51 protein-coding genes and 4 tRNA genes (1 of these 55 running past the window's edge) are annotated in these 57671 nt (G+C 55.1%); 19 read left to right on the forward strand and 36 right to left on the reverse strand.

The genetic code is table 11. From position 1 onward, the window contains the following. Nucleotides 1-218: 218 nt before the first annotated feature. From HVA01_RS12185 to HVA01_RS12195, 3 genes are all read right to left on the reverse strand, one after another. Entirely contained in the window at nt 219-2024 is a 1806-nt protein-coding gene (locus HVA01_RS12185; protein ID WP_146875688.1) for an acyl-CoA dehydrogenase C-terminal domain-containing protein, read from the reverse strand. A 232-nt stretch (nt 2025-2256) separates the two neighbouring features. Beyond that, complete coding sequence (locus tag HVA01_RS12190) at nt 2257-3024, reverse strand: SDR family NAD(P)-dependent oxidoreductase (protein ID WP_146875793.1); 768 nt, start codon at nt 3022-3024, stop codon at nt 2257-2259. Between the two features lie 29 nt (nt 3025-3053). After that, a complete protein-coding gene (locus tag HVA01_RS12195; RefSeq protein ID WP_146875689.1) occupies nt 3054-3623 on the reverse strand; it encodes a TetR/AcrR family transcriptional regulator in 570 nt (189 codons plus the stop codon). A gap of 126 nt (nt 3624-3749) precedes the next feature. Between HVA01_RS12195 and HVA01_RS12200 the strand changes: the two genes are divergently transcribed. Next, a complete protein-coding gene (locus tag HVA01_RS12200; RefSeq protein WP_146875690.1) occupies nt 3750-4937 on the forward strand; it encodes an acetyl-CoA C-acyltransferase in 1188 nt (395 codons plus the stop codon). Between the two features lie 71 nt (nt 4938-5008). Here the strand turns inward: HVA01_RS12200 and HVA01_RS12205 are convergent, their stop codons facing one another. Both HVA01_RS12205 and HVA01_RS12210 read right to left on the reverse strand, forming a co-directional pair. Beyond that, nucleotides 5009-6709 carry a methyl-accepting chemotaxis protein gene (locus HVA01_RS12205; RefSeq protein ID WP_146875691.1) on the reverse strand — a complete coding sequence of 567 codons (1701 nt, stop codon included), beginning with the start codon at nt 6707-6709 and terminating at the stop codon, nt 5009-5011. A 24-nt stretch (nt 6710-6733) separates the two neighbouring features. After that, complete coding sequence (locus tag HVA01_RS12210; RefSeq protein WP_146875692.1) at nt 6734-7147, reverse strand: arsenate reductase ArsC; 414 nt, start codon at nt 7145-7147, stop codon at nt 6734-6736. 166 nt (nt 7148-7313) lie between these two features. Here HVA01_RS12210 and arsH point away from each other — a divergent pair, with 166 nt between their 5' ends. The 4 genes from arsH to HVA01_RS12230 are packed head-to-tail and all read left to right on the forward strand — an operon-like array spanning nt 7314 to nt 10146. Next, nucleotides 7314-8033: an arsenical resistance protein ArsH gene (gene arsH / locus HVA01_RS12215; RefSeq protein ID WP_146875693.1), complete on the forward strand. Its 720-nt coding sequence runs from the start codon at nt 7314-7316 to the stop codon at nt 8031-8033. 14 nt (nt 8034-8047) lie between these two features. Continuing rightward, nucleotides 8048-9124, forward strand: a complete 1077-nt coding sequence (gene arsB / locus HVA01_RS12220; RefSeq protein WP_146875694.1) for an ACR3 family arsenite efflux transporter — start codon at nt 8048-8050, stop codon at nt 9122-9124. A gap of 15 nt (nt 9125-9139) precedes the next feature. Beyond that, on the forward strand, nt 9140-9808 hold the full coding sequence (locus tag HVA01_RS12225; protein ID WP_146875695.1) for an NADPH-dependent FMN reductase: 669 nt from the start codon (nt 9140-9142) through the stop codon (nt 9806-9808). Nucleotides 9809-9852: 44 nt separating this feature from the next. After that, on the forward strand, nt 9853-10146 hold the full coding sequence (locus HVA01_RS12230; RefSeq protein WP_146875696.1) for a CC/Se motif family (seleno)protein: 294 nt from the start codon (nt 9853-9855) through the stop codon (nt 10144-10146). Between the two features lie 15 nt (nt 10147-10161). On the opposite strand, the gene arsJ is transcribed toward HVA01_RS12230, so the two are convergent. From arsJ to HVA01_RS12310, 16 genes are all read right to left on the reverse strand, one after another. Next, the gene (gene arsJ / locus HVA01_RS12235; RefSeq protein WP_146875697.1) at nt 10162-11400 is read right to left on the reverse strand and encodes an organoarsenical effux MFS transporter ArsJ; all 1239 of its coding nucleotides are present in this window, start codon (nt 11398-11400) and stop codon (nt 10162-10164) included. After that, nucleotides 11378-12409: an ArsJ-associated glyceraldehyde-3-phosphate dehydrogenase gene (locus HVA01_RS12240; RefSeq protein WP_146875698.1), complete on the reverse strand. Its 1032-nt coding sequence runs from the start codon at nt 12407-12409 to the stop codon at nt 11378-11380. The genes arsJ and HVA01_RS12240 overlap by 23 nt, the downstream gene beginning before the upstream one ends. Nucleotides 12410-12544: 135 nt before the next feature. Continuing rightward, a complete protein-coding gene (pstB, locus tag HVA01_RS12245; RefSeq protein WP_146875699.1) occupies nt 12545-13384 on the reverse strand; it encodes a phosphate ABC transporter ATP-binding protein PstB in 840 nt (279 codons plus the stop codon). Between the two features lie 26 nt (nt 13385-13410). Continuing rightward, on the reverse strand, nt 13411-14577 hold the full coding sequence (gene pstA / locus HVA01_RS12250; protein ID WP_146875700.1) for a phosphate ABC transporter permease PstA: 1167 nt from the start codon (nt 14575-14577) through the stop codon (nt 13411-13413). A gap of 16 nt (nt 14578-14593) precedes the next feature. Further along, nucleotides 14594-15844 (reverse strand): phosphate ABC transporter permease subunit PstC, encoded by a 1251-nt coding sequence (gene pstC / locus HVA01_RS12255; protein WP_146875701.1) that lies wholly within the window; start codon nt 15842-15844, stop codon nt 14594-14596. Between the two features lie 171 nt (nt 15845-16015). Next, a complete protein-coding gene (locus tag HVA01_RS12260) occupies nt 16016-17029 on the reverse strand; it encodes a substrate-binding domain-containing protein (protein ID WP_146875702.1) in 1014 nt (337 codons plus the stop codon). Nucleotides 17030-17180: 151 nt separating this feature from the next. Next, a complete protein-coding gene (locus tag HVA01_RS12265; RefSeq protein WP_146875703.1) occupies nt 17181-17912 on the reverse strand; it encodes a sulfite exporter TauE/SafE family protein in 732 nt (243 codons plus the stop codon). Next, the gene (locus HVA01_RS12270) at nt 17905-19092 is read right to left on the reverse strand and encodes a multidrug effflux MFS transporter (RefSeq protein WP_146875704.1); all 1188 of its coding nucleotides are present in this window, start codon (nt 19090-19092) and stop codon (nt 17905-17907) included. Before HVA01_RS12270 ends, HVA01_RS12265 begins: the two co-directional genes overlap by 8 nt. Nucleotides 19093-19279: 187 nt before the next feature. Beyond that, nucleotides 19280-19798 (reverse strand): STAS domain-containing protein, encoded by a 519-nt coding sequence (locus HVA01_RS12275; protein WP_146875705.1) that lies wholly within the window; start codon nt 19796-19798, stop codon nt 19280-19282. Further along, nucleotides 19788-20981, reverse strand: coding sequence for a PP2C family protein-serine/threonine phosphatase (locus HVA01_RS12280; protein WP_146875706.1), 1194 nt, complete (start codon nt 20979-20981; stop codon nt 19788-19790). Before HVA01_RS12280 ends, HVA01_RS12275 begins: the two co-directional genes overlap by 11 nt. A gap of 8 nt (nt 20982-20989) precedes the next feature. After that, nucleotides 20990-21883, reverse strand: coding sequence for an MlaA family lipoprotein (locus HVA01_RS12285; protein WP_146875707.1), 894 nt, complete (start codon nt 21881-21883; stop codon nt 20990-20992). Nucleotides 21884-21914: 31 nt separating this feature from the next. Further along, the gene (locus tag HVA01_RS12290) at nt 21915-23036 is read right to left on the reverse strand and encodes a beta-ketoacyl-ACP synthase III (protein ID WP_146875708.1); all 1122 of its coding nucleotides are present in this window, start codon (nt 23034-23036) and stop codon (nt 21915-21917) included. Nucleotides 23037-23176: 140 nt separating this feature from the next. Next, the gene (hrpA, locus tag HVA01_RS12295; protein WP_146875709.1) at nt 23177-27181 is read right to left on the reverse strand and encodes an ATP-dependent RNA helicase HrpA; all 4005 of its coding nucleotides are present in this window, start codon (nt 27179-27181) and stop codon (nt 23177-23179) included. 126 nt (nt 27182-27307) lie between these two features. Continuing rightward, nucleotides 27308-28978, reverse strand: a complete 1671-nt coding sequence (locus HVA01_RS12300) for an AMP-binding protein (RefSeq protein ID WP_146875710.1) — start codon at nt 28976-28978, stop codon at nt 27308-27310. Between the two features lie 251 nt (nt 28979-29229). Further along, nucleotides 29230-30009, reverse strand: coding sequence for a class II glutamine amidotransferase (locus tag HVA01_RS12305; protein WP_146875711.1), 780 nt, complete (start codon nt 30007-30009; stop codon nt 29230-29232). 33 nt (nt 30010-30042) lie between these two features. Further along, nucleotides 30043-30468, reverse strand: coding sequence for a hypothetical protein (locus HVA01_RS12310; RefSeq protein ID WP_146875712.1), 426 nt, complete (start codon nt 30466-30468; stop codon nt 30043-30045). A gap of 62 nt (nt 30469-30530) precedes the next feature. Here HVA01_RS12310 and HVA01_RS12315 point away from each other — a divergent pair, with 62 nt between their 5' ends. Next, entirely contained in the window at nt 30531-32615 is a 2085-nt protein-coding gene (locus HVA01_RS12315; RefSeq protein ID WP_146875713.1) for a S9 family peptidase, read from the forward strand. Between the two features lie 115 nt (nt 32616-32730). Here HVA01_RS12315 and HVA01_RS12320 read toward each other — a convergent pair whose 3' ends face one another. After that, entirely contained in the window at nt 32731-34188 is a 1458-nt protein-coding gene (locus HVA01_RS12320) for a methyl-accepting chemotaxis protein (protein WP_246129606.1), read from the reverse strand. Between the two features lie 392 nt (nt 34189-34580). Here HVA01_RS12320 and HVA01_RS12325 point away from each other — a divergent pair, with 392 nt between their 5' ends. Further along, the gene (locus tag HVA01_RS12325) at nt 34581-38069 is read left to right on the forward strand and encodes a putative bifunctional diguanylate cyclase/phosphodiesterase (RefSeq protein WP_146875715.1); all 3489 of its coding nucleotides are present in this window, start codon (nt 34581-34583) and stop codon (nt 38067-38069) included. Here HVA01_RS12325 and HVA01_RS12330 read toward each other — a convergent pair. The 8 genes from HVA01_RS12330 to grxD all read right to left on the reverse strand — a co-directional run bounded on the left by HVA01_RS12330 (nt 38034) and on the right by grxD (nt 44030). After that, complete coding sequence (locus tag HVA01_RS12330) at nt 38034-38489, reverse strand: YcgN family cysteine cluster protein (RefSeq protein ID WP_146875716.1); 456 nt, start codon at nt 38487-38489, stop codon at nt 38034-38036. The two genes, HVA01_RS12325 and HVA01_RS12330, sit on opposite strands and share 36 nt — an antisense overlap. A 34-nt stretch (nt 38490-38523) precedes the next feature. Further along, nucleotides 38524-39099, reverse strand: coding sequence for an acyl carrier protein phosphodiesterase (locus tag HVA01_RS12335; protein ID WP_146875717.1), 576 nt, complete (start codon nt 39097-39099; stop codon nt 38524-38526). A 12-nt stretch (nt 39100-39111) separates the two neighbouring features. After that, the gene (locus tag HVA01_RS12340; protein WP_146875794.1) at nt 39112-39426 is read right to left on the reverse strand and encodes a YcgL domain-containing protein; all 315 of its coding nucleotides are present in this window, start codon (nt 39424-39426) and stop codon (nt 39112-39114) included. Further along, nucleotides 39426-40559 carry a ribonuclease D gene (rnd, locus tag HVA01_RS12345; RefSeq protein ID WP_146875718.1) on the reverse strand — a complete coding sequence of 378 codons (1134 nt, stop codon included), beginning with the start codon at nt 40557-40559 and terminating at the stop codon, nt 39426-39428. Before rnd ends, HVA01_RS12340 begins: the two co-directional genes overlap by 1 nt. A 47-nt stretch (nt 40560-40606) precedes the next feature. After that, nucleotides 40607-41212: a recombination mediator RecR gene (recR, locus tag HVA01_RS12350; RefSeq protein ID WP_146875719.1), complete on the reverse strand. Its 606-nt coding sequence runs from the start codon at nt 41210-41212 to the stop codon at nt 40607-40609. Nucleotides 41213-41215: 3 nt separating this feature from the next. Next, entirely contained in the window at nt 41216-41542 is a 327-nt protein-coding gene (locus tag HVA01_RS12355) for a YbaB/EbfC family nucleoid-associated protein (protein WP_146875720.1), read from the reverse strand. 65 nt (nt 41543-41607) lie between these two features. Continuing rightward, the gene (dnaX, locus tag HVA01_RS12360; protein ID WP_146875721.1) at nt 41608-43536 is read right to left on the reverse strand and encodes a DNA polymerase III subunit gamma/tau; all 1929 of its coding nucleotides are present in this window, start codon (nt 43534-43536) and stop codon (nt 41608-41610) included. A gap of 143 nt (nt 43537-43679) precedes the next feature. Next, nucleotides 43680-44030 carry a Grx4 family monothiol glutaredoxin gene (grxD, locus tag HVA01_RS12365; protein ID WP_146875722.1) on the reverse strand — a complete coding sequence of 117 codons (351 nt, stop codon included), beginning with the start codon at nt 44028-44030 and terminating at the stop codon, nt 43680-43682. A 165-nt stretch (nt 44031-44195) separates the two neighbouring features. Between grxD and argF the strand changes: the two genes are divergently transcribed. Then, on the forward strand, nt 44196-45113 hold the full coding sequence (gene argF / locus HVA01_RS12370; RefSeq protein ID WP_146875723.1) for an ornithine carbamoyltransferase: 918 nt from the start codon (nt 44196-44198) through the stop codon (nt 45111-45113). 119 nt (nt 45114-45232) lie between these two features. Here the strand turns inward: argF and HVA01_RS12375 are convergent. Next, nucleotides 45233-45308, reverse strand: a tRNA-Ala gene (locus HVA01_RS12375). 208 nt (nt 45309-45516) lie between these two features. On the opposite strand from HVA01_RS12375, the gene uvrY reads away from it, so the two are divergent. The 7 genes from uvrY to nadB all read left to right on the forward strand — a co-directional run bounded on the left by uvrY (nt 45517) and on the right by nadB (nt 50906). Beyond that, complete coding sequence (gene uvrY, locus HVA01_RS12380) at nt 45517-46167, forward strand: UvrY/SirA/GacA family response regulator transcription factor (RefSeq protein WP_146875724.1); 651 nt, start codon at nt 45517-45519, stop codon at nt 46165-46167. A gap of 43 nt (nt 46168-46210) precedes the next feature. After that, the gene (gene uvrC, locus HVA01_RS12385; protein WP_146875725.1) at nt 46211-48025 is read left to right on the forward strand and encodes an excinuclease ABC subunit UvrC; all 1815 of its coding nucleotides are present in this window, start codon (nt 46211-46213) and stop codon (nt 48023-48025) included. A gap of 98 nt (nt 48026-48123) precedes the next feature. Then, nucleotides 48124-48672: a CDP-diacylglycerol--glycerol-3-phosphate 3-phosphatidyltransferase gene (gene pgsA, locus HVA01_RS12390; protein WP_146875726.1), complete on the forward strand. Its 549-nt coding sequence runs from the start codon at nt 48124-48126 to the stop codon at nt 48670-48672. Nucleotides 48673-48757: 85 nt separating this feature from the next. Next, nucleotides 48758-48832, forward strand: a tRNA-Gly gene (locus HVA01_RS12395). Between the two features lie 86 nt (nt 48833-48918). Continuing rightward, a tRNA-Cys gene (locus HVA01_RS12400) sits at nt 48919-48992 on the forward strand. Between the two features lie 64 nt (nt 48993-49056). Beyond that, nucleotides 49057-49143 (forward strand) — tRNA-Leu (locus tag HVA01_RS12405). A gap of 167 nt (nt 49144-49310) precedes the next feature. After that, complete coding sequence (gene nadB / locus HVA01_RS12410; protein WP_146875727.1) at nt 49311-50906, forward strand: L-aspartate oxidase; 1596 nt, start codon at nt 49311-49313, stop codon at nt 50904-50906. A gap of 2 nt (nt 50907-50908) precedes the next feature. Here nadB and HVA01_RS17695 read toward each other — a convergent pair whose 3' ends face one another. Both HVA01_RS17695 and HVA01_RS12420 read right to left on the reverse strand, forming a co-directional pair. Then, nucleotides 50909-51340, reverse strand: coding sequence for a hypothetical protein (locus HVA01_RS17695; protein ID WP_246129607.1), 432 nt, complete (start codon nt 51338-51340; stop codon nt 50909-50911). Further along, entirely contained in the window at nt 51300-51593 is a 294-nt protein-coding gene (locus tag HVA01_RS12420; protein WP_146875728.1) for an FAD assembly factor SdhE, read from the reverse strand. Before HVA01_RS12420 ends, HVA01_RS17695 begins: the two co-directional genes overlap by 41 nt. 206 nt (nt 51594-51799) lie before the next feature. On the opposite strand from HVA01_RS12420, the gene HVA01_RS12425 reads away from it, so the two are divergent. The 3 genes from HVA01_RS12425 to lapB all read left to right on the forward strand — a co-directional run bounded on the left by HVA01_RS12425 (nt 51800) and on the right by lapB (nt 53706). Beyond that, nucleotides 51800-52096: an integration host factor subunit beta gene (locus tag HVA01_RS12425; RefSeq protein WP_146875729.1), complete on the forward strand. Its 297-nt coding sequence runs from the start codon at nt 51800-51802 to the stop codon at nt 52094-52096. A gap of 98 nt (nt 52097-52194) precedes the next feature. Continuing rightward, entirely contained in the window at nt 52195-52500 is a 306-nt protein-coding gene (locus HVA01_RS12430) for a lipopolysaccharide assembly protein LapA domain-containing protein (RefSeq protein WP_146875730.1), read from the forward strand. Further along, nucleotides 52501-53706, forward strand: a complete 1206-nt coding sequence (lapB, locus tag HVA01_RS12435; protein ID WP_146875731.1) for a lipopolysaccharide assembly protein LapB — start codon at nt 52501-52503, stop codon at nt 53704-53706. Between the two features lie 19 nt (nt 53707-53725). Here the strand turns inward: lapB and pyrF are convergent, their stop codons facing one another. Next, complete coding sequence (gene pyrF / locus HVA01_RS12440; protein WP_146875732.1) at nt 53726-54427, reverse strand: orotidine-5'-phosphate decarboxylase; 702 nt, start codon at nt 54425-54427, stop codon at nt 53726-53728. 298 nt (nt 54428-54725) lie between these two features. On the opposite strand from pyrF, the gene HVA01_RS12445 reads away from it, so the two are divergent. Next, nucleotides 54726-55007, forward strand: a complete 282-nt coding sequence (locus HVA01_RS12445) for a ComEA family DNA-binding protein (RefSeq protein WP_146875733.1) — start codon at nt 54726-54728, stop codon at nt 55005-55007. Between the two features lie 86 nt (nt 55008-55093). On the opposite strand, the gene prpD is transcribed toward HVA01_RS12445, so the two are convergent. Then, nucleotides 55094-56605 carry a 2-methylcitrate dehydratase gene (prpD, locus tag HVA01_RS12450; RefSeq protein WP_146875734.1) on the reverse strand — a complete coding sequence of 504 codons (1512 nt, stop codon included), beginning with the start codon at nt 56603-56605 and terminating at the stop codon, nt 55094-55096. 54 nt (nt 56606-56659) lie between these two features. After that, a protein-coding gene (gene prpF / locus HVA01_RS12455) for a 2-methylaconitate cis-trans isomerase PrpF (RefSeq protein WP_146875735.1) crosses the window boundary here: on the reverse strand, nt 56660-57671 show its 3' portion. 158 nt of this gene lie beyond the right edge of the window; the window shows 1012 of its 1170 coding nt (coding positions 159-1170); the start codon falls outside the window, past its right edge; it ends in the stop codon at nt 56660-56662.

Consider the following 57671-nt stretch of genomic DNA (forward strand, 5'->3'; position numbering starts at 1 on the left):
TGACCTTACTTAAATGCACCGCTGAAAACGCTAGGCGTCCTCGGCAGCGGATGCGTACTATACGATCTCACTGGCGGGTTGGCAAGAGTTAGTCGCGTAAAAGACAAAAAAGCGGCAGGAGGTTAACCTTCTGCCGCAAACCACCGATCAGAACGCCTGACCAGAGAGTGCCTGGTTTAAAAGCGGCTAGCTACAGCTTGATGCCGTGTTACGGCTGATCAAATTTCGAAACCCAAGCCAAAGTCTTCGCTGGAGATAGCCATTAAGCTGGCGGCGCCCGCCTGAATCATTTGCGCGTGAGCTTTGGTGCGTGGCAGCAGTCGTTGATAATAAAAGCGAGCGGTATTCAGCTTAGCCGCGTAAAACGCCTTATCGTCACCGTCCAGAGACGCGGATGCCTGTTTCGCCGCCCGAGCAAATAGGTAAGCAAGCGCTACATAGCCGGAGTACATCAAGTAATCCATGCTGGCAGCACCGACCTCTTCACGGTCCTGCATCGCCTTCATACCCACGCCCATGGTCAGCTCGCCCCACTCTGCGTTCAGCTTGGCCAAAGGCTCAATAAATTCTTTGAGCGCCGGGTTCTCGGCTTCGGCTTTACAGAACTGATGAATTTCCTTGGTGAATACTTTTAGCGATTCACCTTGGCTCATCAGCACCTTGCGACCCAGCAGATCAAGCGCCTGAATACCATTAGTGCCTTCATATATACGTGTAATGCGTGCATCACGCACTAGCTGCTCCATGCCCCACTCTTTAATAAAGCCATGGCCGCCGTAAACCTGCACCCCCTCATTGGTGCTTTCAAAACCCACTTCGGTGAGGAACGCTTTAACAATGGGTGTTAGCAAGCCCAGTAACGTATCAGCCCGCTCGCGCTCTTGACCTGATTCGCCATGCTCCACCACATCCAGCATCTGAGCGGTATACAGCACCAGCATACGCCCGCCTTCAGCAAACGCTTTTTGGGTTAGCAGCATGCGGCGTACATCGGGGTGGACAATAATCGGGTCAGCAGCCTTATCAGGCGCCTGCTTGCCCGACAAGCTGCGCATTTGTAGACGATCGCGTGCGTAGCTCAGCGAGTTTTGAAAGCTAGCCTCAGTCAGGCCAAGACCCTGAACCCCGACGCCCAAACGCGCGGCGTTCATCATCGTAAACATGCACGCCAAGCCTTGATTGGGCGAGCCCACCAAATAACCTGTCGCTCCATCAAAATTCATAACGCAGGTGGCGTTACCATGAATGCCCATCTTATTTTCAAGAGAACCACAGGTGACCGCATTGCGCTCGCCAGAGTTGCCCCTCGCATCCGGCAGCAATTTCGGCACGACAAAGAGCGAAATGCCTTTAGACCCTTTTGGCGCATCGGGCAGTTTTGCTAGCACCAAATGCACAATGTTCTCAGCTAAATTGTGCTCACCCGCTGAGATATAGATCTTGGAACCGGTAATAGCATAAGCGTTATTGTCTACTGGCACGGCGCGAGTATTGATCAAGCCGAGGTCAGTGCCGCAGTGAGGCTCGGTCAAACACATTGTGCCCGTCCACACGCCTTCCACTAACTTGGTGAGGTAGGTAGCTTTTTGCTCGTCGGTACCGTGATGACGCAACGCATCCGCTGCGCCATGGGAGAGCCCTGGGTACATGCCCCACGCCAGATTCGTCGCACAGATCATTTCCGAAAGCAGCATCGCCAGTGATGGCGGTAACCCTTGCCCACCATGCTCCGGATCCGCGGCAAGACTTGGCCAGCCGCCTTCTACGTACTGCTGGTAGGCCTCTTTAAAACCGTTAGGCGCTTTGACTTCGCCCCCCTCTAGCAAACAGCCTTCCTCATCGCCGCTTTGATTGATCGGCAACAGTACGTCGCGGGCGAAGCGTGCGCCCTCCTCCAAAATAGCGCCAACCACATCAGGCGATGCCTCATCACCACCGGGAAGGCGTGCGTAGTGAGCAGGGTAATCAAGCATTTCGTCCATCACGAAACGCATATCACGAATAGGGGCTTGATAGCTGGGCATCGCACTTCTCCTGAAATAAGGGGCTTGGAAGCCAGTCAATATATTGTGACAAAAGGCTTTCAAACATACGTTTGAAAACTAGCGCGAGCGTCCAACAGAGTCAAGCAAGCGTTTGAATTTAACTGACAAACGCCCTACGACTTTGGTCGTCCGACTGGTAAGCTATTGGTATCTATCAAAAAAACTCGCCAACCAACAGCCGACGAATTGTGTTTTAACGCGTTGGCAGCACTTACTGCATGCGAATGCCGCCATCCAATCGAATGACCTCGCCGTTAAGCATCGGGTTGGTAATAATCTGCTCGGCTAATTGGGCGAACTCATCAGGCTTACCTAACCGCTTGGGAAAGGGCACCGCCGCCGCTAGCGCCTGAGCAGCCTCGTCGGGAATCTCGCTCATCATCGGTGTTTCAAACACACCCGGCGCAATAGCCATAACACGGATGGCATGACGCGATAGCTCACGCGCCGCGGGCAAACTCATACCAACCACACCCGCTTTAGAGGCACTATAAGCACACTGCCCCACCTGCCCATCAAAAGCCGCAATAGAGGCGGTATTAATAATCACCCCGCGCTCGCCACTCTCATTAGGCGCGTTTTTAGCCATCGCGGCAGCCGCAAGGCGCATCACATTGAAGGTGCCAATCAAGTTGATGTTGATCGTTTTTGCGTAGTCTTCTAAATCAGCCGGGTTGCCTTCGCGATCTACCAGCTTGGCCACGCTGACCACACCAGCGCAATGAACGACGCCGCTAAGGCCGCGCTCACCCCCCAGCACTACCGCCTTGTCCACTGCCTGTTGCATCTGCTCGGCAGAGGTAATATCGGCTAGACACGCCTGAGCGCCGCCCCCTAACTGCTGGGCGTGGGTATTTACGCTGTCGTTTAAATCACACAAGAGTACTTTTGCACCGGCGGCCACTAAACGCGCTGCCGTTGCCGCTCCCAGCCCAGAGGCGGCACCGGTAATTAGAAATGTACTGTCCTTTAACTGCATCACGGCATTTCCTGTTGTCATTATTTAGATCAAGCAGGTGATGGCATTATCATCGCCACAAATTCATCGGCAAGATCGTCGGGAGAACGTGACCCATTGGGGTCGTACCAGCGAACCGTCCAGTTCAGTGCTCCCAGCACAAAGCGCGAGACCAGAAAACGGTCGCCGTGGATTAACCTGGCTTCCAAAGCGTCGTCGATAACAGCCACCCACAGCGCCTCGTAGGCATCGCGTAAATGACTTAAATGTGCCCTCGCAACATCGTCAAGTCGCCGCCACTCGAACAGCGCCACCACGTGGGCATTGCGGTCGGTAAACAGCGTTTCAAGATGCGCTCGCGCCATAGTGCGCAGGCGTACTTCAGGCTCAGCGGAACATTCATTGAGGGCGTTACGGGCAATCGTCAACGCATTTTGAGTGCCCTCTTCGATGACCGCGGCGAGAATTTCCTGCTTATCTTTAAAATGATGAAACAAGCTGCCGGACTTAATGCCCATTTCCTGCGCCAGCATACGCACCGTCGTGCGATCAAAGCCCTCTTGGACAAATAGCTGAGCGGCAAGACGCGTCAATTCCTTGCGACGAGGGGATGCATTCATTACATTCATGTTATTCACACTAGCGCTTGCTTGGTTACTCAGGAGAAAACCACAGCACCGCCAATGGGTCAATGCATCAACAACGACTTGACCTGATAATCACAATAACGCTGAAGGAGATTCACCATGAGCAGCGCCACCGATATTGTCTTTCTCGCCGCTAAACGCACCCCAATGGGCGGCATGATGGGCAGCCTTGCAAGCGTGACGGCTCCCCAGCTTAGCGCCGTCGCCATCAAAGCGGCGATTGAAGAAGCCGGCATCGACCCTGCGGTAATCACCGAAGGTATTTTGGGTTGCGTACTTCCCGCAGGCGTTAAGCAGGGGCCCGCACGTCAGGCAATGCGCCAGGCGGGCATTCCTGATGCCAATGGCGCCACCACGATTAACAAGCTGTGCGGTTCGGGCATGAAAGCCGCGATGCTTGCCCACGACATCATCAAAGCCGGCAGCGGCGATGTGCTGCTGGCGGGGGGCATGGAGTCAATGTCCAATGCTCCACACGTGCTTCCCCAAGCACGCCAAGGGTACCGACTAGGCCACGGTGAGTTGAAAGACCACATGTTCCTTGATGGTTTGGAAGATGCTGAAACCGGCAAGTTGATGGGCGTGTTTGCTCAGGATGTTGCCTCTCAGCGCGGCTATACCCGCGAGCGGCTGGATGATTTTGCGATCACCTCTCTTGAGCGTGCCATGGCCGCTACCAACGCGGGGCACTTAACCGCCGAGATGGCGCCGGTAATGGTCACTTCCCGGCAGGGTGAAACGCTCGTTGAACACGACGAGCAACCCTTCCAGGCCAAACTCGACAAGATACGCCAGTTGCGCCCAGCCTTCGCCAAAGACGGTACCATTACCGCTGCCAATGCCAGCTCCATTTCCGACGGCGCCTCGGCACTCATCTTAGCCAGCCAGCAAGCGGCGGATCAGCACGGCGTTAAACCGTTAGCGCGTATGCTGGGCCACGCAACGCACTCGCGTCATCCAAGCGAGTTTACGATTGCCCCGGTGGGCGCCATCGAAAAGCTAATGAAGAAACTCGACTGGGGCGTCAATGATGTTGATCTGTTTGAGATTAACGAAGCCTTTGCCGTGGTCACGCTAATGGCGATGGATGATTTGGGTCTTCCCCACGATAAGGTCAACGTCTTTGGCGGCGCCTGTGCCCAAGGCCACCCGGTGGGCTCCACCGGTTCACGCATCATCGCCACGCTTATTCATGCGCTGAGAACCAAGGGAGGCAAACGCGGTATCGCCAGCCTGTGTATTGGCGGCGGTGAAGCAACCGCTGTTGCCGTCGAGCTAATTGACTAATCAGCGCTGTCTACCACGCTCAAACGCCCTGACGCTATTACCGCGTCAGGGCGTTTAGCCAACAATTCATGCTATGAGGTGGCAAGCAAAGCGGCTATATGATCGCCCTGCTCCTTAGCGCTCTTTATCGCTGCTTCATCCTGGCTGAGTTGCTCCCATTGGGGAGATTGAGCGTGATGCCCGTCAGTGCGTGGCTGACCTGATTCTGCGGCTTCGTCCACAACGCTAAATTGCCCGGCATACTCACGCATCTGCAACGCCTCTTCGGAAAGCCCTTCGGCACTTTGGGCAGCCAGATTTACCAAGCGCATGGTATCTTGGGTTGTTGTATCGATTTGTGCCACGGCTGCATTGACCTCTTCAATCCCTCGCCGCTGCTCTTCGGAAGCTTGCGCTATTTGGGTCATTAAGGTATCCACATTGTCGGCAGCCTGCATAATCCCTCGGGTGTGCTCTCCGGCCTGCTGCGACAGAACGCTACCTTGCTGAACACTCTCACGGGATGCGCCGATACGAGCGCGAATGTCGCTGGCCGCACTGGCGCTGCGCGTGGCCAGGGCACGCACTTCATTCGCCACTACCGCAAATCCACGCCCATGCTCACCGGCTCGTGCCGCTTCGACTGACGCATTAAGCGCTAGAATATTGGTTTGAAAAGCGATACTTTCTATTATCTTGATGATGCTATGAATCTCATCAGAGCGCTCATTAATCGCCTCCATCGTGGCGATTAGCTGCGCAATCACCTGATCCCCCTGCTGCGCTTTGTGGGAAACATCCGCTGTGGACCGACTAACATGCGCGGCGCTTTCCGCATTTTGATGAACCGTCGCGGTCAGCTGTTCCAAGCTCGCGGCCATTTGTTGCAACGCCGACACCTGCGTATCGGTTTGGCCTGCCAAGAGTTGATTCTGCTCAGTCATCTCCTGACTATTGCTGTACACCTGTTGGCTACTGGCATTAAGTCGGTTAACCGTCGTTGTTAGCGACTGCTGCATATTGGCTAATTCGCTAAACAGCTGGCCAATCTCATTGGTCGAGTTGGCCGTTACCGGGGCAGACAAATCACCTTTGGCAATCCGTTGAAAGTGACCGGTGATTGTCCGCAATGGGCGAAGCACATTTTTACGCACTCCCCACACCACGACCGCCACTACCAATAGCGCAGCGACAAGCACCGCAATCACCCCCCAAAACAATAACGACGAGACCTGCTCAAAGCGCGCTAAAAGCCTGTTGCCCCGCTGGTTTGAGGCTTCAAAAAATGCCTCGGCACTGGCGATAAAGCGCTGACTGCTATCATCCACCCGCGACTCACCCGAGAGAAAACCAGGCACATCACGCTCTTCCAGCATCATCATCTGAAGGTTAAGATTATTGTTAACGAACGATTGAAAGTTTATCGCCAATTGATCAACCAGCGCCTGCTGGCCTTGATCAAACGTACCCGACTCAAATTGAGCAAAATGCTGTTTAGCCGATGCAAGCAAAACCTGTGCTTCTTCAATAAGCGGCTCAGGACGATCAAACGAAGGGGTGCGAATTAACTCTGCCGCACGATTCATCTGAATACGCGCCCGCAACAGCTCGGTATAAGTACCATCCAACTCACGAATTTGCGCCATATCCTGCTGGTGCAGCGACGTAAACGCATCACGGCCAAAATGATTGGCGAACAGCCCTAAAGCGCCTATCACGACGATCAAACCACTAAAGGCAACCAGTACCAGTGTCCAACTCGCTTTAACGCTTAAGTTATTGATCCATTTCATCTCGGCCTACCCCTTTGAGTATTATTAATCGGCTGTGTGGAGGGGCAGCCAGAGTTGCAGACGCCGACGAATTTCCTGAAGCGCCTGCTGGTAAGCATCTGATTTACCGATCAGGCGCGGGTCACGAATGTCCCAGAAAAACACTTCTTTCGCTTCGCCTTCCCATTGACGACACGCTTGCTGCTCCTTGTCGCAAAGCACAATAACAAAATCGAAGGCCTCACTTTCATACTCATCCAACGATTTACTGCGCAAGCCTTCGGTGGGCAGCCCCTGCTTAGCTAGCGCTTCCAGCGTTAGTGCATGAGGCTCATCGGGCTCCGAACCCGCGCTATACGCCTCAAAGCGATCCCCTGCCATATGGCGAAGCAGTGCTTCGCCCATCAAGGAACGGGCAGAGTTAGCGTTGCACAGAAACAGCACGCGGCGCTTCGACATAAATAAACAGCCTCTTACGTAGTTGATGGTGAACTACCCTACGCCTGTTTTATGACGACAATATTGCAAACAATAGTTGACGCTAGAAATATATGAAAAAACATATATCATGGCGGTATCAAGCTAAGGATATCACGCTAAGATAGTGCAACCAGGTAGCTATACGATGAGCCAATTACATGCCCTGCCCAATATACACGCCGAACTTTTTGAACCGCCTAGCCGTGAGCGGTTTGGAACCTCTCAAGGCGCTGAACACGCACCCAAAATTTTGCTGCTATACGGCTCTTTGCGTGAACGCTCGTTCAGCCGTTTAGCCGTTGAGGAAGCCGCCTATTTGCTAAACGCCATGGGCGCAGAAACGCGAATCTTTGACCCCAGGGGGTTGCCGCTACCCGACGCTGAAGAGGCTGACCACCCGAAAGTAGACGAACTGCGCACCTTAGCCCAATGGGCCGAAGGCATGGTGTGGTGCTCACCGGAACGCCACGGTGCCATGACCGGCATCATGAAAGTGCAGATAGATTGGATCCCCCTTGCACTGGGCGGTGTACGCCCGACCCAAGGCAAAACGCTGGCCGTCATGCAGGTGTGCGGCGGTTCACAGTCGTTCAATACGGTCAATCAATTACGCATTTTGGGCCGCTGGATGCGGATGCTGACGATCCCCAATCAATCCTCCGTGCCCAAAGCCTTTATGGAATTTGACGATAACGACCGAATGAAACCTTCGCCGTTTTATGACCGAATCGTCGATGTGATGGAAGAGCTGGTGAAATTTACCCTGCTAGTGCGTGACCGCAGCGACCTGCTCACAGATCGCTACTCAGAGCGCAAAGAAAGTGCCGAAGACGTTTCCAAGCGGGTTAACCAACGCGCTATCTAATAAGGAGGTTTCACATGACCACACAGCAGGACACATCGTCACCTTCTACGACGGAAGGCATGGGGTTATTCGAGCGCTTCCTTTCGCTTTGGGTAGCCCTTGCTATCGTAGCGGGCATATTACTCGGGCAACTGCTTCCTGCCGTTCCGGAAACGCTTTCCCGCTTTGAGGTGGCGCAGGTATCGATTCCGGTGGCGGTACTCATCTGGGCAATGATTTTTCCCATGATGGCGCAAATTGACTTCACCTCGTTGCTGGGCGTGCGTCGCCAGCCAAAAGGTTTGATCATCACTACCTCCGTTAACTGGCTGGTCAAACCCTTCACCATGTTCGCCATCTCCTGGCTATTTCTGATGGTGATCTTTCGCCCGTTTATTCCCGCAGAGCTTGCCAGCCAGTATCTGGCCGGTACCATTTTGCTCGGCGCCGCGCCGTGCACCGCCATGGTGTTTGTATGGAGCTATTTAACCCGCGGTGATGCTGCCTACACCCTGGTGCAAGTGGCGCTCAACGACCTGATCATGCTGTTTGCCTTCGCTCCCATCGTGGTTTTCCTACTGGGTATCTCCAATATCCAGGTGCCTTGGGACACCGTCGCCCTGTCAGTGGTGCTGTATATTGTGATTCCCCTGGCAGCGGGCTATATCACCCGCCAAACCTTAATCAGAAAGCGCGGCGCCGAGTGGTACGACAATGTGTTTATGAAGCGCATTGGCCCGATTACACCGATTGGCTTGATCATTACCCTGGTGCTGCTGTTTGCCTTCCAGGGCGAGGTTATTCTTAATAACCCGCTGCATATCGTATTGATCGCGATACCGCTGATTATTCAGACGTTTTTAATCTTCTTTATTGCCTACGGCTGGGCCAAGGCGTGGCAGTTACCGCACAATGTTGCCGCCCCCGGCGCAATGATTGGGGCGAGCAACTTTTTTGAACTAGCCGTCGCCGCCGCGATTGCTCTGTTTGGGTTTCAGTCGGGCGCCGCCCTGGCCACGGTGGTGGGCGTGTTGGTCGAAGTGCCGCTAATGCTCGCGCTGGTGAGAATTGCCAATAAAACCCGCCACCACTTCCCGACCAAAACGCATTAATCGAGGGTAAGCACTATGGCTCACTATTTAGTCTTTCTAGGTTCAACCCGCACCAGCACGCCGCCCTCGCCTGCACGGCTTGGCGAGCGGGTAGCCAAGGCCTGCGAGCGTTTACTTGCATCGCTGCCGCAGACCACGGCCGAGATCATTGATCCGCTTTCTTTAAACTTAAGCGACCCGTTTAAGCCACACTTTGCTTATGCACAAGCCAATGCGCCGGAAGACCTAGCAGCGCTTGCCGACAAAATTAACAACGCTGACGGCTATGTGATGGTCAGCCCTGAATACAACCACTCCATGAGCCCAGCGCTTAGCCATCTGCTTAACCACTTTGGCGCTTCACTGTTTGCGTTTAAGCCTAGTGCCATCGTGACCTATTCGATGGGCCAATGGGGCGGCGTACGTGCCGCTGTTGCCATGCGCGCATTTCTATCGGAGCTTGGCTGCCTACCTGTTTCCGCCATGGTTCATCTTCCCAAAGCACAGGAAGCGCTTAACGAGGAGGGCCAATTTGCCCAGGATCAAGAGCGATGGGAACGTTACTTTGGCCGTACATTAGGCCAATTAATGTGGTGGGCAGAAGCCGCAGCGAGCTATAAACAACAAGTAGACCCAGCGCGCGTATCGCCCGCTTTTAAAACCACACCTTCTCAACGTAACGCGCCTAGCTCGACTGATTCATAGCAGAACCACTGTCATCGCACGAAAACTTATATTCGAGAGAGAAAATGGGCGATGCAATTGATATAACCAGCAGCGCAAAAGCGTTTATCAAGCAACAAGGTGGTGTGATGACCGTGCGGTTATCACCCCGCCACGGCTGCTGTGGAGGACTCGCCAATGTCGCCGTTGCCGAGGCAACCTCGCCAGCAGACCCTTCGCTTTATCACCGCCATTGTGATGAAGATTTAACGCTGTTCATTGCGCCAGCGCTTGTTGGTCAAGGGCTACGCGTTGACGTTGAAGGGTTTTGGAAGCTGCGCCACCTTTATGTAGATGGCGCAGCGCTATCAGCACGCTAAGCGCCATTGAATCGCTTAAGTCGTTGTTCTAGGCAACGCTAGGGCCATTAAAGCGCTGGCTGCCACCAAGGCCGCCGATACCCACAGGCAGGCACTCAGCCCATAGGCCATATACAGCCAGCCCGACAGTAACGTGCCCACTAAACGCCCCATGGCATTGGCCATGTAGTAGAAGCCGACGTCCATGGAGACGCCATCGGCGCGGGCATAATGCACGATCAAATAGCTGTGCCAGCTGGAGTTAATCGCAAACAGCACCCCGAAGGTGAGCAGCCCGACCACTAACCAACCCACCTGGGCGAGCGGCAACATCGCTAACAAAATCGCCAGTACCGCCAGTGAGGCCGCCCAGCCAGCGGTCAATGCCCGGGCATCACCTCTGATCAGCCGGGTTAGCTTAGGCGCCTGGGTTTGCACCCCGCCGTAGCCGATTACCCATATCGCCAGCAGCCCGCCTACGGTCCAATGGGTCCAGCCGTGCTGGTCGTATAAAAACACGGGTAGCGCGACCACAAACCACACATCTCGCGCCGAAAACAGGCAAAAACGCGCCGCGGAGAGCACGTTAATCGCGCGTGATTTCGAGAAGATTTCGGAAAACTTGGGCTTCACTTTTTGCCGACCAAGGTCCGCCTTTAGTCGCCAAAGTGAGAGTGACAACACCCCGCCCAACATCACGGCCATCACAAAGACCGCCGCTTGAAAGCCGATCAAGGTTAGCAGCACGCCGCCGACAAAAAAGCCCAGCCCTTTCAGCGCGTTTTTAGAGCCGGTTAGCATGGCGACCCAGCGATAAAGCGAGCTATTGGCATTAACGCTCTCTTTGGGTACCAGCACCTTAACAGCGCTTTTAGCGCTCATTTTGTTGAGGTCTTTGGCTATCCCTGAAATCGCCTGAGCCGCCATCACCCAAACGACCGTTAGCATACTCGCTGGCACCATTAGCATAGCGAGCGCCGCAATCTGCAGCCCCAAACCGACGTTCATAGTACGGTTGAGCCCCAGCCGCGCGCCCAGCCAGCCGCCTACCAGGTTGGTCAGCACGCCAAAGGCTTCATAAAATAGAAACAGCATGGCGATTTCTAACGGCGAGTAGCCCAACTGGTGAAAGTGCATAACCACCAGCATACGCAACGCGCCATCGGTGACCGTGAACGCCCAGTAATTGCCGGTAATCAACATGTATTGGCGCACCTCGAAAGGTAGCGCCTTTACCCGTGCAAGCATTGATTCAGCCACGAGCCACCTGCTCATTGCCGACCATCAGGGCCAGCTCAGCGGTACGGTTGGCATAGCCCCACTCGTTGTCATACCAGGCATAGAGTTTTAGCTGGGTGCCGTTGATCACCATGGTAGAGAGCGCATCAATAATCGAACTGCGCGGATCGGTGCGGTAATCGATCGACACCAGCGGGCGCTCTTCATAGCCCAAAATACCGGCAAGCTCGCCATCCGCGGCGGCTTTCAGCGCCTGATTGACCTCCTCGACGGTGACTTCGCGCTCAAGCTCAAACACCATATCGGTAATGGATGCATTCGCCAGCGGCACACGAATCGCATGGCCATTCAGCTTGCCTTTTAACTCAGGGAAAATGGCCGTAATCGCTTTCGCCGAACCGGTCGTCGTGGGAATCAAGCTCATGCCGCAAGCACGGGCGCGGCGCAAATCTTTGTGCGGGGCGTCGAGAATCGTTTGGGTATTGGTGATGTCATGCACTGTGGTCATTGAACCATGGCGGATACCAAATTTTTCCTGAATGACTTTGACTACCGGCGCCAGGCAGTTGGTGGTGCAACTAGCCGCCGTCACGATCCTGTGCTGAGCAGGTTCGTAAAGATGGTCGTTCACCCCCACCACCACGTTGAGCACGCTATCTTCTTTCATCGGTGCACTCACCACCACACGGCCAACGCCTTGATCAAGATACGGCTGAAGCTGAGCGGTGGTTTTCATTACCCCCGAGCACTCAATGACGACATCACAGTTCGACCAGTCGCTATCGGCAATGGCTTTATTGGCGCTAAAGGCGATGGATTTGCTGTCGATAACGATAGCGTTATCGGTTGCTGAGATGCCCTGCCCCGGCGCCCAGTGGCCGTGCACCGAGTCAAACTCCAGCAGGTGGGCAAAGGTTGCCGCATCGCCGCCGGGGTCATTGATACGGACAAGCTCAACATTACCTGATGCAGCGTCGCCCCACAGACTGCGTAACGTCAGGCGTCCAATACGGCCTAAGCCATTGATACCGATACGTAGTGGCACAGTACTTACCCTCCGCGAATAATGATCAATACTAGCGCATAATATCAAGATATATGATATTACATATATGCTAGCTTAAAAAAATGCTTAACAGACAGGCCTGTCGAAATGGCAGGCCTGTCGCTCAGCTGACAATTAACCGTAACGACCGGAGATATAGTCTTCGGTTTTCTTTTTAGCCGGGGTTGAGAACATTACTTTGGTGTCGTTGTACTCAATAATTTCCCCCAGGTGGAAGAACGCCGTGTAGTCCGCTACCCGCGCTGCCTGCTGCATGTTGTGTGTGACGGTAATAATGGTGAAATCCTTCTTCAGCTTATCCATTAAATCTTCAATGGTAGCGGTTGAAATAGGGTCGAGTGCTGAGGTTGGCTCATCCATCAAAATCACATCGGGCTGCACGGCAATAGCGCGGGCAATGCATAGCCGCTGCTGCTGGCCACCGGATAACGAGGTGCCGGGCTCTTGCAGCTTATCTTTCACCTCATTCCATAGCCCCGCGCTGCGCAGCGCCTTTTCCACCAGCTCGTCTTGATCGGCTTTGCGGCTGACCAAATCGTGCATACGCGGCGCATAGGCGACATTTTCAAAGATCGACTTGGGGAATGGATTGGGCTTTTGGAAGACCATGCCGACGCGACGGCGCAGCGCCACTTCGTCCATTTTGGGTGCATTGACGTCCTGCCCATCCATTTCTACCAGACCTTCGGTACGAACGCTGGGAATCAGGTCGTTCATACGGTTCAAACAACGTAAAAACGTTGATTTACCGCACCCCGAAGGACCAATCAGCGCCGTCACATTTTTCCGGAAAAGGTCAATATTAATGTCGGTTAACGCTTGGTTTTTGCCGTACCAAAGGTTCAGATCGCGAACTCGGATACTCAGGTCGTGGCTCGCCTCATCATTTCGTGTATAGGGCTGGCCCACTGAAGGCGCATGCTGCGGGGTAGCTTCGGGAGCTTGGCTATTCATAACGGTATCCTTTATAACGGGCTGGCTTACCAGCGACGCTCAAATTTCTTACGTAGTAAAACGGCAGAAGCGTTGAGTGAAATCAATACGGCAAGTAACACCAAAATACCGCCAGCGGTTTTTTCTACGAAGGCGCGATCCGGCTCACCTGACCAGGTAAATACCTGGGCTGGCATGACCGTTGCCGCTTCAGTAAACGAGGCACTAATATCGGGAATAAACGCCACCATACCCACTATGATCAAGGGCGCCGTTTCCCCCATGGCCTGGGCCAAACCAATAATGGAACCCGTCATAATCCCCGGCATGGCCAGCGGCAGTACGTGGTCTTTCACCACCTGCCAACGTGAACACCCAACCCCAAAAGCGGCATGACGGATAGATTCCGGTACGCTGCGCAGCGCCGTACGTGTCGAGATAATAATGACAGGCAGGGTCATTAAGGCCAGCGTCATACCACCGACCAACGGTGTTGAACGCGGCACTCCGAAAAAGTTAATAAAAATCGCCAGACCTAATAGGCCAAACAAGATAGAAGGAATAGCCGCTAAATTATTAATATTGATCTCGACTAGCTGGGTAAGCCGGTTATCAGGTGCAAACTCTTCAAGATAAACCGCTGTCATCACACCAATAGGGAAGGCAATGGCTAGTGTGACGATCATGGTCATGACCGTGCCCATCACAGCAGACATAATGCCAGCCAGCTCCGGCATTTTGGAGTCGCCACGGGTAAAGAACGTGGTATTAAAACGCATATCAACTTTGCCATTTTCAACCAATTGATCAATGGTCGCTTTTTCCTCATCGTCTAAACGTACCCGATTACCCTTGAGATATTGATCAACAGGCCCATCGGCAAGCACCCAACGATTTTGGGTAGTACCCAACAGCTCGGGGTTATTTCTCATTTCCAGAGGTATCACACGTACCACGCTACGGCTGACAACCGACATTATTTCAGGATCGACTGCCGCCCTACCATTAGTAGCGGCCTCTTCAGTGTAATTAATTTCAATGTTAACTTGCGCTTGCTGAAAGGCAGGTAAGCCTTTACTTAGCATGTCGGCAAAAAATATCAGCAAAAAAGCGGCTGCCAACCCAAGAGCACCCATTGAAATATACTTCAACCGCGCGGATTTACGATGCCTGCGCTTGAGCTGCTGACTAATTTGGTCAAATGAATCACTCATAGATATACCTCAAGCGTTACAGGTTGTTGACGCGGTATTTGTCGCGGAAACGGCGAATCATGATCACTGACACAAGGTTCAGAGACAGGGTCACGACAAACAACACCAAGCCTAGCGCGAAGGCAGATAACGTTTCCGCACTATCAAATTCCAGGTCACCCGTCATGGCGGCCACAATCCGAACCGTGACGGTGGTCATCTCTTCCAGCGGGTTCATGGTTAGGTTAGGTCGCATACCCGCGGCCATCACCACAATCATGGTCTCGCCCAATGCACGCGACATACCTAACAAAGAAGCGGAAATAATCCCCGGAAGCGCGGCAGGAATGACCACATCACGAATGGTTTCGCCTTTGGTCATTCCTAGCGCTAAGGACCCCTGACGCATGGTGTCGGGTACCGCATTAATAACGTCATCGGAAAGCGAGGAAATAAACGGGATAATCATGATGCCCATCACAATCCCGGGTGCCAATGCGTTATTAAAAGAGGCATCAAGACCTACGAAGTCAGCAACATCGACGATAAAGGGAGCAACAGTAATCGCGGCAAAAAAGCCATACACCACGGTAGGAATACCCGCCAAGATTTCCAACATGGGCTTTGCAACGGCACGAACTTTAGCCGGCGCATACTCCCCCATATAAATGGCCGACAGCAAGCCCACCGGAACGGCCACGCACATGGCAATAGCGGTAATCATAAAGGTACCGGCAAACAGCGGTACCGAACCAAACTGCGCGCCGCTGCCATCGCCACGACCTGCTGCCGCTAAAAAGCTATTACCGGGCGCCCAGGTGGTACCGGTAATGAAATCCCAGAAACTATGCATCTGAAAGAAGTTGAGCGCTTCACCAATGATCGAAATCAATATCCCAAGCGTGGTTAGAATCGAGATAGTGGCAGCACCCGCGAGGGTCCAAACGATGACCCGCTCAATGGCCTGACGCGCATGAAAATTAGAGCGAATCAGCACCATACCAATCCCAAGACCCACCACTGCCACCACAAGGCTGGCTAAAAGTAAGGGGAAGGTAGGGATCTCGCTGCCCATCACGAGCATGACGAAGGCGCCGAGTGCGCTCACTAGGATGGCCGGTCCGGCCGTCGCCACTACCGCAAACCATGCGTATTGGTCGGGCTGCGCATACATCGATGTTCCCGATGCACGTACACGCGTGGCTTTGCTTCGCCCGGCAAAAAAGGCTGCTAGCCCCAGCAGCAAAAGTACGCTGCAAAAAATCAAAAATAGCTGGTTGGTCTGCATCGTTGATATCTCAGGTTAACCAATGGATCCGTTTGCCGAGCCACCTTAAGGCAAGAACATGACAGCTATGTGACAAGCGCTACAACTTTTAGCGTTTGAAACAATATGCTTTAAAGCAAGAAGCCGGCAGCAATGGCTACCGGCTTCTCAAGCTATATTACGAAGCTAGGCTTACTCTAAGTCTTCCAGCGCCAGTTCCGCACGATCAGCCACGGCTTGCTGTGACTCTTCAACTGCATCGGCAGTGGGGACAATCAAGCCGATATCTTTCAACAACCCGTTTTCACCGATCATCATGTCGGATACGAACATTTCGGCATAGTCGTACATGACCGGCACTTCATCAGCGTGCTGGTTCTTGATGTAGAAGAACATGGTACGTGCGACCGGGTACTCATCGTTGGCAATTGACTCTGGCGTGGGTTCCACACCATTAATAGTAGAGGCAATCAGCACGTTATCGTTTTCTTCCAGGAAGGAATAACCAAAGACGCCAAAGGCAGTGGTATCTTGAGTTAAACGCTGAACGATCAGGTTATCGTTCTCACCGCCGTCAACCCAGCCACCGTCTGTACGCACATCTGAGTATTCTTCGCCGCCGTACTCTTCGAACTCTTCAGAAGCGACTTCCATTACAAGCTCTTCGAAAGAATCACGGGTACCAGAGGTCGTCGGCGGACCTACAATAACGATTTCACGGTCTGGAAGCGATGAGTCGATCTCGTTCCAGTTGGTATAAGGGTTGTCGACTAGATCACCGTTTTGCGGCACTTGAGCGGCGACCGCTAGGAAAATTTGCTCTAGCGTGACCGGCATTGGGTCATTTTCGTTGGACTGGGCGAATGCGATACCGTCACTGCCGATATAGACTTCAGTGATATCCGTCACGCCGTTCTCTTGGCAACGCTCGAACTCAGACACCTTCATACGGCGCGAAGCGTTGGTGATGTCCGGCGTGCCTTCGCCAACACCGTTACAGAACAGGCGCATACCACCGCCCGAACCCGTTGATTCGATGACAGGCGTTGGGTAGTTAGTCGTTGCACCAAACTCTTCCGCCACAAAGCTGGCGAATGGGTAAACAGTACTAGAACCAACAATGTTGATTTGTTCACGGGCTTGAGCAACACCGGCAACGCTCATGACTGCAGCGGCGATAACGGTGGTTTTTAGAATACGGTTCATGCGAAATACTCCTGTTCGTGTAGGGATCTAGCCTTCGCAGAACACACATTGCACGGATTCCATGACAACTTAATGACAGCGAACAACGCAGTCATTTTTTTTCTCTGCTGGGCGTGGAGTCCCCCTTTCACCGCACTTGTCACCGCGATTTTCACCACAACAGACCTAGCGCGGCTAGGGTGCATAGTGCCAGCGAGGCACCTTGCAGCAGGCGCCTATCCAAGCGATGCGCAACGGCATCTGCCAAGGCGTTACCAATTAATACCGCGGGCAGCAGGGTAAGCGCGACCTGGAAATGCCATAGCTGAACCTGGCCAGCGATGACCAGCGTGATCAAGGTCAGCATTGAGGTCAAGATGAAAAAGGCGGCTAAGTTGCCGCGGACTCGATCGGTTGGCAAGCCGTGCATCAATAAAACGATGGGCGGGCCGCCAATGGCGGCCACAGTACCGAAGATGCCGGAGAGTATTCCTGCGCCAAACAGCGTGATCCGATTCACCGGTAGCTGAAAACGACACAGGGTGACAAGCACCGCAAACAGGACGATAAACGCGATCAGCTTTTCTAACACCACCATAGGCGCCGCCAGCAGCAGCCAGATGCCCAGCGCATTGCCGGGTAGGCGACCGACTAGTGCCATGCCAATAGCATCGAGGCGCACTTCATGCCAGTAGTGACGCACCATCATCAGCGAGACAGTGAAGCCAAATAACACCAGCACGACCGGCACTAATCGTGGCTCAAGCATCAAGAGCAGCGGCGCGCCCACCACGGCCAGCCCGAAACCCGTGGCTCGTTGCACAAAAGCACCCAGCATCAGCACGGCGGAACAGCCTAACCAAGTACTCAATGGCAGGTCGATCCAGGCTAAAACGCTATCCATTCTTAGCGGGTGCCTGGGTCAGCATGCGCACCCCAATATTGCCCAGCAGTGCCGCGCCTAACATGGTGAGCACCATGGGCCAGAGATGCTCAACCTCAAACAGCCCCACCATCACACCGGCAAGTGCGCCACAGCTAAACTGGATGCCACCTAACAGCGCCGTTGCGGTAGCGCTAATATGGCCAAAGTGATCCAGTAACGAGGATATGGCGTTGGGCGTAATCAAGCCAATCATGCCGGTAAACAGCATAATCAACGGCACCACGATGAATAGCGACGCCATATTCAGCGCGGTCACCAATACCAGACTTAGCGCGGCGATAAGCTGTATGGACAGGCCCAGGCGTAAGTTTTGCTGTGGGGTACGCTTGCGGATTAAGTGAATATTGACGCGATTGGAAAGCGCTATAACCAGCACGTTGACCCCAAATACAAGCGGATAAGTACCTGGCGACAAGCCAAAATAGTCTAAATATAGGAACGGTGATGCGGTCACGAATGCAAATAGCCCGGCAAACGACGACGCAACCGCACAAATATAGCCCATGCCTTCGCGATGTTTAAGCACGCTGGCGTAGTTGCGTATCACCTGCCGCGGTGATGCCGCCGGTAGCGACATATCGCGGGTTTCGGGCAGGCGCGTTCCCAGCAGCCAGAGTAAAAAGCCCGCGTAGACGGCCAAAAACACAAAAATCAGCCACCAACCGGCAATGTGCAGCAGCAAGCTCCCCACAGCGGGCGCCACCAGCGGCGCAAGCATCATAATCATCGCCATGGTGGACATGACTTTGGCGGCTTCCCGACCGCTAAAGCAGTCGCGCACAATCGCCGCCGAGTTAACCACACAGGCGCCGCCCCCGAGCGCCTGCAAGAACCGCCATGCGAGCAGCGTGGGCAAACTGTCTACCGTGGTGATGGCGAGACTTGCAAGCATAAAAACCACGAGGCCGCCCAACAGCACTGGCTTTCTGCCCATACGGTCTGATAACGGCCCAAAGCATAGCTGGCCCAGCGCAAACCCAAACAAAAACACGCTGATGGAGAGTTCAGTACGATGAATACTGGCACCGATACTCTCTGCAATAATACCCATGGCAGGCAAATAGGCATCAATAGCAAAGGGCGCGAGTGCCGTGTTGGCGGCGACCAACAATGCGACCCGGCGTGGATTAAGGTCCATGGGGCTCCTTGGGAGAGGCACTAGACGTGCGCACTGGAATAGATAGGCCGCTAATGATAGCCGATTTTATGACACTTGTCGGTGCTGTACGCTATTGATACAGCGCTACCAGAGATAGGAATAGCGTAAAAGCACACAACCGAGATAGCCCTGGAGAATGCCAGGGACTTATCAGGCTGGGGGGCATTTAATGGTGCGAGGAGGCGTCTTGCGACTCAAGCATTTCAACCAGGGGCTGAAACTGCTCACGGTTGTGCTCGTTCATGTGCATTAAGATGCGGTGGGCTTCAAGGATTCGCTCGCGAAGCCCTTCTTCATCAGCAGGTTCTTCCGGCAATTCTTCGAGTGCGTCGTTGAGTGCGCTCGTTTGCTGCAACGGCGCTTCCATCAGGGTAAAAAAGCGCGCAAACCCCATCACATCAAGCATTTTTCGAACGTCAGGATTATCGACGATAATGGTCGGCGGCTGCTCCAAACGCCCTTTCACCGCCATAGCGACCTTGGCAAGAAAACCCAGCGCCGTGGAGTCCACATTGGTCGCCTCGCGCAGGTCGATCAATACCGCACGCAGCCCCGGCGTCTCAGCGAGACGCTGGGCTTGGTTATCGAGCGTGGCGCACAGCGTCAACCGCACATCACCACATAACTTTAGTACAAAAACACCAGAATCGAACGCCGCTTTAATGCGGCCTTCTTCAATCAGCATGACCAAATCCGCTCACCATCATGATTGTTAGATCATCGGGTAAAGCATCGCGCTCTTGGTTGGCATCAAACTCTGCGTCTCCTTCGGCAAGGAGTACATTTGTTTCAGCTAGCCGATCGCGCAACTGCTCAAGGGTGACACTTTCGCTTACTAATTGCTCAAGCTCCTTGAGCCGCGTGTCGAGCGTATTACCCGGCAAGCATTCCAATACACCGTCCGAACAGAGCCATAGTCGAAATTCAGCCGGCAACGAACAGCTAAGTGAAGGATACTCTACATCGGGGAAAAGGCCTACCGGCATTCCCTCGCCTTCTAAGCGGCTTAGCTTTCCTTCTGCCGCCAATAGGGGCATAGGCAGCTGCGCGCCGAGCGAATAGTGAAGAGTATGCGCTTCATGGTCAATCACACCGACAAATAAGGTGGCATGTTTGCCGATATCGGTACCCTGCAATTCACGGTTCATTGCCCGCAACCAGTCAGCAGGCAGCGTTTCCGGCTGCTGGCCATCCCACTCACCCAGCCAACGGTTGCACAAATACTTAAGCAGTACCGTGACAAACGCTGACGAGGCGCCATGCCCCGATACGTCGGCGAAATAAAAGGCACTGTAACGCGCGTTATAACGTTGGTAATCGAGAAAATCGCCGGACAAATACAGCGACGGGGCAAACACATAGTCGTAAGACACCCCGTTAATCACCTTGGGCCGCAGCGGCAATAAGCGCCGCTGAATGTGACCACCGCTCTGCTGATCCATCCGCAGTAGCGCCAAGTGCGTCTCTAAGCTTTCATTTAGCTCCGCCAGCCGCTCGTGATCGCGCTCGCGTTCCAGCGCCAGATCGTTAAGCTCAATGGCTTTGCGTATCATTCGTCGCAGCAATTCAGCGTGACGCAGGGGATGAACAATATAGTCCACCAGTCCGACATCAACCGCCTTGATCAGATCCGCGTCTTGACGCGAGTCACTGACCACCAGGGTCGGCAAGCGGCGCGTCAGTTGCGACCACCGCTGCCTGGGGACCGCTCGGGCATGGGCAACGATCAGCGCCGTGTCGGCGGGTAGATCCTCGATGTCCTCACTCGCAAATACCCACATGTCATCGCAGGTAATCGCCTCGGCCAGCGCGTCGCGCTCCCGCCCCGGCTCATCGATCACTGCGATCAACTGCTTAGAATGATCCATCATCAGCCTCAATCAGCGGAGTCGCCGTCACCCGAGTCGCTATCATTACTGTTATCAAGATCGCGGTCATCAGAATCGCTATCGTCAACATCACTGTCTTCAAAATCACTGTCTTCAAAATCACTGTCGTCAAAATCACTGTCGTCAAAATCAAAGTCATCGGCGGCAAAAGGGTCAGCGCCCAATTCGCCATCGCTCACTTTAAACTGACGATTTTGTAAATATGCGTCACGAATAAAACGGTAGCGATCCCCACTAATCAACTCCTCTCGATCGAGCAGCCCCGCACGCGTATCAATCGCATTGAGGGCGGTCAGGCTAATCCGAACGCTATCCTCCTCTACGTAGGTAACCGGATAGGTGGCCATATCAGCGGGTAAGCCGGAGGTATCGCGCAGCGTACTGGGGCCGAAGAAAGGCAGCACAAGATAGCGCGAGTCTTCCCAGCCCCACACCGCTAACGTTTGACCAAAATCTTCCTCATCCGCGGTCACTTCCATTAGCGTGGCGTAATCCAACAGCCCGCCGATACCCACCGTGGAATTGATCAAAAACCGCGACGTCGCCAGACCTGCATTCGCCGGCTTGCCTTGCAGTACGCTGTTAAGCGCTGTGCGCAGCTCGCCCAAATTAGAGAAGAAATTACCGACGCCGGTCTGCACCGGGTCAGGCGTAACCGTACGATAGCCCTTTGCCACAGGCTTAAGCGCGTAGCGGTCCAACACGTCGTTAAACGCAAACACTTTGCGGTTAAACCCTTCCCAGGGGTCTTCAGGGTGCGTGTCCTGCGCGACTTGTGTGCTAGCACAACCAGCGGTGGCTAATAACGCCACCAGCAGAAGTGGCAAACCACCAGAGCGCAACCTAAGTGCTGACTTTTTGTTACTTAACCACTGCTGCATGACATTTCCTTTTTTTCGATTCCGCACCGCGCTACTGACGACGCACCACGACACTGCCAGCACTGTAACCCGCCCCAAAGGAGCAAATCACACCAATATCCCCCTCGGCGAACGCTTCGCGATGAAGGTGGAACGCAATGATGGAACCCGCAGAACTGGTGTTAGCGTAACGGTCCAAAATAATCGGCGCCTGAGTTTCACTGGGGTCATACCCCAGCACTTTACGGGCAATCAAGTCGTTCATATGTCGATTGGCTTGGTGTAGCCACATGCGTTTTAGATCGCTGCTGCTCAACGCCAAAGACGCTAAATGATCGGTGATCAATTTAGCCACCATGGGGCAAACCTCTTTAAACACACGCCGCCCTTCCTGTACAAACAGCTTATCTAAAGCCAGCGGATCGCTATCGGTCACGCGGTTTAGAAAACCAGCATTGTTACGGATCGTATTAGAAAACTGAGTGACCAAGCGCGTGCCAAGGATTTCAAAACGCTCGTCGGCAACCGCAATGGCGCTATTTTCTACTACCACAGCGGTACAAGCATCGCCGAAAATAAAGTGGCTGTCACGGTCGCGAAAATTGAGATGCGCCGAGCAAATCTCCGGATTCACCACTAATGCACGCTTGACGCTGCCCGAGGCTATCGCGTTGGCCGCCGTTTCTAACGCAAACGTGGCCGAACTACAGGCCACATTCATATCAAACCCATAGCCGCTGGTGCCCAAGGCGTGCTGCACTTCTACCGCTACCGCGGGGTAGGCGCGCTCCAAGTTCGAGCAGGCGACAATGACCAACTCAATATCCGCCGCCTCTACCTGAGCAGCGGCCAGCGCTTGGCGAGCCGCCGCCGTCGACATCTCGCACTGGATGGAGGGTTCATCGTTATTCCGCTGTGGCAGTTTAGGCCGCATGCGCTGTGGGTCAAGGATGCCCGACGCGTCGAGCACGTAGCGGCTTTTAATCCCCGAGGCTTTTTCGATAAATTCACTGCTCGAATACGCCAGCGGCTCGCGCTCACCGCGCTCAATGGCCCCGGCGTGCTGCGCATTTTCAGCGTCTACCCAAGTGTTAAATGCCGCCACCAGGGCCGCATTTTCAATGGCGTGTTCCGGTGTATAGAGGCCTGTACCGGTAATCACCACATTTGTCATGCCAATCTCCTTTAAGCGGCTTGCCGACATTGCGCACCAACCCTCGCGCGGGACTTGTGGCGAACCCATACCGTTACTGTGTGCGTAAAATGGCGATTTTTCCAGCGGCTATTTTGCTAACCACCGTGTTTAGCGAGCACTTAAACGCTAACGATCTCCTGCCAGCGTTTTTCAAGTCGTTTGACTGAAACGGGCATACTCGTGCCCAACTGCTGAGCAAATAGCGATACCCTTAGTTCTTGTAGCCACCAGCCAAACGCGACCAATGCCGGGTCTTCCACTCGTCCGCGGCGCTCACTTTTACGGCGGGCATCAAAGCGCGCCTCTAATGCTTGGACGTCTTGCATCATCATTTGATCACGACCGCGCTCACGGGCGGCTTTTTCAAGCCGAATCAGCGCCGCCTCGGTATAGCGGGGGTATTCCTGCAGCCACGGGCCTGCATCGTGAATAAACCCGGGGTAAACCAAGCGCTGCATCTGGGCGTTAACGTCGCTGTATACCAGGGCCAAGGCAAAATTGAGCTTACCCTTTAACACTTTAGTGACCGCCAAGTGGCCCTGCAGCGCGGCTTCCACGCTCACCAGCAGTGATTTTGCCGCGTCAACGAGCTGATCCTGAGTCTCGTTTAGGCGCTGACTAAACGCGGCCTCTGAACGCGGCAGCGGGTACTGTGCCACCACTTGGGTAAACACCGCCAGCAGCAGATCATCGACCAGGGCTTGCTTACTGCCCACCTTGGCAAACAGCAGCGCACACGTCTCTACCCCAGGCAATTGTTTGATCGCTCGGACCTGTTCAGGAAGCTTAGCAATTGCCAACCGGGCAATGCCCTCCTGGTGGGCGGCGTCGGCTTTCGCCGGGTGGTCAAACAGCGCCACCTTGAACTCGCGGGCGTCGGCGACCAGGGCAGGATACGCCTCTACGCGAATACCTGCCTGGGTAGTAACACGCGAAGCAGGCAGCGGCGTCTTGGGCAGCCCGGCAACGGTAGGCTCATGGCTAACCTGTTCGGCCAGCGCTTGGGCGCCGGCGCTCGCCGCTGCTTCAAAGCGCTGCTCCAACGCGCGCAGGTCGCGGCCCTGCCCCAAAGTTTCGCCCGCGTGATCGACCACCCGGATATTCATTATCAAATGCGGTGCGAGCTGGTCTAAACGCCAATCGTCGGGGTGCACCCGCGTCCCCGTTCGGCGGCGAATAAACTCCCCCAAGGCCTCGGTTAATGGCCGCTGGTCGGGCACCAGGGTCTCCAGCGCGGCATCCACCCAGTCGGGAATCGGCACTACCTGGCGACGAATACTTTTCGGCAGCGACTTCAGCAGCGCAATACACTTTTCGCGCAGCAGCCCGGGCACCAGCCATTCCAACGCATGTGCTGGCACTTGCGGCAGCATGGCGGCGGGAACGGTCAGCGTAACGCCGTCGTCCTCGGCTTCCGGGTCAAAGTGGTAGCTCACCGGATAGGCAACGCCAGCCAAGACCAGATGATCAGGATACTGCGTTTGCGTCACATCGCCGGCATCCCGCGCCTTGAGTGTTTCAAGATCAAAGTGCAGCAGCTCGGGATCTTGCTGCTCGGCCTGCTTGCGCCAGTGTTCAAAGCCTTTACCGTTAACAATATCGGCCGGAATGCGCTGGTCGTAAAAGTCGAATAGCGTGTCTTCATCGACCAGAATATCCCGCCGTCGGGCGCGATCTTCCAGTGCCTCGACTTCGTCGATCAGCGCCCGGTTATGTTCGAAAAAGCTACCTTGGGTCTGGAAATCCCCCTCCACCAGCGCACGGCGAATAAATATCTCGCGGGCTTCCTGCGGGGCAATGGGCCCGTAGTGCACTTTGCGCCGGGCCACAATCGGCAGACCAAACAACGTCACTTGCTCAAAAGCCACCACCTGGGCACGCTTCATTTCCCAATGCGGTTCGCTGTAGCTGCGCTTAACCAGGTGCTGCGCCTGAGGTTCTATCCACTGCGGGTCGATTTTGGCCACGGTGCGGGCAAACAGCTTCGAGGTTTCTATCAGCTCAAACGCCATGATCCATTTGGGGGATTTCTTGGCCAACCCTGAGCCAGGGTGAATCATAAACTTGCGATTGCGCGCGCCGAGGTACTCGCGGTTTTCCAGCAGCGTACCCAGGTTGGAGAGCAGCCCCGAAAGCAGCGCCTGATGCACTTTGCCCGAGGTTTTACGGCGCGTTTGCCGCGCCTGCTCTTCGCTCTCATCCTCATCGCGGGGTGCCGGTGCCGGGACCTCAATGTCCATATCGCGGAGTAGCTGGCGGAGTTGACGGAAGGTATCGTGCCACTCGCGCATGCGCAGGTAGTTAATATAATGCTCGCGACACCAGCGGCGTAGCTGATTCCCTGACAGCGCCTCGCGGGCATTCTCAATGCCGTGCCAGAGGTTCAGCAAAGCGACGAAGTCGGAATCCGGGTCGTGCCAGCGCTGATGGGCTTGATCCGCGGCTTGGCGCTTATCGGCAGGCCGGTCCCGGGGGTCTTGAATGGCCAGCGCCGACACCACAATCAGCACGTCGCGCAGGCTACCGTGTTCAGCGCCCGCCAGCACCATGCGTGCTAAGCGTGGATCAATCGGCAGCCGCGCCAGCTTACGGCCCAGCGGGGAAAGACGCTGCTGCTCATCCACCGCGCCCAGCTCAAACAACAGCCGAAAACCGTCTTTAACAAAGCGGCTATCCGGTGGGTCAACAAACGGGAACGCCTCTATATCGCCGAGTTTGAGCCCCAGCATCGACAGAATCACCGACGCCAGGTTGGTGCGCTGAATTTCCGGGTCGGTAAACCCAGGGCGCGCTAAAAAATCTTCTTCGCTGTAAAGACGTATACAAACGCCTTCGGCGATCCGCCCGCAGCGCCCTTTACGCTGATTGGCACTGGCTTGGCTAACCGCCTCTACCGGTAAGCGCTGGATTTTGGAGCGGTAGCTATAGCGGCTGATACGCACCAGCCCTGGGTCGATCACGTAGCGAATACCGGGCACCGTCAGCGAGGTTTCGGCGACGTTGGTGGCCAGCACAATGCGCCGACCACGGTGCGGCGCAAACACCCGGTTTTGCTCTTCGTTGGAGAGCCTGGCATAGAGCGGCAGGATTTCGGTGCCCTTCAGCTCGGCGCGGCGCAGTGTGTCTGCGGTTTCGCGAATCTCGCGCTCGCCGGGTAAAAACACCAGCACATCGCGGGGGCCGTGCAGCCAGCCTTTTTCGCGCTCAATGGCTTCAATCTCTTCCACCGCGTGCAGAATACCCTCCTGCAGCGTGCGATCTTCTTCGTCGTCTTCATCGCGCAACAGCGGCCGATAGTGCACTTCAACCGGGTAGGTGCGCCCGGTTACTTCAACCACCGGCGCGGGCGTTTTGGCGGTGCCAAAGTGTTTGGCAAAGCGTTCTACGTCGATAGTCGCCGAGGTAATGATGACTTTGAGATCGGGCCGTTTGGGCAACAGGCGCTTGAGGTAGCCGAGCAGAAAGTCGATGTTCAGGCTGCGCTCGTGGGCTTCGTCAATAATGATGGTGTCGTAGCGCAGCAGCAGCGGATCATTCTGCGTTTCGGCCAGCAAAATGCCGTCGGTCATTAGCTTGACTAACGTGCTGGGCGTGCTCTGATCGCTGAAACGCACCTGGTAACCTACCTGCTCGCCCAGGGGCACTTCCAGTTCTTCGGCCAAGCGCCCGGCCACACTTCGCGCCGCCAAACGACGCGGCTGGGTATGACCAATCAAGCCACGACGGCCGCGCCCTAGCTGCAAACACATTTTGGGTAGCTGGGTGGTTTTGCCTGAGCCGGTCTCCCCGGCGATGACCACCACCTGGTGGTCGCGTATGGCGTTGAGAATATCCTCTCGCCGCTCGACCACGGGGAGTTCCGGTGGGTAGTTGAGGGCGACCTTTTGCGCTTCCCGCTGGCTGAGCTGCTGCTGGGCGCGGCTCACCTCGCGCTGCACTTCGTCCAAACCACGGCTAATCGGTTTATTATCGCGCAGGCGACGGCTCAAACCGGCCAGGCGACGCTCCAGCCGCTCGGCATCGCGCAGCATAACATCGCCCGCTGCCTGTTTTAGCGACGCGAGACGTTGGCTATCGGTGGGAGCTGGGGATGTTTCAGTGGTCACGATAGAGTCGGTTTCCATTCGCTTGAGAGCTTGAGTGGTTCAAAAAATCAGCCCGCTCATGTGAGCGGGCCTGAAACACAGTGCCGTATTGTAACGCTTTCAACTCCCCGACGCCTAACCCAGCGCCGCGTCGTTGTTTAATGGTTATGTGTTGGAAGGTTCTTCATCGCGCAGCTGGCGGCGCAACACTTTGCCCACGTTGGTTTTGGGTAGCTCATCGCGAAACTCAATGATCTTGGGAACCTTGTAGCCAGTGAGCTCTTTTTTGCACCACTGGCGCAGGGTTTTTGCATCCAGCTGGGCGTTTTTGCTCACCACAAACAGCTTGATGGCTTCACCAGCATCTTCATCGGGCACACCGACGGCAGCCGACTCAAGCACGTCCGGGTGGGCAGCCACCACATCCTCAACTTCATTGGGATAAACGTTGAAGCCCGAGACCAGAATCATGTCTTTTTTACGATCGACAATGCGGATGTAGCCGTCTTCCTGGAGAACAGCGATATCGCCGGTGTAAAACCAGCCGTTCGCATCGATAGAGTGGTGGGTTTCGTCTTCGCGCTGCCAGTAACCTTTCATCACCTGCGGCCCTTGCACGCATAGCTCACCGGGTTCGCCCAGCGCCACTTCATTGCCGTCCGTGTCGACGACTTTTACCGCAGTGCCTGCCACGGGCTTACCAATGGTGCCTAACTGAATCGCATCGTTGGGGTTGAAGCTTACAATCGGCGATGTCTCGGTCAGGCCATAACCTTCAGCAATGGGGCAGCCAGTGGTTTCTTCCCAGCGCTGCGCGGACGCCTTGGTGAGCGCCATACCGCCGGAAATGGTCAGTTTCAGCTTGGAAAAATCCAGCTGTTTAAAATCATCGCGATTGCACAGTGCATTAAATAACGTATTGAGACCGATAAACGCAGTAAAAGGCAGCCCCTTGAGCTCTTTCACAAACGCGTCCATGTCGCGTGGGTTGGTGATCAATAAGGAGTGGTTACCCGTCTCCATCAAGAACAGGCAGTTCACGGTGAAGGTATAGATGTGATAAACCGGTAACGGTGCGATGACCAGCTCTTCGCCATCGGTCAGATGGGAGCCAATGGCTTGGCGGGCCTGGAGCATATTGGCCACTAGATTACGATGGGTGAGCATCGCGCCCTTGGGCATGCCGGTGGTGCCACCGGTGTATTGCAGCGCGGCTAAATCGTCGGGACGTCTCTTAACATCGGTATGGTTTAGCGAGGCGCCTTTTTTCAGCGCAGCGCTAAAACCAATCGCACCGGGCAGCGAATAAGCTGGCACCATTTTCTTAACGTGTTTCACCACTGCATTGATTAACCAGCGCTTGGGCACGTCGTGCAAGTCGGCAAGCTGGGTGACTAAAACGTGTTTGATCTCTGTTTTATCTAGCACTTTCTCCAGTTTGCTCGCCATATTGGCCAAAATCACAATGGCTTTGGCGTTGGCGTCTTTGAACTGGTTGGCCATTTCCCGCTCGGTATACAGCGGGTTGGTATTGACCACCACCAGACCTGCCCGCAGCGCACCAAATACCGCAACGGGGAACTGCAGTACGTTAGGCAGCTGGATGGCAATTCGGTCACCGGGCACCAGGTCCGTTGAATGCTGAAGCCACGCGGCGAAATCCGCCGACAGACGGTCAAGCTCGGCGAAGGTAAGCGTTTTTCCCATGCAGGAAAAGGCAGGCTTATCTTTGAATCGTGCTACTGCGCTATGAAAAATATCCGTGACTGAATCGTATTGATCCAACCCTTCAAGCGCTGGGCCACGTAAAACGGCGGCGTTGGCGTGTTCGCTCATGGGCAATCTCCGCTATGCGTGTCGGCGTGATCACCGACTTGTTGTTGTCGCGAGGCTATGTCTAACACTGGCTGCGCAAACCCTAAATTAACGGGTCAACGATATACGACAGGCGGCAAGCTGTAAAACGCACGATTGAAACTGGCGTTTCAACTTTAGCCTATCGTCAGGCTCGCTTTATTGACGGCGGCTTCTCTCATGCCAATTTAGTAGATCACTCTTTATGGACAATAACGCGCCTTATGAACTATTTATGGACAGTAACGCGCCTGAACTTCTCCATCGCGCCATACTAATAGCTCGCCCGGCACCATGCGCTGCCACGCTTCATTTTGCGTTAGCGGCTCGGTGGCAATGACCGAGACAACATCGTTCGGCGTGGTATGCTCGGCAAAATTCACGGTCATCTCAGCGTCGGATAACTCCGCGTTACCGAAGGGGGCACAGCGGGTAATATGTACCAGCTTCGTCGCGCAGAAGGTATACAAATAGCGGCCATCCGAGAGCAGCATATTGAACACGCCCAGCGCTCTTAGCTGCTCGCATAGCTGATGCAAGCGCTCCCAGAGTGTTGCGGGGTCAGCGGGCGGCGTTGGAAAAGTACGCCGCAGCTCCCCCATCAGCCAGCAATAGGCGTGCTCACTATCGGTATTACCCACCGGGATATAGTTGCCTAGCGTCAGGCTTTCCCAGCCGCTTAGCTGGCCATTGTGTGCATAGCACCAAGGACGCCCCCACATTTCACGCGTAAAGGGGTGCGTATTGGCAAGCTTAACGCCGCCCACATTGGCTTGACGAATATGGCTGATCACCACGTGGGACTTGATCGGGTAATCGCAAATCAGCCGCGCAATGGGAGAATCGACAGAGGGGTGCGGGTCCCGAAAATCGCGATAGCCGCCCTCTTCATAGAAGGCGATTCCCCAGCCATCGCGATGGGGCCCGGTGCCGCCACCGCGATGTAAAAAGCCTGAAAAGCTAAAACAAATATCGGTGGGTACGTTGGCGCTCATCCCCAACAGTTCACACATTCAAAGACCTCAAGCAGTTGCTCCAATGCGCTATCATCCAATCACCGGTTCGCGGCGGCGCTGAGAGTGAACGTCACTGTTAGTTTCCGCCTCATCGTCAACATATTCATACTCACTAGGACGACGCCACCACCAAAGCGCAACGCCGATAAGCGCGCCTAACGCCATACCCAGCACCAGCCACATCAGCCCACCACGCAGCGCCGCGCCATTGTTCTCTAAAAAGCCCACCGCCGACACCATCGCCGAAGGCGCCCAACCGGTATAGAATTCACCCTCTTCTATTAGCGGCAGCCGGAAAGTGGCTGGGGCCCATATCGCCCCAGCGATAGCCCAGGTTAGCACTAGACGTGGCAAACGAGGCAGGCAAGTGAGCGCAAAGTAGACCGCGACAATCACTAACAGTGACAGCCCGTAATAACTCAACCAAAGCAATGACATTGAATCTGTAGACAGCATAATATCCCTTCTGTGGGTAAACTCACCCGACGTTGATTTCCCGTTATGGTACCTATGAATTTATGAAAGCACAGCCAGGCATGCACTCAGGCTCACCCGCTTCGCGCTATTATCGCGCTAATGACCCGCAATGGCACTGGTTAGAAGAACGCGATGACCCAGAGGTAAGCGCCTTTTTAGAAGCCGCCAACGATCAGCAGGCGGCATGGTTTGCGCCGCTTGCCCCGTTAGAAGAGGCGCTGTACCAAAGCCACCTGACGCGGCGCGAATTAGCCGTAACCAGCCTTAAGACAACGCTTGACCACTTTACGTTCTGGAACGAAACCGGTGCCGAGGACGACTACCCGCGCTGGTGGCGCCACCCCAACAGCCAATCAGAGCAAAATGAATGCTTCTTTGACGTTTGCGCCCGCGCCGCCGAGCATGATTTTTACGACATGGGCGATATGGCGCTCTCACCCGACGAGCAGTGGCTGGCCTGGACCGAAGATACCCAGGGCGATGAACGCTTTAGCCTGTGGCTGAAAGCCCTGCCTAGCGGGACACCCGTTCAGCTGCTGAGCGATATAGGTGCAGGCCTGTGCTGGGCAGAGGATCAAACCGCTACCACGGCTACTCTGCTGTTCACCCGCTTTGATGCCACCCAGCGGCCCGATAGCGTATGGCGGCTGCCCCTTTCGCTAGTCGCACCTGACGCCTCAACCGAGCCCGAGCTGGTGCTACGCGAAGAGGATACCGAGTTTTGGCTCGGCATCGGTAAAACCCGTTCGCGGGATTGGTTGCTGCTTGAAAGCGGCTCCAAAGACACCAGCGAAATTCACCTGCTGCCGGCACGCTCCCCTGCCGAGACGCCACGCTGTATCCAGCAGCGCCAAGCGGGGGTTGAGTACAGCATTGACCACCGCCCCGGGAGTTTTTACCGCCTGCACAACCAGACTGGCGCTCACTTTCAACTCGACTACCTGCCCGAAGCGCAACTGGGTCACTCCCAGCCGGACTGGAAAGCGTTAATCGCTCATCGCCAAAACATAACGCTTGAGGGCGTTGACGCCTTCGCTTGGGGTTTGATGCTGGCTGAGCGCGATCATGCGCAAGCGCAGGTGTATTTGCGTCGCTTGGTTTTCGATGCTCGTCACAGCTGCACACTGGATGAGCACCTGACGCTGCCCGAACAGCCTTGCTCGCAAATGCTCGACGATGCCCCCCACTTCGACAGCCAGGTACTGCGCCTGCGCGAAGAGTCGTTTACCCAGCCACCCAGCTGGTTTGCCCTCGACCTTGCCAGCGGCGAGCGGACGCTGCTAAAACGCGTGCCTGTTTACGGCAGCCTTCAGCCAGAGCAACTGACAAGCCGGCGCCTTTGGGCGACAAGTAACGACGGCGAGCAAGTCCCTGTTTCGGTCGTTATGCGCGCCGATCTAGCCGATCAGCCATTGCCCACCCTGCTGTATGGCTACGGCGCCTACGGCGAGGCGCTTGACCCGTGGTTTTCTATCGCCCGTTTGGAGCTCCTGGAGCGGGGAGCGGCGTTTGCCGTTGCGCATGTCAGAGGCGGCGGCGAGCGAGGCGAACCGTGGTACTTAAACGGCAAAATGGTCCACAAGGAAAACAGCTTTAACGACTTCCTGGCCGCGCGGGAAGCCCTGGTTGAACAGGGGGTTAGCGATGCTCAGCGAATAGCGGCGTATGGCGCCAGCGCCGGTGGACTGTTAATCGGCACCTGTATCAACCGGGCGCCGGAAAAGTTCTGTGCCGCGCTGCTAGACGTGCCTTTCTTAGACGTGCTGCGCACCATGCAGAACCCCGAGCTTCCGCTAACAACGGCTGAGTACAGTGAATGGGGCAATCCAGAAGATGCAGAGGTCGCCGAGCGCATTCGCGGTTATTCACCCATCGATAACATTAAGGCGCAAGCCTACCCAGCCCTATGGATTGAGGGCAGTTGGTTTGACACCCGAGTAAGCTACTGGGAACCCGCCAAGTTTTACGCCCAGATAGCGCAACAGCAGCAAGCAGCCGCGCCGGTGCTCATGCGTACCGATATGAGCAGTGGCCACGGCGGCGCCTCTGGCCGCTTTAAAGCCTGGCGCGATACCGCGCGGCAAGATGCGTTTATTCTTTGGGCGCTGGGTCTAAGCCCTGAATAGCGCCGCTACCCCTGGCTAAACAGAGCCCGCAGAAGCGGGCTCTGTTAGCAGGCTCTCTTGGATGGCAGCCGAATCACCGCCGTAACGGGCTATCGTGATGGGCTATCGTGATGGGCTATGCTTTGCTTAGGGCTTTGCTCAAGGCAAGCGACTGCGGTTGCGAAGCGTGAGCGCCATCCTCTGCAGGTAGCTTAAAGCCACTGACGGCCTCAAGTAACACATCCGCCGTTTGCGATAAGCGTTCAGCCATTTGATGTGCTTCGTTAACGGAACGGTTCGACACCTCAAGCGCGTCGTGCATTTCATTAACGCTGCTTTCGAGCTCTTCAATGCCTTGGTTTTGCTGCTGTAACGCGCTGTCCATTCCGGTCAGACGTCCCGCCACCTCTTCAAAAGAGTCAATTAGCCGCTGGGTTGTCTCCTGTGCATAGTCGGTTTGCGTTACGCCCTCCTGTACCTGCTGTTCAATCAAGGTAACGTTATCGCGGATACGCCCTGCCGTGTCTTGCGTATTGCCGGCCAGTTTTCTGACTTCACTGGCGACCACTGCAAAACCACGCCCCTGTTCACCGGCTCGAGCCGCTTCCACTGAGGCGTTAAGGGCCAGTAAATTGGTTTGGAAGGTAATATGATCAATCTCTGCCAGCATGCTACTAATTTGCTTGGCCTGCTGCTCAAGCGTGCGCATCAGGCTTCGAATGGCTTGCATTTGCTCGCCGTTATCGCGCACGGCCGTTTCTGCTGTTTCGGCTAAACGGCGTACTTGCTCAGATTCATGCGCTGTTTCGCGGGTTGTCGCTGAAAGCTGGGTAGCGCTGGTGGAAATACGCTCGGTCTGGCTCACATTACGGGCAATTTGTACGCTTAGCAGATCCTGGGCAGCGAACAGCTGTTCACTCAAGCCGTGGGAGCTTTGCGCGGCTTGCTGCGTTTTCCTAAGGCTTGAAGCCACTTGGTCGCGCATGGTGATGATCGCCGCAACGGCGGGTAAGCCATGCTGTTGAGCTGAAAAGGCCATGTCTAACTTGCCATCGCTGGCTTGATGGGCAAAGTGGCTAACGTGCTGACTCTCGGCGACCATTCGGGCGAGTACTTTGGCCAGATAACCTAAAATGGCAACTTGCACCACCACAGCACCAGCGTGCATGAATAAGCAGGCAACCAGCTCAGCTAAACCATGCGCGGCGTTATGATCGCTACCCACCATGCCGCTATACAAATGCACATAACCCAGGTGTTGCAGCCAGGTAAATAGCAGGTGATGAAGCGCAACGACAAGCCCGCCGAACGCTATAACGCGCCAATCGCTGTATAAAATCAGTACCGATAACAAAATAAAAATGCTGAAGTGCGCTTCGATCAAACCACCCGATTGTTCGATTAACACCGCTGAAAAGCCCATCAGCACCGCCGCCTTTAGAAAACCATTGCCCGCATGGCCTCTCCAGCGCCGTTGTGCCCAGGCTGTTAATGGCAAGGTAAGCACGGCGTAACTAACAACAAGCGCCAGGGTTTGCGTAAACACCCCGACCCCAAAACAAAGTGCGGTGATCAAGCCAATAGGTAACCACATCACCCGGTCCGTATTCGCCGTATGGTTTGACATCAACGCTGAAGACATCCAATACCTCGCAAGGTTCTTAGTACTAACGCCCTACGGAGCAGCTGAGTACTAATAATATGTTAAGTTGGGTATACATCCCGGCCAAAACACCGTACAAAAACCATACAAACCAAGAATAACGCACAAGTTTTTGAGTAGGGTAAGGTATATCTGAGCCGATGGGGCAATATAGATATCAAGTGCTCGGCTGACAATACGACCAAACTCTGTGTAGGGCGATTCATCGCTTTCCAGGCTATCGCAAGGCCCTGAATGGCCCGCTTGGCATCAAAAATAATACGGTAGGTATATGATATGGTTAGTTTTAAAAGCACTGACGGCGACTTTGTGAACAATTGTCGATGAACGTCAATAATCGCGAGCTTGCCCTTCAAGCAGGCTTACTGACGCTGCTGGTGACCACCATCGTGATTGGCGCCGGTGGCTTTTTGCTCGGCTATTTTCCTGATGTTCACCAGCCACAATCGCTCACGTTGTTACCCGATAGCGGCCTGGCCATCCTCTTGTGCGGGCTAGGGCTGAGTGCGGTGATGGTCAACTTTACACGCTGTCGCCAAGCGGCCGCTCTAGCCCTCGTCGTGCTTGCCAGCTACACGCTATTACATAACGCCCTGGACACCTCACCTAAGGCAATCTCTTTACTCAGCAACCACCCGCTACTGCCCAACCAAGCCGTCCCAACGCTCGTAATGGCAGGGCTTTGCCTCTGGGTAGGATCGCAGGGAAGATGGCAACGTCGCCTTTGGCAGCTAGGCGGAATGTTTTTGTGGGCAATTGGCTGTATTACCTTAGCCAGCTACTACAATTTGCCAGTGCCTGCATGGTTGCCACGTGCTAGCGCGCTGATTTCGGGGCTACTTTGCTTCGTGTTCGGGATCGCCATGCTGATGGTGAGCTTCCATATCCCTCATCTTAAAGCCTCGTTAAGCAGTGCCGCCGTGTTGGCGGGTATTATTGGCGTTAGCCTGAGTATGTGTGGCTGGTTTTTAGTGAGTTGGAATCAGCATCAAGAAACGCGTCAAAGTGCCCACCTGAGCCTGGAAGGCATCGCGATCAACATTGAGCAAACAATGGTGTCGCGGGCCATTGTGCTGGAGCGTTTAGCTCAGCGATGGCACGACGTTTTTACCGACACCGCGTCCCGGCGCCGAGAAATAGCCCGCTATTGGACAGATTACCCCAACCTATTAGCGATCGCCTTCTCAACGCCGCCAGCAAATAATAGCTGGCGCAGCGCTCGCCATGACAACGCTCTGTTCTGGTTGGATAAACAGCTAGACACCTTATCCACATTGACATGGCTCTATCAGCAGCGAAGCACCTTACAGTGGTCGTTTCCCGACCATGAACACCCCACTCGAGCGCTTCTCTCCATTCAGCCCCCTGGTCAAGACTACCGACTGGTGTCTGCCATCAATGCGGCCCAACTCATTGACCACGGAACCAGCGCGGTCAACGGCACCTTTACACTGCATATAACGCATACTAACGGTTACCTAATTGACCAAGGTAACGGATTGCTGCCCGCGGCGGGGACGGCCCCACCAACGACAACCCTGACAGATCACACGCTCGTATTACCGGGTGGAACAATACTCAACCTGAGCCTCACTCAGCGTTCCGATCAACCTGCAACGCTCGCCAACTATATTGCCGCAGGCGTGGGCATTTTCGGGATACTGCTGACCTATCAGCTGGTTTTCAGTCTTGCTTTGATAGCTGCGCGAGCCCAACGCTCTCGCGAGCTTTCAAAAGCCAAAGAAACGCTACAAGACAGCGAGCAGCGATTTCGCTCGCTGTTTACGCAAAACCCCGATGCGGTGTTTTCCCTGGACCTGAGCGGCCGTCTCTTAAGCGTCAACCAGTCCGTCGTCACCTTGCTGGAGAGTAGCGAAGCACATATCGTCGGCCGTCACTGGCGCGGTTTCGTTCCAGCCGAAAGCCACCCCACCGTTGACGCTGCTTTCCAGCGTGCGTTGCAAGGCGTTGCGCAGCGATTCGACTTGGAAGTGATCAGCCAACAGGGCAAGCCCCGTCAACTGGATGTCTCGTTTCTACCTACCGTGGTCATGGATGAGGTAGTCGGCGTTTTCGGGGTGACCAAAGAGATGACGGCATTACGTCAAAAGGAGTCGCAGCTGCGTATTTACCAGCGCAGCCTGGAAGCCAGTAGCAATGGTATTGTGATTTGTGAAGCGCTGCAGGACGATTACCCAATTTTGTATGTTAATCCCGCCTTTGTCGCCATCACGGGCTATCAACTTGACGACATAAAAGGCTTAAACTGCCGCTTTTTAAACGGTCAAGATACTGATCCGAAAAATATTGATGCGATCCAGCAGGCCCTTGAACAGCAGCAGGACATCACTTTAACGATTCGCAACTACCGTAAAAACGGCCAAGCGTTCTGGAACAACCTATTTATCTCCCCAGTACGCGCCCCTGACGGTGTGGTAACGCACTTTGTGGCGAGCATTAATGATATATCGGAACGCCGCGACCATGAAAACGCACTGGCTTTCCATGCCACCCACGATGCACTGACGGGCCTTGGCAATCGCTCGCTGTTTGAAGATCACTTACGCCACGATGTTGAACTCGCCAAGCGTCATCAGCAGCATTTAGCCGTCCTGTTTATCGATCTCGATGAATTTAAACCGATTAACGATACGCTCGGCCATGGCATTGGTGACCAGATCCTTATCCACGTTGCCCATCGGCTTGAACAAGCAATCCGGCCTTCCGATACCCTCTGCCGCCTCGGCGGGGACGAGTTCGTCTTGCTCCTGCCGGACCTGGATAGCCCCCAGCAAGCAGAAGATATTGCTAAACGCCTGCTTGAAGCACTTGCCCAGTCCTATTGCATTGGTCGCCATGAGCTGTATGTTTCGGCAAGTATTGGCATTTCCCTTAATGATAAGCACTTGCTTTACCCGGCAGAGCTAATTCAGCAGGCCGATATGGCGATGTATAAAGCCAAGCAGCAAGGCCGCAACACCTTGCAAATCTTCACCCAGGATATTAACCAAAAACTGACCCAGCGAGTGACGCTAAGAAATGATTTACCCGAAGCGATTCTCAACGAACAGTTTGAGCTGCATTACCAACCGCTGTTAACACGCGCCGGAAACATTCACGGTTTTGAAGCACTATTGCGCTGGAACCACCCTGAAAAAGGCCTTATACCCCCGGACCTGTTTATTCCCATTGCCGAAGAGACGGGCCAAATTATTGCGCTAGGCCAGTGGGTTATCGAGCGCGCCGCACGGGATTTCCTTACGCTTGAGCCACAGCTTCCGCCACACTGCCGCATGGCCGTCAACCTTTCACCAGTGCAGTTTCACCGGCCGAGTTTTTTCAACACGCTCAGCAATACGCTAGCGGCCACTGGGCTAAGCGCCAGCTCGCTTGAACTTGAGTTAACCGAAGGTATTTTGATGAACGATACCGATGCAGCAATTGCGTCGCTGCATGGTCTACGAGCATTGGGTGTAAGCATTGCGATAGACGATTTTGGTACCGGCTTTTCAAGTTTAAGTTACTTGCGCCACTTACCGATTGATAAGATAAAAATCGATCGCAGCTTCATCAACAGTATTGCCAGCAACAGTAAAGACGCCGCCGTTGTACAAGGCATTGTTGCCTTAGCCCACCATCTTGAGCTGGTGGTCGTGGCGGAAGGTGTGGAGACGCCCCAGCAGCAGCAACAGCTGGCAGCGTTAAATTGCGATGTCTTCCAAGGCTATCTATTCGCACGCCCCATGCCTTTTGCGGCGCTTCAGACGTGGTTGGAATTACATCGGCAGCACAGCGATGATGTGCGACTCTAGCTGCTGCTCGGGCACCTCATCTTGCGACACCGCAAAGCTGCGGACACTAATCCCTTTACGGTGAACACGCTCGGCATCGTTACTCAAAAGCGGGTGCCAGCCCGCCAGTTTGCGACCTTCGGCGACACGCCGGTAGCCACAGCTTTGCGGCAGCCAGGTGAACTCTTTGACCAACGCCGGCGTCAGTTGCGTACAGTCGGGTACGCTGTCAAAACGGTTGGGATAATCACTGCACTGACAGCTGTGGGTGTCCAACAGACGGCAAGCGACATTCAGCACCGCTAACTCCTGACTGTCTTCGTCGTGCAGCTTTAATAGGCAGCACTGCCCGCAGCCATCGCAGAGCGCTTCCCATTCCTGGGGCGTCAGCTCTTCAAGGCTAAAGCGCTCCCAAAAGCGTTCGCGCATTGTGGTTTCCATCGTCTTCTCCCTCACCATCATGGGGCAATACGCTTTACCGTGGCGTGTCTGTTTGACTTAATGTCGTCAATAGCGCTGGCCATAAGGACTGAAAATCCTCTTCAAGCGCTTGATAGTCGTCGCGTAGCCAGGGCACTAATTCGGCCAGCCGGTTAGGCCCGCTTAGCCGATGGCCTATGCCCGCAATGGCACGGCAGGTAAATTCAAAGTCAGCGTAGTTTCTTAACCAATCATGCTGGACCAGCAGTGGCATCATGCCCGCCAGCCGGTTGGGCGCTGAGCGGGCTGAAAGCAAGCAATAGCAACGCTCCACCAGCGCTTCCTGTTCATTTTGGTCAGCCTTGTCGCGGGCTAGGTAATGATCCCACAGCATATCCAACGCGATACCGGCGTATCGGCGCTGTGCAGCCGGTGCGCGCCGCCGGGCCCCAACAACCCGAGGATGGCTATCCACCCAGGCATCAACGCGGCGGTGATGACGGATACCGTATGCCGTGGCAGTCGACCAATCGCTTAAATCGACCCCTTTGACACCGTCGGCAATGAGATTGCCGTAGAGAAAATCATCGCTACCCTCGCGGGCCAGCCAAGCATGAGCCAGAAAATTCATAATCGGCTGTCGTTACGATTCATCAGGGCTTGAACCAGGGCGCGAAGCAACATGCGCACGATGCACATCGAGCAAATAGGCCTCCTTGGGCGGTGGCATTTGCAAATAAAACCCGCTTTCTTTGATCCCTTCCACCACGTCCGCCGCGTTAACCCGTGACAACTTTTTATCTGCGGTCAGTAGCATGGTAAAAACCGGCACGGGCTTGCCAAAGGTTTCAAGCAGCGGTTCTGGAACCTGGGTCAGACCTTGGCGCTTATCAACGTATAAATACGTCTCATCTTTCCGCGAGCTTTTGAAAACCTCGCAGATCATTTTGTCTTTCATCATGGGCGTTCCTCAAGGGCTTGGGCCAGCGCGGCATTTAAACAGTCACCCCGCCAGCCACTGGGCCAGCTGAAAGGCTCACCCGCCAAATCCTGCATTACCAGGGTTTCTATATCGCGGCGGCGCATTAGTATTTCTGGCGCTACCCCCAAATCCCCGGCTTTAGTGGTCACTACTTTCTTGAGCGCTTTAAAACGTGACTTGAAAGATGGGTGCATAGGATCAGGCCAACGCACGGGCAGCGACAGCTCATCGCAGTGCTTGGCTTGCTTGACCATCGCCAGCAGTGCATCCCCCTCTTTTTTAATCAGCACGGGCTTAATGCCCTCAACCTCTGCCAGCTCAAAGCGGTTAGTAGGCATCTTTTCAGCGATCGCAAACAGCAACTTATCGCTAATCAACCAGTTACGCGGCAAATTACGGCGGCGTGTTTCGCCTTCCCGCCAGGTGGTCATTAGCCGATACGCCTCTATTTGGCAAGGCGTTAACCGCCATAGCTGGCGCTGGCGGGTATACCACTGCTGATCGTTGTCAACGCTACGGCCTGCCTGCTCAATTAAGCTGGCGCACTCAGCATTGACCCACTCGCGGCGCCCCAGCATGGCGAGCTTTTCAGCCTGCAGCGTCCACACTTTTAACAAATAGATAACGTCCAGCGCGGCATAGTCACATTGCGCCGGGGTCAGCGGACGCACTAGCCAGTTGGAACGGGTTTCCTCTTTCGGCAGGGTTTCGCCCATCCAGTATTCAACCAATTTCTGATACCCCATACTGGGGTTTTCGCCCAGAAACCCTTGTACCACCTGGGTATCAATTAACGGCTCAGGCAATACGCCCGCCCAGTGCTGAAAGACTTCCAGATCTTCGCTGCAGGCGTGCAGTAGCTTGATGGCACTATTTTGCAGCAAGGCACGAAAGCGATCGGTACACGGCACGGCCACCGGATCAATCAGATAAGCCTCTTCACCCGCGGTAAACTGAATCAGCGCAGGCACTGGGAAAAAGCTGTTCTCTCGAAAAAACTCGGTATCCAGAGCGATCACAGCGGCATCGGCTACTTGCTCGCATGCCGCATCAAGCGCATCTGGAGTATCAAGCCATTGATAAGAGGGGGTAAGAGAGGACAAAAGCATTCTTCCAAGTTGGCACAAACGCTACCGCGCTTGCGTTTTAAGTAGGCCTATTCACTGGCAAACGGTAAACGACCGTTAAACGCACGGCTCAAGGTACCGCCATCAACGTACTCCAGCTCGCCGCCCATAGGGACGCCATAAGCAAGCCGCGAGAGCTTGACGCCGTATTCTGATAGCAGCGACGCAATATAGTGAGCCGTCGCTTCACCCTCAATAGTCGGGTTAGTCGCCAACACCACCTCTTCAATGAGCCCTTCTGCAACGCGCGCTTCGAGCAAGTCTAAACCAATCGATTCAGGACCTACGCCATCCAGCGGCGAAAGGTGCCCATGAAGCACAAAATAGCGCCCTTTAAAGCCACCGGCTTCTTCAATAGCCAGTTGATCAGCCGGCGACTCCACCACACAGAGCAGCGTATCGTCGCGGCGCGGACTCTCGCACAGCGCGCAGATGTCGGCTTCCGTGAGCGTTCGACAGCGTTGGCAATAGCCAACTTCCTCGATCGCCTGTTGAATCACGGCCGCAAGACGCTGACCACCTGGGCGCTCGCGCTCAAGTAAGTGCATTGCCATTCGCTGAGCCGTTTTCGGCCCAACGCCTGGCAATACGCGAAAAGCCTCCATCAGCTGCTCAACGAGAGGAGAAAACCGCATTGTTTAAAACGGCATCTTAAAGCCGGGGGGAAGATTCAAACCGGCGGTCGCTTCTTCCATTTTCTCTTTAGAGCTGACTTCCAGCTTGCGTACCGCATCGTTAACCGCGGCCGCTAACAAATCTTCCAATAGCTCTTTGTCTTCTTCCATTACGCTGGGATCAATGGAGACATTGGATACGTCGTGACGACCGTTCATGGTGACCTTCACCATGCCAGCCCCCGCTTCGCCCTGTACCTCGGTTTTAGCCACTTCTTCTTGGGCGCGCTGCATTTTTTCCTGCATTTCTTGGGCTTGTTGCATCAAGTTGCCCATTCCACCTTTAACCATGGTCTGATCTCCAACGGGGTTGAATAACGTACATCCATCAAAACTGAGTATAGGAAAGTATGCGACTAACGCAGCTCATTAGCGGGTTTGACGCTGGATTCTATCAGCGTTGCCCCAAACGCCTGCTGTAACTTTTGTACATTGGGGTCATGGTTGAGTAGATCAACCGCCTGAGCATGACGCTCTTGACCGAGCCGCTCTTCACGCTGGCGCGGCGTCTCCTGGCGGTTGGGCAACTCGGCCACGTAAAATGCCACCCGACGCGGCATGCCCTGTTCCTTCAGTGCACGTTCAATACGCGTTTGGTGCACTTCTGCCTGCATGGCCGCTTGGCTTGGGTCTAAGCGCAGCGTCAGCAGCGTACCATCGTCGCTCTCTACCAAACAATTGCCCGCTAAGTTGCGCGTCAAGCCGCCCAAGCCCAGGGAGTCAAAACACTGCAACCACTGCGCATTATCAAGTGCGCCTGATGGGTTATCTGACATGTCAGCAGTCGAAACGTGCGGCTGTGGGTCTAGCGCATCGTTTCGCTCAGGAACAGTTTCAGGCGATGGCGCAGACTCAGAAGCAGGCGCTGGATCAGGTATAACTTCTGGCTCAGGAGCAGGCGCTGGTTCGGCAGCATGCTGGGACGTACCTGCCTCAGTCAGTTCTGTTTCAGTTTCAGTTTCAGTTTCAGCTTGAGCTTGTATGTCTGCTTCTGCTCCCACTGTCCAAGGCGGCGGTTCTTGGCGCGGCGATTCCTCTTCAGCGGCCGGCGCTGATGGCTGGACCGGTGGCTCAGCTTGCGATTCTAGCGGCACTTCTGACTGTCGTTCAGCCTCGGGTGGCGCGGATTCCGTCGCTGGCTCAGGGCGCAGCGGCAAGGGCGTACGCGGTGGTTTCGGCACGCCCTGGGGGCGAAATGCCAGCATACGCAGCAACGTCATTTCCAAGGCGCTGCGCAGATCAGGCGCATGCACCATGTCCCCGCGCCCCTGAATACCAATTTGGTAATAAAGCTGGATATCTTCGGCGGTAAAGCGGCTCGCCAGCTGCAGGATAATGTCACGGTCACCGTGGCTGTTTTCCACCGCATCCGGCACCATCTGCGCCACCGCCAGCCGGTGCAGCAGACCCGACAGCTCATCCAGCACCGCAGCAAAATCAGGCCCCTGCTCGGCTAACTGCGCCACTTCAGCCAACAGCCGCTGCACATCGACATCCGCCAAGGCTTCGGCCAGCGCGAGGATATGGCGATGATCCAGGGTGCCCAGCATCGCGGCAACGTCCGCATGTCGAATCACCCCCTGGCCAAAGGCAATGGCTTGGTCAGTCAGGCTCATGGCATCGCGCATTGAACCTTCGGCGGCTTTCCCGAGTAACCATAGCGCGCTTTCGTCAAACGCAACGCCCTCTTCGCCCAACACGTAGGTAAGGTGCTCAACCACGCGCTCCGGTGGCATATGCTTGAGGGTAAACTGAAGGCAGCGCGAGAGCACCGTCGGGGGTAACTTGTGCGGGTCGGTCGTCGCCAGCAGGAACTTAACGTGCGGGGGCGGCTCTTCCAGGGTTTTCAGCAGCGCATTGAAACTGCTGGTAGACAGCATGTGCACCTCATCAATTAGGTACACCTTATAGCGCCCTTGAGTAGGCGCGTATTGCACATTGTCGAGCAGCTCACGGGTATCTTCTACTTTGGTTCTTGAGGCGGCATCCACCTCAATTAAATCAACAAAGCGCCCCTCATCAATGGCTCGGCAGCTATCGCACTGACCACACGGCGTCGACGTAATACCTTCGTCTCCACGACCGTTGGCCGTGCAGTTTAAACATTTGGCAAGGATACGCGCGAGCGTGGTTTTACCCACGCCGCGCGTGCCTGTAAATAGGTAGGCATGATGCAAACGGCCTTGGTCAAGCGCGTTGACCAAGGCACGCTGAACATGGGCCTGGCCCACGAGTTCGTGGAATGTGCGAGGCCGCCACTTGCGGGCCAGAACCTGATAGCTCATGAAGCGGTACATCCTTCGGCGGGCTGACTTACCTCACGCTGCCGAGGCAGCAAGGCAAGTGCCACGATGCATGACAAAGCGTCATTCTAGCGGCTGCACTGCAGCCCGCCAACCTGCTACTAAAAGCAGAGGGTCGATAACGCTTAAGCGTTATCACCACCTTCTTCGGCCCCGGCGCGCTTAGCAGCTTCTTTCACCAGCTTTTCCAGCTCGCCGTTTTGGTGCATTTCAACCACGATGTCGCAGCCACCCACTAGTTCACCTTCAACCCACAGCTGTGGGAATGTCGGCCAGTTGGCAATCTTGGGCAGTTCCGCACGAATATCCGGGTTATCCAGGACGTTAACGAACGCAAAGCGCTCGCCGCAGCTCATTAATGCCTGCACCGTCTGGGCAGAAAAACCGCACTGGGGCAGCTGAGGTGACCCCTTCATGAAGATCAATATCGGGTTTTCACTAATTTGACGCTGAATGTTTTCGGCTGTGGTGCTCATACAATCTCCTCGCATTTAAATGGCCAATGCCCACTCACTCAGCACCTAACAGTACCTGAGTGAAGCACTCGGCTTTAACGTGTGAACATATTCTACGCATGCCGTTCGCGTTGCGCATCCCCTGCGGCATCGCTAGGATAGGGTTTTGCGCGGAGAAAAGCCCTTATGGCGACACGCCATTTCCTGACGTTGCTAGATTTGACCCCGGATGAGCTGGATTATTTGATCCAACGCGCCATTACGATCAAAATCAATCTAAAGGCCCAAGGTCCTGTTTATACACCATTACCTAACCGTACCCTGGCGATGATCTTTGAAAAATCATCCACGCGTACGCGGGTTTCGTTTGAAACGGGAATGGCACAGTTTGGCGGCCACGCACTGTTTCTTTCTCCGCGCGATACCCAGCTGGGCCGTGGCGAGCCAATTGAAGATACCGCTCGGGTACTCGCGGAAATGGTCGATGCCGTCATGATCCGCACCTTTTCCCACGCCGGGCTGGCAACCTACGCCAGCGCCAGCAGCGTACCGGTGATTAACGCCTTGAGCGATGATTATCACCCCTGCCAGTTGCTCGCCGACGTGATGACCTGGACGGAGCTGCGCGGCAGCGTCAAAGGGCGTACAGCAGTGTGGATCGGTGATGGCAATAATATGTGCCACTCCTGGATCAATGCGGCTCGCCAGTTCGATTTTCATCTGCGCATTTGCTGCCCGAAAGGCTATGAGCCCCGCGCCGACATCATGGCCGCCGCTGGCGACCACGTCACCCTGCTCCACGATCCTCAGACCGCCGTCAAAGATGCCGACTTGATCACGACGGATGTCTGGGCTTCCATGGGCCAAGAGGAAGAGCAGGCAAAACGTGAGGCTGACTTCGCTGGCTTTCAAGTCAATGAAGCGATGCTCGATCAGGCGAACCAAGACGTACTCTTCCTGCACTGCCTGCCCGCGCATCGCGGCGAAGAGATCAGCTTAACGCTGCTCGACGACCCACGCGCCGTGGTCTGGCAGGAAGCTGGCAACCGTCTGCACGCCCAAAAGGCGTTGATCGAGTTTTTACTGCTTGGCAAAGTTGCCTAATAAGCGGTTGCTGAGTAAACGTCGCTTTATAAAGCAAAAAGACGAAAAAATGCGAAGACGAAAAAAAGCCTCGTTTAAGTAACGAGGCTTTTTTAGCTAAAATCGGCTGTCTCAAATGATGGTGGAGCCTAGCGGGATCGAACCGCTGACCTCAACACTGCCAGTGTTGCGCTCTCCCAGCTGAGCTAAGGCCCCACATACCGCTCTTTAAGCAGCGAGGCGGATACTACGATGAACACTTACCGCGGTCAAGTTTTGTGCCATCACGGGTTAACTAATTATCCTTTGCCGTTTGATGTGGCACTCTATATTAGATTAGATTGATAAGATATCAGCTTATCAACCATGTAGCGCTCAAGGCCAACACCTAAGCCCACGATGTTCCCATGCAGGAGCCTGTCCCTTGATCAGTGTACTCATCGCCGATGATCATCACCTTGTAAGAACCAGCATTGCGCACCTGATTAATGAAGAGGGTGACATTAAAATTGTCGGCGAGGTTGACGACGGCGAAAGTGCGGTCACACAGTGTCGCCATTTAAAACCCGACATCGTGTTAATGGATATCCGTATGCCGGGCATCGGCGGGCTTGAAGCCACCCGCCGCATTAATCGCAGCATGAAAGACGTTAAAATCATCATCCTAACGGCGCACATGGAAGACAGCGTATTACGCCGCATGCTGGAAGCCGGTGCCTCGGGCTTTCTGAGCAAAGGCGCGGATGCGATCGAAATGACCGACGCCATCCGGCAGGTATTCCACGGCCGCCGCCACGTAAGCAAGGAAATCGCCCAACGCCTGGCCATGTCGCACTTTACCAATGAAGATAACCCGTTTAGCCACCTCTCCCACCGCGAGCTGCAGATTGCCCTTATGGTCGTCAACTGCCAGCGCGTACAAGACATCTCTGATCGCCTGCATTTAAGTCCCAAAACGGTAAATACCTACCGCTACCGACTCTTTGATAAACTAGCGGTAGCCACTGACGTTGAGCTTACCCATTTAGCGCTCCGCTATGGGCTGGTCGAGGGGTTTGACGCAAGCCAAACTTAACCCCCCTTCTTCACCTGCTGCTACCGGGCACCGACACGCTGCTATGACCTTTGATTCAAAACAGTTCTTAAGCTCAGTAAGTACCTCGCCAGGGGTTTACCGCATGCTTGATGAACACAGCAACACGCTTTATGTAGGCAAAGCCAAGCGTTTAAAAGCACGCCTGTCCAGCTATTTTCGCGGCCAGCTGAACACCAAAACCCAGGCGATGGTGTCGCGTATCGCCGACGTTCAAGTGACCGTCACGCGCACCGAAACCGAAGCACTGCTGCTCGAACAAACACTGATCAAGCAGCTGCGCCCGCCCTACAATATTTTGCTGCGCGACGATAAGTCCTACCCCTTTGTGTTTGTCACCGACCGCCACCCCTACCCGGCGCTTGAGTACAAGCGCGCCCGCCAGCGCAGTGACGACGGGCGTTATTTAGGCCCCTATCCCAGCAGCGGCGCGGTGCGGGAAAGCCTTGCGCTGATGCAAAAAATATTTCGTATCCGCAACTGCGAAGACAGCGTCTTTGCCCACCGCTCGCGCCCCTGTTTGCAGTACCAGATACAGCGCTGTAGCGCTCCCTGCGTCGACTATATCTCTGCCGAAGATTATCGGCGCGATGTTGAACACGCGGTGATGTGCCTGGAAGGCAAAAGTGAAAATGTTACCCAGGAGTTGATGGCGGCGATGGAAGCGGCCAGCCAAGCGCTCAATTTTGAGGAAGCCGCCCGCCTTCGCGACCAGGTCCAGCAACTGCGCCAGCTACAACAACGCCAGTTTGTTGACACCGGTGGCGGTGACGCCGACATTTTCGCCCTCGCCCAGCGCCCCGGCGCGCTAGGCGTTTCGGTATTAAGCGTTCGCGATGGCAGGCTGCTGGGCGCACGCCATCACACCCCGAAAAACGATTTAGACTTACCCCTCGAAACGCTGCTCACCGAGGTGGTTAGTCAATACTATTTTGGCCAGCCGCATAACGTGCCCAGCGAAGTCATCACCAGCCACCCGCTGGACGACAGCGAGCTTATCGCCGAGGCGCTGACCCAGCAGGTGGGCAAGCGCATTCGCGTCACCAGTCAGGTGCGGGGGCATCGCGCTCAGTGGCAACAGCTTGCGATCACCAACGCCGAACAGCAACTGGCCTCGCAGCTGGCCAATCAAACGCAACTTACCGAGCGCTTTACCGCGCTTCAAAAAGCGCTGGCGCTAGACGAGACGCCGCAGCGCCTTGAGTGCTTCGATATTAGCCATAGCCACGGCGAAGCCACCGTTGCCTCCTGCGTGGTGTTTGATCACCAGGGCCCGCGTAAAAGCGACTACCGGCATTTCCGCATTGAAGGCGTTGCCGCCGGCGATGATTACGCCGCCATGCAGCAAGCGCTCACACGCCGCCTCAAGCGCGTAAAAAGCGGTGAAGCAGTTGCCCCCGACATTCTGATCGTGGATGGCGGCAAAGGGCAGCTCAATATGGCCCGCGAGGTATTCAAAACGCTCGCCATCACTAACATTATTTTATTGGGCGTGGCCAAAGGCACCACGCGTAAAGCCGGGCTTGAAAGCCTGTATGTGGAAACCGCCGACAACCCGCTTGACCTGGACCCTGCATCGCCCGCCCTGCACCTGATTCAGCATATTCGCGATGAGTCGCACCGCTTCGCAATTGCCGGCCACCGCGCCCAGCGCGACAAAGCGAGGCGCACGTCTACGTTGCAGGATATTCCCGGTATCGGCCCCAAACGCCGACGCGAGTTACTGCGCTTTTTTGGCGGCCTGCAGGGGGTACAAAAGGCCAGCCGCGATGAGCTAGCACGCGTACCGGGGATTAATGCATCGTTAGCCGAAAGTATTTATCGGGCACTCAATGGATAAACACCCCCCTCGGCATGGATGCCGCCGCCCAAGGGGGATAGAATGGCGCCCAGACACTTCGAATCCTATGATTTTCCTGCAAGGATCGCCTTCCTGCGATGAATATACCCAACATACTGACATTGGCTAGAATCGCCTTTATTCCGCTGCTGGTAGTGCTATTTTACCTGCCTTTCAGCTGGAGTATGCCCATTGCGGCTGGCTTGTTTGCCCTGGCATCGATTACCGACTGGCTGGATGGCTATTTAGCACGCCGCTGGAATCAATCCACCCCGTTTGGGGCTTTTCTAGACCCGGTGGCCGATAAGCTGATGGTCGTCGTGGCGCTCGCACTGTTAATCGAGCGCTATGAAACGCTCGTACTTACCTTGCCAGCCCTGGTAATTATTGGCCGCGAAATTGTCATTTCAGCGTTACGCGAATGGATGGCAGAGATGGGCAAGCGCGGGATGGTGGCTGTTTCATGGGTAGGCAAACTAAAAACCACGCTGCAAATGGTGTCACTGCTAATATTACTGGCGATCCCCCCAATGCATGAATTTGCGCTCCTGGGCGTCGTGGTTCTGTACGCGGCCGCTATGCTAACGCTTTGGTCGATGGTTCAGTACTTGAAAGCCGCTTGGCCGCACCTCAGCCGCTCCATGTAAGCTGCTGATATATCAATTCGTAAGGAATGCCCCATTGATTGTTTGACAAGCTGACGGCTATCCGTATAATTCGCCCTCGAGTCGAGCGGGAATAGCTCAGTGGTAGAGCATCGCCTTGCCAAGGCGAGGGTCGGGAGTTCGAATCTCCTTTCCCGCTCCAACTTGGATAGTGTGGTAAAGCAGTTAGGGTCGTGAGCTGGTGCGCCAGTCCGATCGATTCTCCTTTCCCGCTCCAACGACTTTTGAGGCTGGATGGCAGAGTGGTTATGCAGCGGACTGCAACTCCGTGTACGCCGGTTCGATTCCGACTCCAGCCTCCATCTTTGTGTAGCAGTGGTGTTTAAAGCAGGTCTAAACAGCATTGCGATGTCTTTGTAATGTATTGCCCGGATGGCGAAATCGGTAGACGCAAGAGACTTAAAATCTCTCGGGGGCAACCCCGTGCCGGTTCAAGTCCGGCTCCGGGCACCATTTCAAGTTTTGTTTTTCACAGTCATCGACTGTGCGCTTTTACTCCCTCCTCTTTTTTCAAATAGCTATTTTCAGTGCATTTTCATGCGCTTTTTTTTCGTGTCTAAATATCGCTAATCGTTAATTGCCACGCTATGATGCCTGCCTTGAACAAGGAGCAGGCACTTATGAGCACGCCAACATCCGATGTCGTTATCATTGGCGGCGGCGTCGCCGGGTTAACCCTTGCCTTAGCAATAGCCGACCGTCTGTCAGTGACCCTGATTCGCCCCGCCGAAGACGATCAAGGTGCCAGCCGATGGGCACAAGGCGGCATCGCGGCAGTTCTCTCGCCGGATGATGACCTCGACGCGCACATCAACGACACCCTGATTGCCGGCGACGGCCTATGCGATGAGTCGGCCGTTCGCTTTACCGTCACTCACGGCCCCGCGGCCATTCAGTGGCTCATTGACAACGGCGTTCCCTTTACACCCGACCCTGATCCGAGCGCCCGTTACCCTTATCATTTAACCCGTGAAGGCGGCCACAATGCCCGCCGCATCATCCACGCTGACGACGCCACCGGTCGTGCCGTGGTGGATACGCTGCTGAACAAAGTGACTCAGCACGGCAATATCACCCAGCGCAACGACCTCACCGTGGTGGGTTTGTTACAAGACAACCAGGGCGGCTGCTGCGGCGCTTATGGCAGCGATCCTCACCATCAGTGGCACTCGCTTACTGCGCGCCATACCGTATTGGCGACCGGCGGCGCCAGCGGCCTTTATCGTCACACCACAACGCCCGCCCCTAGCAGCGGCGAGGGGATGATGATGGCGGCGGAGCTGGGCGCTCGGCTAATGAACTTGGAATTTCAGCAGTTTCACCCGACCTGCCTATTTGACCCTGACGGCCCGGCGTTTTTGATTAGCGAGGCTGTGCGCGGTGAAGGTGGGCACTTACTCAATGAAGCGGGCCAACGCTTTATGCCCGCGCTGGATAAGCGCGCCGAGCTTGCCCCACGCGATGTGGTGGCCCGCGCCATTGACGCGGAGATACAGCGCGGCACACAAGGCCACGTGTGGCTGGATATTCGTCATTTAGGCGACCAGACGATTCGCCATCACTTCCCCACTATTCTGGCGCACTGCGCCTCTCGGGGTATCGATATTACCCAACAGGCTATCCCCGTGGTGCCTGCCGCCCACTATAGCTGCGGTGGCGTGGCGACCGACCTGCAAGGGGCCACTGATGTAGCGCACCTCTACGCCATCGGTGAGACCGCTTGCACAGGCCTACACGGGGCCAACCGGATGGCCAGTAATTCATTGCTAGAGTGTCTGGTGTTTGCGCGTAGCTGTGCTCAGGCGTTGCTAACCCAGACGGCGCAGCAACCAGACCAATACACAACCGGCGATCGCGAGTTTCAGCCGCTGAGGCAAGCAGCGGCTGTCGCCTCACCCAGCGCGGCGCTCAGCGATATACGCCAGCGCATGCGGGCGATCATGAGTCAGCACGTCTCCATTGTGCGCAGCGACGCCGGGCTAAGCAGCGCCCTGACACAACTAAAGGGGCTTATACACACCGTGGAGGCACTAGAAGACGCTCTGAAAAGCCCGCAAGGCAAACGCTTACACCAGGCACTGCAGTTAGCGATATTGACGGTGCTCGCCGCCCAGCAGCGCCATGAATCGCGCGGGCTGCATTACACCACTGACTGGCTTCAACAGAGGCCCGACGCCGTTGCCTCGTCGCTTTCGATAGAAGCATTAGCCCCATAGGGCTAGCGCCCTGGGTGATGGAAAAGCCGACGCACTGCTCGCAAACTTTCCGCCGGGGCGCTATCCGGCCACAGCCAAACCCGCTGCTTACCCACATAAAGCCCGATTAGCCAGGGGCCTAAATAGTCACAGCGCACTTGATGCTCCTCGCTCAACGCCTCATCGAGCACAAGATCGCTTTCCTCTGCCTGCCGATCGCCCAGCAGCCAGCGGCCATGAAATAGCGGCGCCGCAGCTGTCAGATAAAGCACGCCTTTTGGTTCACGCACATAAGCGCGCCAGGCAATACCACTGCCAACCACGACGACCGTGATGAGTGCTAGACCGCCTCCCACCCAGTAGCTTAGCGTCGCTATCCCCGCCCACAAGCAACTTTGCCCTAATAACCAGTACTTAGAGGGTACGATAGGCAGAATTATCGGTGCTTTCAGCATGCTCAACAATCATTTGTACGATTCGCCGCTGGCTAGGCTCCTCGGGCCACTCACGGTGCATCAGCCAGACAAACAGGTCCTGATCCTCACCTTTAATTAATTCCTCGTAAGCCAGCTGATCTGACTCACTAAGCTGATCAAATCGCTGCTCAAGGAACGGAATTAGCAGTAAATCTAGCTCCCACATACCACGCCGGGAGTGCCAGTAAAGCCGTTTACGCAATATGGCTGCTGGGGAATTGTCATCGTTCAACGTCAGCCGCTCCGATCTAAAAAATGAAAGACCAGTATACCTAAGCTGTGGGGTCGCGCCAGCGCCCACCTTCGCCTATGCTAAAGAAGTACCTAGAACCTTGTTTTATCTGAATTGTTTTATACCGAATTGCGCAGTATGCTGAATTTAATAATAGCGAGGTCGAGAGCGTGTCACGGCCTTCAATGTTCGCAGGGAGCCAACCGATGACTAAATCTGAATTAATCGAACAAATTGCGATGCGTCAGCCGGAATTGTCCGCCAAAGATGTTGAAACGGCGGTGCGTATTATTCTGGACGATATGACCGACTCTCTCGCCAGTGGCGGTCGTGTTGAGATCCGCGGTTTTGGCAGCTTTTCGCTGCACTACCGGGAACCCCGCGTAGGGCGCAACCCTAAAACCGGCGATGCGGTTAATTTAGACGGTAAATATGTGCCGCATTTCAAACCGGGTAAAGAGCTGCGTGAGCAGGTCGACGCGAGTCGAGCACTCGGCTACTAGCGTCGGTTATTGTGCTATCCGACCTTATGCGGGATGACGTCGCCGCCCGAGTCGTACACAATAGCACTACCCCGAACGTCACAGACTAGGAAACTCTCATGCGTTGGATTAAAGGGCTGATTCTAGCCGTCATTTTGCTGGTAGTTGTACTGGTAGGCATCCTGTTTGCGGTTAATAACCAGCAAACCATTGGGTTAAATCTCATTTGGCTGGAGCTACCAGCGGTATCGCTTTCCGTTTGGCTGCTGGTGTCATTAGTGCTCGGCGTCGTGCTAGGCATGCTCGCTATGCTAGGCGTGTACGTGCGGCTAAAAGCAAAGTTGGCCAGCAGCCACCGCCATAACAAGCAGCAGCGCAAGGAGCTTGATAGCCTGCGCACCCAGGAGTTCAAGGAACTGGCGTAAATGCTAGATGCCGCGCTGCTAGGCTTACTGTTGGTCGCTATCGCCATCGGTTACGGGCTAGGTTACCGACAAGCTGGGCGCCGCCGACATCGCCCAAACTCGCTCGCGGCGTCTTCGCAGGCCTTGTCTCGCGATTACTTCGTCGGGCTGAATTACCTGCTTAACGAGCAGCCCGACGAAGCGATCAACACCTTTATCAATGTGCTTGCGGTCAATAGCGACACGGTTGACACCCACATTGCCCTCGGCAAACTGTTTCGCGCCCGTGGCGAAGCCGATAAAGCGGTTAGCATCCATCAAAATTTATTAGCCCGCCCCGCCCTATCTCAACATACCAATGAACAGATCCAGCTTGAACTTGCCCGCGACTTTATGGCGTTGGGTGTCCATGACCGCGCCCAGGGCCTGCTCACGACGCTGCTGGAGCACAGCAGTGATGAACATCATCGCTACACCGCCAAGCAGCTGCTCGTCGATTTATTAGAGCGTGAAAAAGCTTGGCAGCAGGCCCTCGACGTTATTCAACCACTGCTTAAACAACACCCCAAAATGCGGCGTCCAGCGGCCCATTGGCTATGCGAACTGGCGTTAGAGAAGATTAATGAAGGCAGCCGTGCGCTGGCCAAAAAACACCTTAAAAAAGCCCTACAGCTCGATGACAACTGCGTTCGAGCCACCTTGCTATTGGCTGAGCTAGAGGTGGACAACGGGCACTATGCCCGCGCGATTGAGCGATTGGACAACATACCGCGCCAGGAGATAACGCATGTTCCCACCATGTTGCCTGCCCTTAAGCACGCCTATTTACGCAATAACGATGAGATGGGGTTTGAGACGCACCTCTATCGACTGCTGGAGCAAACGCCTTACACCAGCACCATTATTGAACTAGGACAGCTTGTGCATCAGCGTGACGGTGTCGACAAAGCCATTGAGCTGATTGGCGATCGTTTGCGTGCCACACCCAGCCTGGGTGGGCTAGATTACTTAATCGATCTCTATATCGAAAGCCAGCGGCTTAGCGGCAAGCCTTCCCCTGACACCCGCCTACTGCTGCTCAAACATCATACCAATGCGCTGCTGCTTAATCGCCCCAGCCACCGCTGCCAGCACTGTGGCTTTACCAGCGATGCCCTACAGTGGCAGTGCCCTAGCTGCCGCTACTGGGGAACGATTAAGCCCATCATTGGGGTAGAGGGCGAATAAAACGCACCTTATCCGGCAACTAGCGTTGTGCTAGCTCTGCTTCAATCGCCTTAAGCGCGACCATAGGGTCATCCGCCTGGGTGACCGGACGACCTATTACCAGGTGGCTACTGCCCGCCTCAATGGCTTCGCTGGGACTCATCACCCGTTGTTGGTCATTAGCGGCTGCAAAGCTGGGTCGAATACCGGGGGTCACTTTTAAGAACGACTCACCGCACAGCGCTTTAAGTTGCGCTGATTCTTGGGCCGAGCAGACCACGCCGTGCAAACCACTCTGCTTGGCCAGCAGCGCTAAGCGCTCCACATGCGTGGCCAACGGCTCAGTAATGCCCACGTCGACCAAATCGTCGGTCTGCATACTGGTTAATACGGTGACAGCAATTAGATGGGTCGTTAAATCGTGTTGATCCAAACGCTGCACGGCCGCCTCCATCATTCGCCGACCGCCGCTGGCATGAATGTTGACCATCCACACACCCTGCTCGGCCGCGGCCTGCACCGCGCTGGCAACCGTATTGGGAATATCGTGGAATTTAAGATCTAAAAAGACCTCAAACCCACGCCCATGTAGCGCTTCAAGTACCGCTGGACCGCTGCGGGTAAACAGCTCTTTGCCTACTTTAACGCGGCAGTGGGCAGGATCTAACTGGTCGGCCATGCACAGCGCCGCATCTAGCGAGGGATAATCAAGGGCAATAATAATCGGTGAATCAGTGACCACAGCATCGCTCCCAATACGTTTTTGGATATTGTAACAGCCTCGCCCTAACCTCGCGCCCTAAGAGAATGCGCATGCCTCTTTGTAAGCCTTTTGCCATACATCTATAGCGAAAAACTTACAAATGCTGTCATACATATCTTACATAAACATCCTCTTAATAAAGATAGATTAATACTGTAGCGGCGTTTTCTTCCTTATCGATAGCTAACTCATCGATAAACGGAAAGCTGTAGCAAGTTCTTCCTAACGTCGCCCACACAATCAACGTAACACAATGTTATTAAAAGGATCATTGAGGATGAAGATGACACTTAAAGCAATGTTAGCCACCCTACTGCTATGCATGAGCCTAGGGCTTTCCAGTGGCGTACTGGCCCAAGCGGTAGCGCCCATTAACGTTAATACCGCCGACGTAGAACTGCTGGAAGAACTGCCTGGCATCGGCCCCAGCCGTGCCGACGCGATTATTGAAGAGCGCGAAACCAATGGCGCCTTTGAAAGCGCTGAAGATCTTGAACGCGTCAGCGGCATTGGGCCTGCCACCGTCGATCGCATGCGCGAGCAAGTGTCCGTTGAATAAGCCTGCATTGTCGTTAACCACCACAGCCCGGCAGCGCTTTAGCGCGCCGGGTGCTTGTAAAGCTGACGGTGATGCACACCAGGCCTTTAAATCATCCACAAATCCATAAACTTGTGCACGGGCATCGCTTCAAGCACTGCCTGCTCGCTACATAGTTGCGCAATTTGATCACAGCGACCGGCCGGAAAGCGCGTAGCTAAATGGCGTTCAAACTTGTCAACCAACAGCGGCATGCCTTCTTCCCGCCGACGCCGATGGCCCACCGGGTACTCAACCGCGACGTTATCAGTTGACGTACCATCGGTGAAAAACACCTGCACGGCATTGGCAATGGAGCGTTTTTCAGGATCGTGGTACGCCGCCGAATACTCGCTGCTTTCGTCTACCACCATTTTACTGCGCAGTTCATCTATCAGCGGATGGGCCACGTGAAAGCTGTCCTCATAATGTTCGGCGGTCAACGTGCCAAAAATAAGCGGCACCGCGGTCATGTATTGCAAGCAGTGGTCGCGATCCGCCGGATTGGCGAGTGCGCCGGTTTTGGAAATAATCCGAATCGCCGAATCGTGGGTCGTCAGGACAATCTTATCGATCTCGGCCAAACGGTCTTTTACCTGCGGGTGTAGCGTTACGGCGGCTTCGCAGGCTGTCTGGGCGTGAAATTCCGCCGGAAAGGAGATCTTAAACAGAATATTCTCCATCACGTAGCTACCAAACTCACGCTGAAAACGTAGGCGGCGATCAGCTTCCGGCTTCAGGCTCAAATCTTTATTGGCATGGCTAAACAGCACATCGTAGAACCCCCATTGGGGCGCCGATAGCGCGCTGGGAATGCCCATTTCACCACGCAGGGCGATATCCGCCAAGCGCACGCCTCGGGAGGTGGCATCCCCTGCGGCCCAGCTCTTTCGCGAACCAGCGTTGGGCGCATGGCGATAGGTGCGCAGGCTCTGACCATCCACCCAGGCGTGGGAGAGCGCCGAGAGCATCTGCTCGCGATTAGCCCCCATCAGTTTAGCGGCTACCGCGGTAGAGGCGACTTTCACAAGCACTACATGATCAAGGCCAACGCGGTTGAAGCTATTCTCCAGCGCCAGCACGCCCTGAATCTCATGGGCCATAATCATGGCGTTGAGCACATCGCGTATCACCAGTGGCGCTTCGCCCTGAGCGGCCCGCTGCTGGGACAGATGGTCGGCCACGGCAAGTATCCCACCAAGATTATCGGAAGGGTGACCCCACTCGGCAGCAAGCCACGTATCGTTATAGTCCAGCCAGCGGATGATACAGCCGATGTCCCACGCTGCCTTAACCGGGTCAAGGCGGAGTGAGGTGCCCGGCACCCGCGCCCCAAAGGGCACCACCGTACCTTCCACTATCGGCCCTAGGTGCTTGGTACACTCAGGAAAGCGCAGCGCCAACAGCCCGCAGCCAAGGGTGTCCATCAGGCAGTAGCGGGCGGTTTCCCATGCTTCATCGGACGCCACCTGATAATTGAGTACGTAGTCGGCAATGGCCTGTAGCTCGGGGTCGTAATCAGGCCGCTCATTAGCTTCGGATGTGGCAAACGATCTTGAAGACGACGATCTTGAAGACATAGCGCTTTCTCCTGCTGTTGAATCAGCTACTCAGTATGGTCCAAGGAAGGCTGCCTAAAAGCTATCACCAGGAACTTTCACAAACCCCTCCATCAACACCCGCGCACTGCGGCTCATCACCGCCTGTTCGATATGCCAACGTCCCTCTATCAGGTTTGCTTCAGCGCCCACCCGCAGGCTGCCGGAGGGGTGCCCGAAGGTGACCTCGTTGCGCTTACCACCACCCGCTGCCAGGCTTACCAGCGTGCCTTCGATCGCCGCGGCAGCAGCAATGGCCACCGCCGCGGTGCCCATCATGGCGTGGTGCAGTTTGCCCATGGAAAGCGCCCTTACCACCAAATCGATATCGGCGGCCTGGACGTTTTTACCGCTCGATGAAACGTAATCCGCCGATGGCGCTACAAAAGCGACTTTCGGGGTGTGCTGGCGGTTGCCCGCATCGTTCACGTCACCGATTAGCCCCATTCGCAGCGCGCCATAGGCCCGAATGGTTTCAAACATCGCCAGCGCTTTGTTGTCGCTGTTGATCGCATCCTGCAGCTCAGCCCCGGTGTAACCAATATCAGCGGCGTTAATAAACACGGTGGGGATACCGGCGTTAATCATAGTGGCTTTAAGCGTGCCCACGCCCGGCACCTCAAGCTCATCGACCAGATTGCCGGTGGGGAAAATAGCCCCCTCCCCGTCGGCCGGATCCATAAAGGCCACCGGAATCTCAACGGCGGGAAAGGTCACGCCATCCAGCTCGAAATCGCCGGTTTCTTGCACCTCGCCATTAACGATTGGCACCCGTGAGACGATGGTTTTGTGAATATTGACCTGCCAAATGCGTACCTCGACCACCCCGTTGTCAGGAATACGCGCTGGATCAACCAGACCATTGGTAATCGCAAAGGGGCCAACAGCCGCCGAGAGGTTGCCGCAATTACCGCTCCAATCTACAAAAGGCTTGTCGATGGAAACCTGACCAAACAGGTAATCCACATCGTGCTCAGGTGACGCGCTTTTCGACGCAATTACCGTTTTGCTGGTACTGGAGGTCGCGGCCCCCATACCATCAATCTGC

The organism is Halovibrio variabilis, assembly GCF_007991175.1.
GTDB lineage: Bacteria > Pseudomonadota > Gammaproteobacteria > Pseudomonadales > Halomonadaceae > Vreelandella > Vreelandella variabilis.

Excerpts from the sequence above, each read along its gene's own strand:
- HVA01_RS12185 (WP_146875688.1), bottom strand. The coding sequence starts at position 2,024 with ATGCCCAGCTATCAAGCCCCTATTCGTGATATGCGTTTCGTGATGGAC.
- HVA01_RS12190 (WP_146875793.1), bottom strand. The coding sequence starts at position 3,024 with ATGCAGTTAAAGGACAGTACATTTCTAATTACCGGTGCCGCCTCTGGG.
- HVA01_RS12195 (WP_146875689.1), bottom strand. The coding sequence starts at position 3,623 with ATGAATGCATCCCCTCGTCGCAAGGAATTGACGCGTCTTGCCGCTCAG.
- HVA01_RS12200 (WP_146875690.1), top strand. The coding sequence starts at position 3,750 with ATGAGCAGCGCCACCGATATTGTCTTTCTCGCCGCTAAACGCACCCCA.
- HVA01_RS12205 (WP_146875691.1), bottom strand. The coding sequence starts at position 6,709 with ATGAAATGGATCAATAACTTAAGCGTTAAAGCGAGTTGGACACTGGTA.
- HVA01_RS12210 (WP_146875692.1), bottom strand. The coding sequence starts at position 7,147 with ATGTCGAAGCGCCGCGTGCTGTTTCTGTGCAACGCTAACTCTGCCCGT.
- arsH (WP_146875693.1), top strand. The coding sequence starts at position 7,314 with ATGAGCCAATTACATGCCCTGCCCAATATACACGCCGAACTTTTTGAA.
- arsB (WP_146875694.1), top strand. The coding sequence starts at position 8,048 with ATGACCACACAGCAGGACACATCGTCACCTTCTACGACGGAAGGCATG.
- HVA01_RS12225 (WP_146875695.1), top strand. The coding sequence starts at position 9,140 with ATGGCTCACTATTTAGTCTTTCTAGGTTCAACCCGCACCAGCACGCCG.
- HVA01_RS12230 (WP_146875696.1), top strand. The coding sequence starts at position 9,853 with ATGGGCGATGCAATTGATATAACCAGCAGCGCAAAAGCGTTTATCAAG.
- arsJ (WP_146875697.1), bottom strand. The coding sequence starts at position 11,400 with ATGAGCAGGTGGCTCGTGGCTGAATCAATGCTTGCACGGGTAAAGGCG.
- pstB (WP_146875699.1), bottom strand. The coding sequence starts at position 13,384 with ATGAATAGCCAAGCTCCCGAAGCTACCCCGCAGCATGCGCCTTCAGTG.
- pstA (WP_146875700.1), bottom strand. The coding sequence starts at position 14,577 with ATGAGTGATTCATTTGACCAAATTAGTCAGCAGCTCAAGCGCAGGCAT.
- pstC (WP_146875701.1), bottom strand. The coding sequence starts at position 15,844 with ATGCAGACCAACCAGCTATTTTTGATTTTTTGCAGCGTACTTTTGCTG.
- HVA01_RS12260 (WP_146875702.1), bottom strand. The coding sequence starts at position 17,029 with ATGAACCGTATTCTAAAAACCACCGTTATCGCCGCTGCAGTCATGAGC.
- HVA01_RS12265 (WP_146875703.1), bottom strand. The coding sequence starts at position 17,912 with ATGGATAGCGTTTTAGCCTGGATCGACCTGCCATTGAGTACTTGGTTA.
- HVA01_RS12270 (WP_146875704.1), bottom strand. The coding sequence starts at position 19,092 with ATGGACCTTAATCCACGCCGGGTCGCATTGTTGGTCGCCGCCAACACG.
- HVA01_RS12275 (WP_146875705.1), bottom strand. The coding sequence starts at position 19,798 with ATGCTGATTGAAGAAGGCCGCATTAAAGCGGCGTTCGATTCTGGTGTT.
- HVA01_RS12280 (WP_146875706.1), bottom strand. The coding sequence starts at position 20,981 with ATGGATCATTCTAAGCAGTTGATCGCAGTGATCGATGAGCCGGGGCGG.
- HVA01_RS12285 (WP_146875707.1), bottom strand. The coding sequence starts at position 21,883 with ATGCAGCAGTGGTTAAGTAACAAAAAGTCAGCACTTAGGTTGCGCTCT.
- HVA01_RS12290 (WP_146875708.1), bottom strand. The coding sequence starts at position 23,036 with ATGACAAATGTGGTGATTACCGGTACAGGCCTCTATACACCGGAACAC.
- hrpA (WP_146875709.1), bottom strand. The coding sequence starts at position 27,181 with ATGGAAACCGACTCTATCGTGACCACTGAAACATCCCCAGCTCCCACC.
- HVA01_RS12300 (WP_146875710.1), bottom strand. The coding sequence starts at position 28,978 with ATGAGCGAACACGCCAACGCCGCCGTTTTACGTGGCCCAGCGCTTGAA.
- HVA01_RS12305 (WP_146875711.1), bottom strand. The coding sequence starts at position 30,009 with ATGTGTGAACTGTTGGGGATGAGCGCCAACGTACCCACCGATATTTGT.
- HVA01_RS12310 (WP_146875712.1), bottom strand. The coding sequence starts at position 30,468 with ATGCTGTCTACAGATTCAATGTCATTGCTTTGGTTGAGTTATTACGGG.
- HVA01_RS12315 (WP_146875713.1), top strand. The coding sequence starts at position 30,531 with ATGAAAGCACAGCCAGGCATGCACTCAGGCTCACCCGCTTCGCGCTAT.
- HVA01_RS12320 (WP_246129606.1), bottom strand. The coding sequence starts at position 34,188 with ATGTGGTTACCTATTGGCTTGATCACCGCACTTTGTTTTGGGGTCGGG.
- HVA01_RS12325 (WP_146875715.1), top strand. The coding sequence starts at position 34,581 with ATGAACGTCAATAATCGCGAGCTTGCCCTTCAAGCAGGCTTACTGACG.
- HVA01_RS12330 (WP_146875716.1), bottom strand. The coding sequence starts at position 38,489 with ATGGAAACCACAATGCGCGAACGCTTTTGGGAGCGCTTTAGCCTTGAA.
- HVA01_RS12335 (WP_146875717.1), bottom strand. The coding sequence starts at position 39,099 with ATGAATTTTCTGGCTCATGCTTGGCTGGCCCGCGAGGGTAGCGATGAT.
- HVA01_RS12340 (WP_146875794.1), bottom strand. The coding sequence starts at position 39,426 with ATGAAAGACAAAATGATCTGCGAGGTTTTCAAAAGCTCGCGGAAAGAT.
- rnd (WP_146875718.1), bottom strand. The coding sequence starts at position 40,559 with ATGCTTTTGTCCTCTCTTACCCCCTCTTATCAATGGCTTGATACTCCA.
- recR (WP_146875719.1), bottom strand. The coding sequence starts at position 41,212 with ATGCGGTTTTCTCCTCTCGTTGAGCAGCTGATGGAGGCTTTTCGCGTA.
- HVA01_RS12355 (WP_146875720.1), bottom strand. The coding sequence starts at position 41,542 with ATGGTTAAAGGTGGAATGGGCAACTTGATGCAACAAGCCCAAGAAATG.
- dnaX (WP_146875721.1), bottom strand. The coding sequence starts at position 43,536 with ATGAGCTATCAGGTTCTGGCCCGCAAGTGGCGGCCTCGCACATTCCAC.
- grxD (WP_146875722.1), bottom strand. The coding sequence starts at position 44,030 with ATGAGCACCACAGCCGAAAACATTCAGCGTCAAATTAGTGAAAACCCG.
- argF (WP_146875723.1), top strand. The coding sequence starts at position 44,196 with ATGGCGACACGCCATTTCCTGACGTTGCTAGATTTGACCCCGGATGAG.
- uvrC (WP_146875725.1), top strand. The coding sequence starts at position 46,211 with ATGACCTTTGATTCAAAACAGTTCTTAAGCTCAGTAAGTACCTCGCCA.
- pgsA (WP_146875726.1), top strand. The coding sequence starts at position 48,124 with ATGAATATACCCAACATACTGACATTGGCTAGAATCGCCTTTATTCCG.
- nadB (WP_146875727.1), top strand. The coding sequence starts at position 49,311 with ATGAGCACGCCAACATCCGATGTCGTTATCATTGGCGGCGGCGTCGCC.
- HVA01_RS17695 (WP_246129607.1), bottom strand. The coding sequence starts at position 51,340 with ATGCTGAAAGCACCGATAATTCTGCCTATCGTACCCTCTAAGTACTGG.
- HVA01_RS12425 (WP_146875729.1), top strand. The coding sequence starts at position 51,800 with ATGACTAAATCTGAATTAATCGAACAAATTGCGATGCGTCAGCCGGAA.
- HVA01_RS12430 (WP_146875730.1), top strand. The coding sequence starts at position 52,195 with ATGCGTTGGATTAAAGGGCTGATTCTAGCCGTCATTTTGCTGGTAGTT.
- lapB (WP_146875731.1), top strand. The coding sequence starts at position 52,501 with ATGCTAGATGCCGCGCTGCTAGGCTTACTGTTGGTCGCTATCGCCATC.
- HVA01_RS12445 (WP_146875733.1), top strand. The coding sequence starts at position 54,726 with ATGAAGATGACACTTAAAGCAATGTTAGCCACCCTACTGCTATGCATG.
- prpD (WP_146875734.1), bottom strand. The coding sequence starts at position 56,605 with ATGTCTTCAAGATCGTCGTCTTCAAGATCGTTTGCCACATCCGAAGCT.